Source organism: Rhodococcus sp. G6(2025), assembly GCF_058628105.1.
This window is the reverse complement of sequence record NZ_CP179750.1, coordinates 1,756,334-1,812,793: the sequence shown is the minus strand read 5'-3', so window position 1 is coordinate 1,812,793 and position 56,460 is coordinate 1,756,334. Positions and strand designations below refer to the sequence as shown.

The 56,460-nt window shown below is 67.3% G+C and carries 57 protein-coding genes and 1 pseudogene (2 of these 58 only partly in view); 34 read left to right on the top strand and 24 right to left on the bottom strand.

Annotation, left to right across the window (positions count from 1 at the left end):
• Positions 1 to 238, bottom strand: partial view of an MFS transporter gene (locus ACLIVD_RS08360; protein WP_491932252.1) — the beginning only. The gene continues 1,172 nt to the left of window position 1, outside the view; the window shows 238 of its 1,410 coding nt (coding positions 1-238); its start codon is at positions 236 to 238; the stop codon falls past the left edge of the window.
• Positions 239 to 310: 72 nt separating this feature from the next.
• On the opposite strand from ACLIVD_RS08360, the gene ACLIVD_RS08355 reads away from it, so the two are divergent.
• The 4 genes and pseudogenes from ACLIVD_RS08355 (at position 311) to ACLIVD_RS08340 (ending at position 2,252) form a co-directional block, all read left to right on the top strand.
• The gene (locus tag ACLIVD_RS08355) at positions 311 to 607 is read left to right on the top strand and encodes a putative quinol monooxygenase (protein WP_283333365.1); all 297 of its coding nucleotides are present in this window, start codon (positions 311 to 313) and stop codon (positions 605 to 607) included.
• Positions 608 to 646: 39 nt separating this feature from the next.
• Positions 647 to 1,480 carry a MurR/RpiR family transcriptional regulator gene (locus ACLIVD_RS08350; RefSeq protein ID WP_317570057.1) on the top strand — a complete coding sequence of 278 codons (834 nt, stop codon included), beginning with the start codon at positions 647 to 649 and terminating at the stop codon, positions 1,478 to 1,480.
• Positions 1,481 to 1,733: 253 nt separating this feature from the next.
• Positions 1,734 to 1,814, top strand: a pseudogene (locus ACLIVD_RS08345) (SDR family oxidoreductase); the annotation flags it as partial.
• 168 nt (positions 1,815 to 1,982) lie between these two features.
• Positions 1,983 to 2,252 carry a hypothetical protein gene (locus ACLIVD_RS08340; protein WP_317570056.1) on the top strand — a complete coding sequence of 90 codons (270 nt, stop codon included), beginning with the start codon at positions 1,983 to 1,985 and terminating at the stop codon, positions 2,250 to 2,252.
• Positions 2,253 to 2,627: 375 nt separating this feature from the next.
• On the opposite strand, the gene ACLIVD_RS08335 is transcribed toward ACLIVD_RS08340, so the two are convergent.
• A complete protein-coding gene (locus ACLIVD_RS08335) occupies positions 2,628 to 3,539 on the bottom strand; it encodes a hypothetical protein (RefSeq protein ID WP_283333362.1) in 912 nt (303 codons plus the stop codon).
• Positions 3,540 to 3,912: 373 nt separating this feature from the next.
• Between ACLIVD_RS08335 and ACLIVD_RS08330 the strand changes: the two genes are divergently transcribed.
• The 6 genes from ACLIVD_RS08330 (at position 3,913) to ACLIVD_RS08305 (ending at position 10,196) form a co-directional block, all read left to right on the top strand.
• The gene (locus ACLIVD_RS08330) at positions 3,913 to 4,878 is read left to right on the top strand and encodes a thiamine pyrophosphate-dependent dehydrogenase E1 component subunit alpha (protein ID WP_317570054.1); all 966 of its coding nucleotides are present in this window, start codon (positions 3,913 to 3,915) and stop codon (positions 4,876 to 4,878) included.
• A 14-nt stretch (positions 4,879 to 4,892) separates the two neighbouring features.
• A complete protein-coding gene (locus tag ACLIVD_RS08325; protein ID WP_105423492.1) occupies positions 4,893 to 5,924 on the top strand; it encodes an alpha-ketoacid dehydrogenase subunit beta in 1,032 nt (343 codons plus the stop codon).
• 2 nt (positions 5,925 to 5,926) lie between these two features.
• Entirely contained in the window at positions 5,927 to 7,462 is a 1,536-nt protein-coding gene (locus tag ACLIVD_RS08320; RefSeq protein WP_317570053.1) for a dihydrolipoamide acetyltransferase family protein, read from the top strand.
• 9 nt (positions 7,463 to 7,471) lie between these two features.
• On the top strand, positions 7,472 to 8,884 hold the full coding sequence (lpdA, locus tag ACLIVD_RS08315; RefSeq protein WP_491932251.1) for a dihydrolipoyl dehydrogenase: 1,413 nt from the start codon (positions 7,472 to 7,474) through the stop codon (positions 8,882 to 8,884).
• 68 nt (positions 8,885 to 8,952) lie between these two features.
• Positions 8,953 to 9,969 carry a lipoyl synthase gene (gene lipA / locus ACLIVD_RS08310; protein ID WP_491932250.1) on the top strand — a complete coding sequence of 339 codons (1,017 nt, stop codon included), beginning with the start codon at positions 8,953 to 8,955 and terminating at the stop codon, positions 9,967 to 9,969.
• Entirely contained in the window at positions 9,966 to 10,196 is a 231-nt protein-coding gene (locus tag ACLIVD_RS08305; protein ID WP_283330949.1) for a hypothetical protein, read from the top strand. Before lipA ends, ACLIVD_RS08305 begins: the two co-directional genes overlap by 4 nt.
• 16 nt (positions 10,197 to 10,212) lie before the next feature.
• On the opposite strand, the gene ACLIVD_RS08300 is transcribed toward ACLIVD_RS08305, so the two are convergent.
• Entirely contained in the window at positions 10,213 to 11,328 is a 1,116-nt protein-coding gene (locus tag ACLIVD_RS08300) for a GAF domain-containing protein (protein ID WP_491932249.1), read from the bottom strand.
• Between the two features lie 267 nt (positions 11,329 to 11,595).
• Between ACLIVD_RS08300 and ACLIVD_RS08295 the strand changes: the two genes are divergently transcribed.
• The 3 genes from ACLIVD_RS08295 (at position 11,596) to ACLIVD_RS08285 (ending at position 13,517) form a co-directional block, all read left to right on the top strand.
• On the top strand, positions 11,596 to 12,375 hold the full coding sequence (locus tag ACLIVD_RS08295) for an acetoin reductase (protein ID WP_491932248.1): 780 nt from the start codon (positions 11,596 to 11,598) through the stop codon (positions 12,373 to 12,375).
• Positions 12,376 to 12,467: 92 nt separating this feature from the next.
• Positions 12,468 to 12,701: a hypothetical protein gene (locus tag ACLIVD_RS08290; RefSeq protein WP_105417380.1), complete on the top strand. Its 234-nt coding sequence runs from the start codon at positions 12,468 to 12,470 to the stop codon at positions 12,699 to 12,701.
• A gap of 471 nt (positions 12,702 to 13,172) precedes the next feature.
• Complete coding sequence (locus tag ACLIVD_RS08285; RefSeq protein ID WP_280780699.1) at positions 13,173 to 13,517, top strand: hypothetical protein; 345 nt, start codon at positions 13,173 to 13,175, stop codon at positions 13,515 to 13,517.
• Between the two features lie 94 nt (positions 13,518 to 13,611).
• Here ACLIVD_RS08285 and katG read toward each other — a convergent pair whose 3' ends face one another.
• The 5 genes from katG to ACLIVD_RS08260 form a co-directional block, all read right to left on the bottom strand.
• A complete protein-coding gene (gene katG / locus ACLIVD_RS08280) occupies positions 13,612 to 15,840 on the bottom strand; it encodes a catalase/peroxidase HPI (RefSeq protein WP_280780698.1) in 2,229 nt (742 codons plus the stop codon).
• A 36-nt stretch (positions 15,841 to 15,876) separates the two neighbouring features.
• Complete coding sequence (locus ACLIVD_RS08275; RefSeq protein WP_005243590.1) at positions 15,877 to 16,320, bottom strand: Fur family transcriptional regulator; 444 nt, start codon at positions 16,318 to 16,320, stop codon at positions 15,877 to 15,879.
• 115 nt (positions 16,321 to 16,435) lie between these two features.
• Complete coding sequence (locus ACLIVD_RS08270) at positions 16,436 to 16,834, bottom strand: hypothetical protein (protein WP_491932247.1); 399 nt, start codon at positions 16,832 to 16,834, stop codon at positions 16,436 to 16,438.
• 295 nt (positions 16,835 to 17,129) lie between these two features.
• A complete protein-coding gene (locus ACLIVD_RS08265) occupies positions 17,130 to 17,789 on the bottom strand; it encodes a response regulator transcription factor (RefSeq protein WP_280780864.1) in 660 nt (219 codons plus the stop codon).
• Positions 17,790 to 17,806: 17 nt separating this feature from the next.
• A complete protein-coding gene (locus ACLIVD_RS08260; RefSeq protein WP_280780696.1) occupies positions 17,807 to 18,982 on the bottom strand; it encodes a sensor histidine kinase in 1,176 nt (391 codons plus the stop codon).
• Positions 18,983 to 19,162: 180 nt separating this feature from the next.
• Between ACLIVD_RS08260 and ACLIVD_RS08255 the strand changes: the two genes are divergently transcribed.
• The gene (locus tag ACLIVD_RS08255) at positions 19,163 to 19,591 is read left to right on the top strand and encodes a hypothetical protein (protein ID WP_283351680.1); all 429 of its coding nucleotides are present in this window, start codon (positions 19,163 to 19,165) and stop codon (positions 19,589 to 19,591) included.
• Between the two features lie 22 nt (positions 19,592 to 19,613).
• Here ACLIVD_RS08255 and ACLIVD_RS08250 read toward each other — a convergent pair whose 3' ends face one another.
• Entirely contained in the window at positions 19,614 to 20,396 is a 783-nt protein-coding gene (locus tag ACLIVD_RS08250; protein WP_283351679.1) for a TIM barrel protein, read from the bottom strand.
• A 5-nt stretch (positions 20,397 to 20,401) separates the two neighbouring features.
• Positions 20,402 to 21,457: a Gfo/Idh/MocA family oxidoreductase gene (locus ACLIVD_RS08245; RefSeq protein WP_491932246.1), complete on the bottom strand. Its 1,056-nt coding sequence runs from the start codon at positions 21,455 to 21,457 to the stop codon at positions 20,402 to 20,404.
• 187 nt (positions 21,458 to 21,644) lie between these two features.
• On the opposite strand from ACLIVD_RS08245, the gene ACLIVD_RS08240 reads away from it, so the two are divergent.
• Entirely contained in the window at positions 21,645 to 22,625 is a 981-nt protein-coding gene (locus ACLIVD_RS08240; protein ID WP_491932861.1) for a LacI family DNA-binding transcriptional regulator, read from the top strand.
• Positions 22,626 to 22,640: 15 nt separating this feature from the next.
• On the opposite strand, the gene ACLIVD_RS08235 is transcribed toward ACLIVD_RS08240, so the two are convergent.
• Together ACLIVD_RS08235 and ACLIVD_RS08230 are read right to left on the bottom strand one after the other, a co-directional pair.
• A complete protein-coding gene (locus tag ACLIVD_RS08235) occupies positions 22,641 to 23,006 on the bottom strand; it encodes a VOC family protein (RefSeq protein ID WP_280780691.1) in 366 nt (121 codons plus the stop codon).
• A gap of 9 nt (positions 23,007 to 23,015) precedes the next feature.
• The gene (locus tag ACLIVD_RS08230; protein ID WP_491932245.1) at positions 23,016 to 23,936 is read right to left on the bottom strand and encodes a LysR family transcriptional regulator; all 921 of its coding nucleotides are present in this window, start codon (positions 23,934 to 23,936) and stop codon (positions 23,016 to 23,018) included.
• Between the two features lie 122 nt (positions 23,937 to 24,058).
• Between ACLIVD_RS08230 and ACLIVD_RS08225 the strand changes: the two genes are divergently transcribed.
• From ACLIVD_RS08225 to ACLIVD_RS08215, 3 genes are all read left to right on the top strand, one after another.
• Positions 24,059 to 25,369, top strand: coding sequence for a CitMHS family transporter (locus ACLIVD_RS08225; protein WP_491932244.1), 1,311 nt, complete (start codon positions 24,059 to 24,061; stop codon positions 25,367 to 25,369).
• A gap of 67 nt (positions 25,370 to 25,436) precedes the next feature.
• Entirely contained in the window at positions 25,437 to 26,810 is a 1,374-nt protein-coding gene (locus tag ACLIVD_RS08220; protein ID WP_491932243.1) for an acyclic terpene utilization AtuA family protein, read from the top strand.
• Entirely contained in the window at positions 26,807 to 27,127 is a 321-nt protein-coding gene (locus ACLIVD_RS08215) for an AtuA-related protein (protein ID WP_283330936.1), read from the top strand. Before ACLIVD_RS08220 ends, ACLIVD_RS08215 begins: the two co-directional genes overlap by 4 nt.
• Before the next feature lie 4 nt (positions 27,128 to 27,131).
• Here ACLIVD_RS08215 and ACLIVD_RS08210 read toward each other — a convergent pair whose 3' ends face one another.
• From ACLIVD_RS08210 to ACLIVD_RS08180, 7 genes are read right to left on the bottom strand one after another with little or no spacing between them, the layout of a single operon-like run.
• The gene (locus ACLIVD_RS08210; protein WP_491932242.1) at positions 27,132 to 28,526 is read right to left on the bottom strand and encodes an AMP-binding protein; all 1,395 of its coding nucleotides are present in this window, start codon (positions 28,524 to 28,526) and stop codon (positions 27,132 to 27,134) included.
• On the bottom strand, positions 28,519 to 29,121 hold the full coding sequence (locus ACLIVD_RS08205; RefSeq protein WP_491932241.1) for an energy-coupling factor transporter transmembrane component T family protein: 603 nt from the start codon (positions 29,119 to 29,121) through the stop codon (positions 28,519 to 28,521). Before ACLIVD_RS08205 ends, ACLIVD_RS08210 begins: the two co-directional genes overlap by 8 nt.
• Positions 29,118 to 29,798: an energy-coupling factor ABC transporter ATP-binding protein gene (locus ACLIVD_RS08200; RefSeq protein ID WP_009478291.1), complete on the bottom strand. Its 681-nt coding sequence runs from the start codon at positions 29,796 to 29,798 to the stop codon at positions 29,118 to 29,120. Before ACLIVD_RS08200 ends, ACLIVD_RS08205 begins: the two co-directional genes overlap by 4 nt.
• A complete protein-coding gene (locus ACLIVD_RS08195; protein WP_491932240.1) occupies positions 29,795 to 30,922 on the bottom strand; it encodes a thiolase family protein in 1,128 nt (375 codons plus the stop codon). The genes ACLIVD_RS08200 and ACLIVD_RS08195 overlap by 4 nt, the downstream gene beginning before the upstream one ends.
• Positions 30,919 to 32,040, bottom strand: a complete 1,122-nt coding sequence (locus tag ACLIVD_RS08190; RefSeq protein WP_491932239.1) for a class I adenylate-forming enzyme family protein — start codon at positions 32,038 to 32,040, stop codon at positions 30,919 to 30,921. Before ACLIVD_RS08190 ends, ACLIVD_RS08195 begins: the two co-directional genes overlap by 4 nt.
• Complete coding sequence (locus tag ACLIVD_RS08185; protein WP_491932238.1) at positions 32,037 to 32,621, bottom strand: biotin transporter BioY; 585 nt, start codon at positions 32,619 to 32,621, stop codon at positions 32,037 to 32,039. The genes ACLIVD_RS08190 and ACLIVD_RS08185 overlap by 4 nt, the downstream gene beginning before the upstream one ends.
• 41 nt (positions 32,622 to 32,662) lie before the next feature.
• A complete protein-coding gene (locus tag ACLIVD_RS08180) occupies positions 32,663 to 33,553 on the bottom strand; it encodes an EamA family transporter (protein ID WP_491932237.1) in 891 nt (296 codons plus the stop codon).
• A gap of 83 nt (positions 33,554 to 33,636) precedes the next feature.
• Here ACLIVD_RS08180 and ACLIVD_RS08175 point away from each other — a divergent pair, with 83 nt between their 5' ends.
• On the top strand, positions 33,637 to 34,515 hold the full coding sequence (locus ACLIVD_RS08175) for a LysR family transcriptional regulator (RefSeq protein ID WP_011597453.1): 879 nt from the start codon (positions 33,637 to 33,639) through the stop codon (positions 34,513 to 34,515).
• Here ACLIVD_RS08175 and ACLIVD_RS08170 read toward each other — a convergent pair.
• Complete coding sequence (locus tag ACLIVD_RS08170) at positions 34,512 to 35,513, bottom strand: sugar phosphate isomerase/epimerase family protein (RefSeq protein ID WP_317570037.1); 1,002 nt, start codon at positions 35,511 to 35,513, stop codon at positions 34,512 to 34,514. The genes ACLIVD_RS08175 and ACLIVD_RS08170 overlap by 4 nt on opposite strands.
• A 65-nt stretch (positions 35,514 to 35,578) precedes the next feature.
• Positions 35,579 to 36,757: a Gfo/Idh/MocA family protein gene (locus tag ACLIVD_RS08165; RefSeq protein WP_283330927.1), complete on the bottom strand. Its 1,179-nt coding sequence runs from the start codon at positions 36,755 to 36,757 to the stop codon at positions 35,579 to 35,581.
• A 386-nt stretch (positions 36,758 to 37,143) separates the two neighbouring features.
• Here ACLIVD_RS08165 and ACLIVD_RS08160 point away from each other — a divergent pair, with 386 nt between their 5' ends.
• A complete protein-coding gene (locus ACLIVD_RS08160) occupies positions 37,144 to 38,214 on the top strand; it encodes an FAD-dependent monooxygenase (protein ID WP_491932236.1) in 1,071 nt (356 codons plus the stop codon).
• A 13-nt stretch (positions 38,215 to 38,227) separates the two neighbouring features.
• Here ACLIVD_RS08160 and ACLIVD_RS08155 read toward each other — a convergent pair whose 3' ends face one another.
• On the bottom strand, positions 38,228 to 39,295 hold the full coding sequence (locus ACLIVD_RS08155) for a LacI family DNA-binding transcriptional regulator (RefSeq protein ID WP_280780680.1): 1,068 nt from the start codon (positions 39,293 to 39,295) through the stop codon (positions 38,228 to 38,230).
• Positions 39,296 to 39,576: 281 nt separating this feature from the next.
• Between ACLIVD_RS08155 and ACLIVD_RS08150 the strand changes: the two genes are divergently transcribed.
• Positions 39,577 to 39,858, top strand: coding sequence for a hypothetical protein (locus tag ACLIVD_RS08150; protein ID WP_491932235.1), 282 nt, complete (start codon positions 39,577 to 39,579; stop codon positions 39,856 to 39,858).
• Between the two features lie 9 nt (positions 39,859 to 39,867).
• Here the strand turns inward: ACLIVD_RS08150 and ACLIVD_RS08145 are convergent, their stop codons facing one another.
• Positions 39,868 to 40,566, bottom strand: a complete 699-nt coding sequence (locus tag ACLIVD_RS08145; RefSeq protein ID WP_317570034.1) for a GntR family transcriptional regulator — start codon at positions 40,564 to 40,566, stop codon at positions 39,868 to 39,870.
• 93 nt (positions 40,567 to 40,659) lie between these two features.
• On the opposite strand from ACLIVD_RS08145, the gene ACLIVD_RS08140 reads away from it, so the two are divergent.
• The gene (locus tag ACLIVD_RS08140) at positions 40,660 to 41,778 is read left to right on the top strand and encodes an AbrB family transcriptional regulator (RefSeq protein ID WP_491932234.1); all 1,119 of its coding nucleotides are present in this window, start codon (positions 40,660 to 40,662) and stop codon (positions 41,776 to 41,778) included.
• Between the two features lie 206 nt (positions 41,779 to 41,984).
• Here ACLIVD_RS08140 and ACLIVD_RS08135 read toward each other — a convergent pair whose 3' ends face one another.
• Complete coding sequence (locus ACLIVD_RS08135; RefSeq protein ID WP_491932233.1) at positions 41,985 to 42,473, bottom strand: FBP domain-containing protein; 489 nt, start codon at positions 42,471 to 42,473, stop codon at positions 41,985 to 41,987.
• Between the two features lie 296 nt (positions 42,474 to 42,769).
• On the opposite strand from ACLIVD_RS08135, the gene ACLIVD_RS08130 reads away from it, so the two are divergent.
• The 12 genes from ACLIVD_RS08130 to ACLIVD_RS08075 form a co-directional block, all read left to right on the top strand.
• Positions 42,770 to 43,726, top strand: a complete 957-nt coding sequence (locus tag ACLIVD_RS08130; RefSeq protein WP_283351655.1) for a glycosyltransferase family 2 protein — start codon at positions 42,770 to 42,772, stop codon at positions 43,724 to 43,726.
• 129 nt (positions 43,727 to 43,855) lie between these two features.
• Positions 43,856 to 44,710: a glycosyltransferase family 2 protein gene (locus ACLIVD_RS08125; RefSeq protein WP_418341464.1), complete on the top strand. Its 855-nt coding sequence runs from the start codon at positions 43,856 to 43,858 to the stop codon at positions 44,708 to 44,710.
• Positions 44,700 to 45,695, top strand: a complete 996-nt coding sequence (locus tag ACLIVD_RS08120; RefSeq protein WP_418341465.1) for a glycosyltransferase family 2 protein — start codon at positions 44,700 to 44,702, stop codon at positions 45,693 to 45,695. The genes ACLIVD_RS08125 and ACLIVD_RS08120 overlap by 11 nt, the downstream gene beginning before the upstream one ends.
• Positions 45,695 to 47,077, top strand: coding sequence for a glycosyltransferase family 2 protein (locus ACLIVD_RS08115; protein WP_283330921.1), 1,383 nt, complete (start codon positions 45,695 to 45,697; stop codon positions 47,075 to 47,077). The genes ACLIVD_RS08120 and ACLIVD_RS08115 overlap by 1 nt, the downstream gene beginning before the upstream one ends.
• A complete protein-coding gene (locus ACLIVD_RS08110; protein ID WP_283330920.1) occupies positions 47,074 to 48,408 on the top strand; it encodes a lipopolysaccharide biosynthesis protein in 1,335 nt (444 codons plus the stop codon). Before ACLIVD_RS08115 ends, ACLIVD_RS08110 begins: the two co-directional genes overlap by 4 nt.
• Positions 48,392 to 49,237, top strand: a complete 846-nt coding sequence (locus tag ACLIVD_RS08105) for a glycoside hydrolase family 16 protein (protein WP_491932232.1) — start codon at positions 48,392 to 48,394, stop codon at positions 49,235 to 49,237. The genes ACLIVD_RS08110 and ACLIVD_RS08105 overlap by 17 nt, the downstream gene beginning before the upstream one ends.
• Positions 49,230 to 51,353, top strand: a complete 2,124-nt coding sequence (locus tag ACLIVD_RS08100; protein ID WP_491932231.1) for a hypothetical protein — start codon at positions 49,230 to 49,232, stop codon at positions 51,351 to 51,353. Before ACLIVD_RS08105 ends, ACLIVD_RS08100 begins: the two co-directional genes overlap by 8 nt.
• A 323-nt stretch (positions 51,354 to 51,676) precedes the next feature.
• Positions 51,677 to 52,606: a hypothetical protein gene (locus ACLIVD_RS08095; protein ID WP_283330917.1), complete on the top strand. Its 930-nt coding sequence runs from the start codon at positions 51,677 to 51,679 to the stop codon at positions 52,604 to 52,606.
• 24 nt (positions 52,607 to 52,630) lie between these two features.
• Positions 52,631 to 53,683: an NAD-dependent epimerase/dehydratase family protein gene (locus tag ACLIVD_RS08090; RefSeq protein WP_418341469.1), complete on the top strand. Its 1,053-nt coding sequence runs from the start codon at positions 52,631 to 52,633 to the stop codon at positions 53,681 to 53,683.
• Positions 53,680 to 54,870: a DegT/DnrJ/EryC1/StrS family aminotransferase gene (locus ACLIVD_RS08085; RefSeq protein ID WP_491932230.1), complete on the top strand. Its 1,191-nt coding sequence runs from the start codon at positions 53,680 to 53,682 to the stop codon at positions 54,868 to 54,870. Before ACLIVD_RS08090 ends, ACLIVD_RS08085 begins: the two co-directional genes overlap by 4 nt.
• Positions 54,867 to 55,676 carry a glucose-1-phosphate cytidylyltransferase gene (gene rfbF, locus ACLIVD_RS08080; RefSeq protein WP_283330915.1) on the top strand — a complete coding sequence of 270 codons (810 nt, stop codon included), beginning with the start codon at positions 54,867 to 54,869 and terminating at the stop codon, positions 55,674 to 55,676. Before ACLIVD_RS08085 ends, rfbF begins: the two co-directional genes overlap by 4 nt.
• Positions 55,660 to 56,460 carry the 5' portion of a class I SAM-dependent methyltransferase gene (locus ACLIVD_RS08075; RefSeq protein WP_283330914.1) on the top strand. The gene runs 432 nt beyond the window's last position, so the window shows 801 of its 1,233 coding nt (coding positions 1-801); the start codon lies at positions 55,660 to 55,662; its stop codon lies off the right edge, out of view. The genes rfbF and ACLIVD_RS08075 overlap by 17 nt, the downstream gene beginning before the upstream one ends.

Below are 56,460 nucleotides of genomic sequence, written 5' to 3'. Positions count from 1 at the left end.
TCAGATACCCGAAGAAGATCGACGACAACAGCCATCCGCCGACCTCGGAGGGGATGTGCCAGATGATGATGAGCGCGGAGAGCGCGTAGCCCATGAGGGCGCCGTCGAACGAGTCGAAGGTGTAGCCGAGGCCGCCCATCAACATCAGACGCCGGTGAGGTTTCCCGGGTTCCAGATTGTCCAGTCGCGCCAGGAGGGCAGCGTTTTGCGTTTCTGTCGCACCCGCAGAGGTGGTCATGTCGATCTCCGTTCACCGTCGTTGCGGCGCAACATTAGATGCATGACGGTGATCTGTGCAACACTTTGTTTCATGAGCGTGCTCACGATCCTCACCCTTCACGTGCCCCGGGAACGCAGCGGCGACGTCGTCCGCTACTACGCGAGGGCTCGCATACTCGAGGAGTCAGGAGCCGTATCGGCCCAGCTCTGCGTGACATCGGACGATCCCGGCACCGTGGTCGTCGTCGCGAGATGGCCTGATACGTCCGCGTACGAGGCCTGGCAGGCAGCCCCCGCACGATCAGAGTTCTCGCAAGGAATCCTGGACGCTGCGGGTGATAGCGTGACAGCGACCAGCGAGGTGTTTCAGGTCGCCATCGACACTTGAAAGCCCATGTCGTAGATCCAGTGGAAGAGGCGCTCCGAGGTGACGGTTGGGACGATGCTCGCGCAACGGACGGAACGTGCAACCCTGGGGGCTCAGGCAGACCGGGTCCTCCAGGTTCTCGCGCAAATGCCGCAGTTCGCCTCCTACGCGTCCGCGCGCGAAGTCGCCGAGCGCGCCGGGGTGAATGTCTCCACCGTCGTGCGGACCGCCCAACAACTCGAATTCGAGGGGTGGAGCGACCTCAAGAAGGCGCTCCGCGCCGAATACCTCACCTCACTCGTCACAACGAGCCCCGAGCGCCCCATGTCAACTGATGCCGCCGCGCAAATGCTGAGGCAGGACGCGGCAAACCTCGCCACCGCCTCGTCCGCGGCCAACATCGCTGCCATCAAAAGCGTCGCTGAGGCGATCAACGCGGCTCGCCGCATCGTCGTGATCACCACCGGATCCGGGGCAGGCCCCGCTCAGGTCCTCAGTTACCTGGCATCCATCTACGGATATGACATCCACGTCGCGGCAGGCCCCGCAACGTCGCAGGCAGTATCGGTGTCGCAGATGGACGAACGTGACTGCCTCATCGTCATCAACGTGTGGCGCCTCACTCGTGCACTGCGTGGACTGACCCGACTTGGACGCGAGAGGGGCGCGTCCATCGCCGTTCTCACCGACCTGCACTCGTCTCCCCTCAATGCGTACGCCGACCACGTCGTGATCACCCCGATCGAAGGCATCAACGCGACCCCGTCGCTGACAGCCATGGTCGCTGTCGTGCATGCCATCCTCGCCCAGCTCGAAAGCTCCGGTGCACGCTCCTCGGTCGGACGCATCGAACAGGCCTGGGAAACTCTCGACCTCATGGACGATCAGCCCTAGGGCGCCGCACGCAAGTCGTCGCAGCCACCAATCATTTCGACCATGGTGGTCGACGGCCTGCCCACCTTCGAGTCCCATGCCCTTCGGCGAACCTGCGGGGTAAACCGGCCTCGACGCGGGCGATGAGCGCTGGGCAGCGAGCTTTCACGTACCTCTTGCGATCCGTCGCAGCCGCCGATCACCGCAGACGTGATCCGAGCCCTGCGGTCCACCACCCCGGCCACCGTGACGCCGCCACGTCGTCGGCGTCGCAGCCGTCTTCCTCGCCTCGGCCGCATCCTCCTACGTCACCGGCACCGCCCTGTCGGTCGACGGTGGATGGCTGTCCCGATAACACCGCGACCACCACTCGGAGGATATCCCGCGGCATCGACCCTGCAGAAGCATCCCCTGGACCCCGCCGACACGGAGTTGGTCGCGTCGGCTTCGAATCTTGGGAGAGCTCTGCCTGAACTCGACGGCACCACCAAATCTTCCCTGCGCACATCGAATCGTCACGCTGATGAACGACAACGAGATAGCGGTCGAAGGCATCGCGCCATTCGAGGCCAAGCCCGCGAAGACCGGTCTCCATCTGCCATTCGGCTCGCAAACCAATCATATCGACGCGTGCCTCGGCGTGTTCTGTCCCGGCGGGCCGAGGTTCATCGGCAACACTGGAAATTCTGTTGTGGTTGAGTACATCTGGCTGAGGATGGATGGCGCCTTCGGCACCGTGAAGGTCAACGGGTCGCTCAGGGCGAGAGGATGGTCGCCACCCACAACGTGGTGAGATGGTGCCGACGGTTCATGACGCCGCACGGTGGCGGGATCGGCCCCACGTATCGGCAGTTCCGCTTCTCCCCATATTTCGCGCTGGCCCAACGAGACTGCCGATACCAACCTCTTCATGGCTGGTGAGGTGTTCGCCAACCTCGACGCTTTCAGGAAGTTCTGAAGAACCCAAATCCGTTCGAGTGTGTCCCGGATCGAAGTTCGATGACGAGACCCCCGGGGGGGGAACCCCGTTCGCCTCGGCCACTGCGATTCCCGGCGTCGGGGTCAACCTCGGCGGATCGGCGCAGGCGGTCACCCGATGGCCGAGAACGGCAGCTCCCTCCGCCAGCTCACCTCTGCGCGGTCGATCACAGCCCGTTCTACCTGTGGATCACTGGAAGTAGGACGCATAGTCGCTGAAAGGAACCTGGCCGGTGGGGCTCGAGTGTATTGCGTCGGCGACCGGCGACGGGATGGGAGTCCAGTGGGCAGGCATCGCGGCCGCCAGGGAAGGATTCAATATGTAGAGCAGGGCAAAATTCACTATCCAGAGCGGCGGCGCCATCGACATGCCTACCTCCGAACTCACACCCCCCTTGGTGTTCGTCACCAGTTGAGCTGCGCCCGAAATCTGTTGCGCTGCGAAGCCGTAGACCGCTTGCACCGTGTACGCCGACCGGTAGAGCGCTATCAAGGTTCCTGTCGCATCGTTGTTCCTCAACCAGGTGCCCACGAACCCACCGGGAGCGATCAACGAGTTCACCTGCCTTGTCGGGGCGTCCGCGTTGGCCGGACTCTCCAGCAGTCCGCTGGTGTTCACGTAGAGCCCGTAGCTGGCCAGAACCGACGGTGTGGGGTGGCCATCGACGTTGGAATACACGGGACGGCCGTTCGTGTTGGTGAGGATCTGGGCGCATGCATCGATCACCTCGGCGGCTTCGCGGCTGCCGCCGACTCCGCCGCCGCTGAGGAGGTCGCGATACTGCTGTTCGGATAACGCGTCGGCCCTGGTGAGCCCCACCTGGCCGGCAATCTCGTCCGCCGCTTGCTGACCGAGTGGCTGGTTGAGCTGCCCAGGGTTGGTCACCTGCGTCGGAGCCAGGCTCTCGTAGCCGGGTGCCCCGGCGAAGGGGATCGCGAACCCGGTGTCGACGGTGTCTGCCGCTGCCGGGTCTGCGCTGGCTGTCTGGGTCGCCGTCAGGGAGAAAATGCACACTCCCACCAGTGCCAGTACCGAGATGGTCCTGCGAGGGGAGGTTGCTCCGCGTCGATGGCCCGGACCCGCTAACCCTGTGCCGCGCATACGTCAACCTCCCGGAACACCATCGGGCGAGCCCACACCAGCTTGCGTTCCAGTCAAGCGCCGTGATCAATGCCGTGTCAATCCCTCCCGACTACGAGTCCTTCACCTCGGTCTCGATGACCCGAGTGCCGCCATCAAGGGCGGCGATCACGTTCGGAATATTGACCCTGACGAGCTTTCGACGAACCTCGACCGCGTCGTTGTTTCGCATCCCTCGATCGAACCATTGCAATCGGCTGCAACGTTTATTGCACGCGTCATATCTCCCTACATTCATGACCCGGGTTACACGAGGCACGAACCGTTCCGACGCCGCGGCGCGATCGAGCGGGCTCGACGTAGCCGGCGACAACGGAGAAACCAAGGGAGTGCAATGGCGCTGAACAAGAACTCGCTACTGAGCGCGTATCGGAAGATGTCCGAGATCCGAGCGTTCGAAGACCGCCTACACGAAGAGAACGCCACCGGCGACATCCCCGGCTTCATTCACCTGTACTCCGGTCAGGAAGCCATTGCCGTCGGCGTGTGCGAGAACCTGCAGGACACCGATTACATCGGATCCACCCACCGCGGCCACGGGCACTGCATCGCCAAGGGGTGCGACCTCCACGGGATGATGGCGGAGATCTTCGGCAAGGACGACGGCCTCTGCCACGGCAAGGGCGGTTCCATGCACATCGCCGACCTGTCCGTGGGCATGCTGGGCGCGAACGCCATCGTCGGCGGGGCACCCTCCCTGGCCATCGGCGCGGCGCTCAGCGCGAAGACACTCCGAAACGGCGGCGTCGCGGCGTCGTTCACCGGCGACGGCGGTTCCAACCAGGGAACCGTCTTCGAAGCCATGAACATGGCTGTCGTGCTCGACCTTCCCATCATCTTCGTCACCGAGAACAACGGATTCGGTGAGGCCACCGGACGGGACTACGCCGTCGGCGCACCCAGCATCGCCTCCCGCGCGGCATCCTTCGGCATGCCCGCCGTCACCGTCGACGGGACCGATTTCTTCGCCGTGTACGAGGCGACCCGTGAGGCCGTCGAGCGTGCCCGGATGGGAGGCGGACCCACGTCGATCGAGGCGATCGCGTACCGCTGGCACGGACACTTCGAAGGTGACGCGCAGCTGTACCGCACCGCGGATCAGGTCGCGGAACTGCGCAAGACGAAAGACCCGCTGCTGAACTTCCGCAATCACCCGGACAGCAGGAAGGTGTCCGCGAAGGAGCTCGACGCGATCGATTCCGACGCACGAGCCCGCGTGGACGACGCCGTCGCGAAAGCCCGGAGAGCCGAGTATCCGCCGTTGGCAAACCTTCTGACCGACGTCTACGTGTCGTACTGAGAGTGAGAACAGAAATGACAACGTCGAAGACGACGTACCGCGAAGCAATCAAGGCCGCGCTCGCCCAGGAGATGGAACGCGATGCGACGGTAGTGCAGATCGGTGAGGATCTGCGTGGTGGTCAGGCGGGGACCAACCCGGAACTCGAGTCCGGGAAGCTCGAGGCGTTCGGTGGTGTGCTGGGTGTGACCAAGGGCTTGTGGACCGAATTCGGTTCCGACCGGGTCATCGACACCCCGATCACCGAGTCCGCGATCATCGGCATGGCGGCCGGCGCCGCGTTGACCGGGCTGCGTCCGGTCGCCGAACTGATGTTCATGGACTTCTTCGGGGTCTGCTACGACGCCCTCTACAACCAGGCCGCGAAATTCCGATACATGTTCGGCGGGAAGGCCCGCACCCCACTCGTGGTGCGCGGCATGATCGGCGCCGGATTCTCGGCGGCGGCGCAGCATTCGCAGTCCCCGTACAACGTGTTCGCCGCGGTCCCCGGCCTCAAGGTGGTAGCCCCGTCCAACGCGTACGACGCCAAAGGCCTTCTCATCCAGTCCATTCGCGATGACGACCCGGTAGTGTTCTGCGAGCACAAGACGCTGTACGACCTCAAGGGCGAGGTGCCCGACGAGCCGTACACCATCCCGTTCGGCGTAGCCAACTACACCCGGGAGGGCACGGACGTCACCATCATCGCGCTCTCGGCCATGGTGAATGCCGCCAACACGGCCGCCGACAAACTTGCCACGGAGGGCATCTCCGTCGAAGTGGTCGACCCGCGGACCGTCTCACCCCTCGACGAGGAGGGCATCCTCGAATCCGTCGCGTCCACCGGGCGGGTGGTGATCGTCGACGAGTCCGCGGCACGATGCGGATTCGGCCACGACGTCGCAGCGCTGATCGCCACCAAGGCGTTCGGCTCGCTGAAGGCACCGATCGAACTGGTCACCCCACCGCACACCCCCGTGCCGTTCTCCCCCGTGCTCGAACAGGCATGGCTTCCCGACGCGGCGCGCATCGAGGCCGCGGTACGCAAGGTGGTGACCGCCTGACCATGAGTGACATCAAACTGATCGAAGTTCCCAAATGGGGCCTGTCCATGGACGAGGGCACCGTCACCGAGTGGTTGATCGACGAAGGAACGTCCTTCTCGAAGGGTGATCTGATCTGCGAGATCGAGACCAGCAAGATCACCAAAGAGTTGGAGGCGCCGTTCGACGGAGCGCTGCGGCGCATCGTCGCCAAGCCCGGTGCCACGTTGCCGGTGGGTGCGGTCCTGGCCGTGTCGGCCGACGCGGCCGTCTCCGACGCCGAGATCGAGGAGTTCCTGACCGGCCTCGGAACGGATCACGTCTCCGCATCCGAGCCCGAGCGGTCACCGGGTGGACAGCTCATCCCCGAGGAACCGTGCGTGACATCCACACCGTCGACACCGGCGGCGCAGGAGTCGACGAGGACTCCCGGCACCACCACCGTCCCGGATTCGCTACGGGGACAGACGAATGGTGACGTGTTCGCGACACCACACTCTCGCCGATTGGCAGGTGAGTTGTCGATCGACCTGGGCCGTGTGACCGGGACCGGCCGCGAGGGCCGGATCTCCGTCGCGGACGTCCACGACGCGATTCGGTCGGCGGGTGGAACCGTCGCGGAAGCACCGTCTCCGACCCGATCGGGTGTGCCCGGACGCTCGTCCGAGGACGACGGCGGTGTCGACGCGACACCGGTGGCGCGTCGACTGGCGAAGTCCCTCGGCATCAATCTGCACGATTGCCGGGCCACCGGTTCGCGGGGACGCGTCTGCGAGGCGGACGTCCGGGAAGCCGAACGGACGTTCCGGCTGCTTCCCGATCCGGTGGCGGCGTCCACTGGCGTAGCGGACGCCCCGCAACACGCGGCACCCGAGTTCGAGACGATCCCGTTCAACTCGATGCGCAAGGCGATCGGGCAGCGTCTGCAGGAATCGAAGCGCAACGCTCCGCACTTCCGCCTCACCGTGGACCTCGAGATCGACAATCTCCTCGCACTGCGCAAGGAGATCAACGCGACCGTGCCCTCGGTCAAGCTGTCGGTCAACGACTTCGTCGTCAAGGCGTGCGCGGCGGCGCTGCGCAAGGTACCCGACGTCAACGTCCAGTTCGACGAAGCGGCCCAGTCGGTGCTGAGATTCTCCGCCGCCGACATCTCGGTGGCCGTCGCCTTACCGTCGGGACTGATCACGCCCATCGTTCACGGAGCCGAGAGCAAGAGCCTCGCCGAGATCTCCCATGAGGTCCACACATTGGTGACGAAAGCCAAGACCGGCAAGCTGACCCCCGAGGAGTTCCAGGGCGGCACGTTCACCATCTCGAACCTCGGCATGTTCGGTGTGCGCGAATTCGACGCGATCATCAACCCACCGCAGGGCGCAATCCTCGCCGTCGGTGCGGGGCAGCAACGGCCGGTCGTCGTCGACGGTCGGGTGGAAGCCCGCACCGTGCTGACCGTGACCCTCTCGTGCGACCACCGGGTGATCGACGGCGCCCTCGGCGCGACGTTCCTGCAGGAACTGCGGCGCCTCGTCGAGTCACCCGCGTTGATGCTGGTCTAGGGAGTATTGATGACTGACAAATACGACGTCCTGGTGATCGGAAGCGGCCCCGGCGGCTACGTCGCCGCCATCCGTGCCGCGCAGCACGGACTCCGCACCGCGGTGATCGAACGGGACCGGCTCGGCGGTATCTGCCTCAACTGGGGGTGCATTCCCACCAAGGCGCTTCTCCACGGCGCCGACGTGGCCCACACGCTGGCGAATCTGCGTCCCCTCGGATTCTCCACCAGCGGTGTGGAATTCGACATGGCGCAACTGGTCGAATTCAGCCGTGGGGTGTCGGGCCGATTGTCCGACGGCATCGGATATCTGATGAAGAAGAACGGTATCGACGTGATCACCGGCACCGCACGCCTGACCGGAAAGGGCGTGGTGGGGGTTCGCGAGGGCGGCCCGGACTCGGCGTCGCCGCTCACCGAGTACCGGGCCGATCACATCATCCTGGCCACGGGTGCGCGCCCGCGGTCGGTGCCCGGGGTGACACCGGACGGCGGCCGGGTCTGGACCTACTTCGACGCGCTGGTTCCCCCGGAGCTTCCGAAGTCGTTGCTGGTCATCGGCTCCGGCGCCATCGGCGTCGAGTTCGCCAGCCTCTACCGCGATCTGGGCAGCGAGGTCACGCTCGTCGAGCTGGCACCGCAGATCATGCCCGTCGAGGACGCCGCGGTGGCCGGTCACGTGCGCCGGCAGTTCGAGAAGCGCGGGATCGCCATCCACACCGGCGCCTCGGTATCCGAACTCACGGTCGGCGCGGACTCTGCAACCGTGACGGTGAGATCGGCGGACGGGACCCTCGGACAGCACGTCGTGGACCGGGTCCTGGTCGCCGCCGGCATCCAGGGCAACGTCGAGAATCTCGGACTCGAGGACCTCGGCGTCGACGTCGACCGCGGCTTCGTCACCACCGATCAGTGGTGCCGCACCACCGCATTCGGGATCTACGCCATCGGAGACGTCGCCGGCGCCCCGTGCCTCGCCCACAAGGCCGGCCACGAAGGCGTGCTGTGTGTCGACAAGCTGGCGGGCGCCCCGCACGTGACCCCGCTGGACAAGGACTATGTGCCCGGATGCACGTACGCCCGGCCCCAGGTTGCCAGCCTCGGCCTCACCGAGGACCAGGCGCGGGCGACCGGTCGTTCCCTGCAGATCGGGCAGTTCGATCTGCAGGCCTCCGGCAAGGCACTCGCCATCGGTGAAGCCGACGGCTTCGTCAAGACCATCTTCGACGCCGACAGCGGCGAGTTGCTGGGCGCCCACATGGTCGGTCCCGACGTCACCGAGCAGATCCAGGGTTTCGGCATCGCCCGATCTCTGGAGGCAACCGGTGACGATCTGGCGGAAGTGATCTTCGCGCACCCGACGCTGTCCGAGGCCATGCACGAATCGGTCCTGTCGGCGCTGGGTCGCCCGATCAATATGTAGCAATCCCGCCGAGCCGTGGTCGCCCTCCGGCACCGCGGTTCGGCGGAACCACCCCCAGGAATCGACACGTGACTGCCACACCAGGATCATCGTCCGCTGCCGCGCAGGCGCCGCGCGGCCGTAAGCTGCTTCGACTGGAGATCCGGAATGCGGAGACTCCGATCGAACGCAAACCGAACTGGATCAAGACGAGAGCGAAGATGGGCCCGGAATACTCCGAGCTCGAGAGCCTCGTCAAGCGCGAGGGTTTGCACACCGTCTGCGAAGAAGCCGGCTGCCCCAACATCTACGAATGCTGGGAAGACCGCGAGGCGACCTTCCTCATCGGCGGGCAGCAATGCACCCGCCGCTGCGACTTCTGCCAGATCGACACCGGCAAACCCGACGACCTCGACCGCGACGAACCCCGCCGCGTCGCCGAATCCGTCCAGGCGATGGGACTGCGCTACTCCACCATCACCGGCGTCGCCCGCGACGACCTCCCCGACGGCGGCGCCTGGCTCTACGCCGAAACCGTCCGCCTGATCCACCAGCTCAATCCCGGCACCGGCGTCGAACTGCTCATCCCCGACTTCAACGCCAAGCCCGAGCAACTCGCCGAGGTGTTCGCCACCCGCCCCGAGGTCCTCGCCCACAACGTCGAAACCGTCCCCCGCATCTTCAAGCGGATCCGGCCCGCGTTCCGCTACCAGCGCAGCCTCGACGTGATCACCGCCGCCCGCGAGGACGGACTCGTCACCAAGTCCAACCTGATTCTGGGAATGGGCGAAACCCCCGACGAGGTCACCCAGGCGTTGCACGACCTGCACGACGCCGGCTGCGACATCATCACCATCACCCAGTACCTGCGTCCCTCGCCGCGGCATCACCCCGTCGAGCGGTGGGTCAAGCCCGAGGAATTCGTGGCGCACTCCACCACCGCCGACGAGATCGGCTTCGCCGGCGTGATGGCCGGACCCCTCGTCCGCTCCTCCTACCGCGCCGGCCGACTCTACGCGCAGGCGATGGCCCACCACGGCCGCCCGCTCGCGGACTCCCTCACCCATCTCGCAGCCGTCCGACCCGACAGGAGTGTCAACCCGTGATCAACGATTCCGTCATCGAAGACGCACAGGTCATCGAATTCGCCTGTCGCTGGCTGCCGTACGGCGGTGGCACCACCGGTGATCTCCTCGTCGAATTCGGTATGACACCCGCGTGCTACGTGGCCCGGCTCCGCAAGATCCTCGCCGGACCGGCCGGTCAGTGCCTCGACCCGCAACTGCGCGCCGACCTGGGCCGGTTCGTCGCCGTGCGATCGGCGAGGAGTTAGACACCGGGAAGGTTCGTCACCCGGCGACGTGCACGTCGACACCGTCCGCGAACCGATACGGATGGGTGGACAGAATTGGGCCGAGGCTCTTCCGGAGACGGGAGATCTCGGCGCGGACGGCCACCACGTGGTCGCGGTCACCGAACAGCACCGCACTCAATGACGCGGCATCGATTCCAGCGAAACCCGTTTCGGCAAGCACTCGCAGGATCTGCGCGTGGCGGGGTGAGAGCGCTCGGGTCCAACTCGTGTCGCCTCGCACCGTTGCTCGCGGGGTGTCACCGAGATCGAGTTCCAATGCGATGGTCGTCGGTCTGCCTCCGCGGCGCACCAGCCAGCCGTCACCGAGCGGTTCCGGCATGCACACCCCCAACCCGGGCACGAGCAGGGGCGTGCCGAGACGCGGGGGCACCAACCGGTCGGGAACGGCCAACCCGCGTGAGTCGGCGACCCAGCCGTGCCGGTCCACCACGACGGCAGGCCCTGCGGTCGCCCCGAGCACCGGTGCGGCATGACCGCGGAGCTTCTCGAGAGTGATCGTGTGCTCCTGCCACAGTGTGGCCTCGGCCAACCGGACCGCCGTCTGCACCAGTGCCACCGTCGTCGGATGAACCGACATCGCCGAGCCACTGATGTCGACGACGCCGAGCACCTCACCGCTACGTGGATCGTGCACCGGAGACCCGGTACACGACCACCCGCAGTGCGACCGCGCGTAGTGCTCTGCCGAGAACAGCTGCACGGGAGCATCTTCCACCAACGCTGTTCCGATGGAGTTCGTGCCCACCGCCCCCTCGGACCACCGGGCGCCCTCCATGAACCCCAGCGCGTCGGCGGCCTTTCGCACGCCGCGCGACCCTTCGCGCCACAACACCACCCCGTCGGCGTCCGCGATCACCACGATGAAGTTCGCGTCTTCCGCCACCGGTGTCAACGTGTTGCGAAGCTCGGGAAGGACCGATCGCAGAGCAGTTCGCGTACGCCGGGCCTCGACCTCGGCGTAGTCGGCGAGCACCACGTCCTCGCAGCGGTCGGGGCTGACCCCGTCCGCTTGTAGCCGCGACCACGATCGGCCGACGACGTCGCGCGGCTGCGCGGGCGGTTGCCGTCCCGAGAGAACGGCATCGTGCACTTGACTCAACAACCTCGCGTGCCGGGGTAGATCGACGCCCGAGCCGACCGCGGGAAGGCGGTGCCGAACCGAACCGGAAGTACTCACCCGGCCGAGCCTACCGGGGATGCGGACGCCGAACCAGGGGCGGTTCCCCCATTTCCATTGGGGGCGAATGCAATCGACGGTCTACTCGACCACACTGCAACCGAGTGCAACCCTTGCAACCGCGCCGTGGAGAATGCTTGGCTCATCTGTGAGGACGATCACAACAGGCAGGAGTCAGGGATGAGCATCAAGGGCAAAGTCGCTCTGGTCACCGGCGCGGGGCAGGGCATCGGACGCGCGACCGCATTGCGATTGGCGTCGGACGGCGCCGACATCTCGCTCGTCGACGTCAACGGCGACCGGGTCGATGCGGTGGCCGACGAGGTCCGCGCGGTAGGAGCGAAGGCGATCTCACTGGTCGCCGACGTGACGGACCGCGATCAGGTGCAGTCCGCTGTCGACCGGACCGAGCGCGAACTGGGCGGATTCGACATCATCGTCAACAACGCCGGAATCGCCCAGGTCAACCCGATCGCCGACGTGACACCGGAGGAGGTCTCACGCATCCTCGCCGTGAACGTCGAAGGCGTGCTGTGGGGTATCCAGGTCGGGGCAGCCAAGTTCCGGGAACGGGGACACGGCGGGAAGATAATCAACGCCTCGTCGATCGCCGGCCACGAGGGATTCCCGATGCTCGGCGTGTACTCGGCGACCAAGTTCGCGGTCCGCGGCCTCACCCAGGCCGCGGCGAAGGAGTATGCGTCGGACGGCATCACCGTCAACGCCTACTGCCCCGGCGTCGTCGGCACCGACATGTGGGTCACCATCGACGAACGCTTCGTAGCCCTCACCGGCGCGCCGAAGGGCGCCACGTTCGAGAAGTTCGTCGGCGGCATCGCCCTCGGTCGCGCGCAGACGCCCGAGGACGTCGCCGCGTACGTGTCGTATCTCGCCGGACCGGATTCCGACTACATGACCGGGCAGGCGGGACTGATCGACGGCGGCCTGGTGTACCGATAGGCCGCCACTCGCAGCGGGGTTTCACACCCCGATCCGCGGGTAGACGGACGTAGGGTGATGCGACAGCGCGTCCGGGGACGAAAGGGGCAGCCGTGGACGTCGACGACCTGGTCGAGCGCACCGGTCGGTTGCGGTTCGATCTGCAAGCACTCGAAAACCGCATCAAGGAGTTGACCGACGCGTTCGACCTGCTCGACAGCACAAGCGACGGCGCCTCGCGGGAACAGGTGATCGACAGCCTCAGCGATGCTCGGCTCGACCTGAGCACCGCGGACAGGCACCTCGAGACCGCGGTGCGTAACGCCGAGAGACTGTCGACCGGCTGAACCCTGCGTCGGATGACGGGCTCGTCATGTCGTCGACCCCCGCGCACCCCAGACAACCCGATCCCACCAACTGCTGAGCGGACTGGGGTCCGGCCACCGGGTGGGCTCGTCCTCGCGCAGTTCCGTTACTCGACGTTGCGCATTCTGATTCGATGTTCCGCCTTCTTCTCGACGCACAGCTCTGCACCTCCCGAATTCCTGCGCGCCCGTCACGGCGGCGGGCGCGGCCCACTGTGCAATCCGGAATTTAGCACCGCCGCGTCCGAACGACCAGCTTTCCGACGCAGTAACCACTCGATAACGGCCGTCCAGGTTTCGGCGAGCAGCATCGAAACTGGCACTCACTACCGCCGAGTGCTAAATTTCTTCTGCACAGTGGTGGATGCGCTCGCCGAGGTGGCGGGCCATTTTGACGATCATGGGAGGTGTGTTGCTGTGCTGCGTTCCGATCGACTCGCCGAGGCTCGGCCGATGACCCGATCTTTGCTGGAAGTCCACAACGGATCGTCGCGACACAATCCCGACGGCTCCCCGGCACGATTCTCCCGGCTCGCCAGTCCACAGCACCTGCGGGGCGAACGCTGGAGCGACATCTCGGTCATGCTGGGAGCCCTGTCGATAGTGATGTTCTGGATGTTCGGATTCGGCGTCGTTCTCGGCGTCTGCGCCATCGCTGCCGGCATCGCCGCCAACCGGCACCCTGCCGTCGAAGGAAGCGAGCCGAAGTCCCTGGAAGCACTGCTGGGCATTCTCACCGGCGCTTTCGGAATCGCCGTCGGCACAGTCTTTCTCACCGCGGCGCTCCCACACCTCTGACATACGCCACAAATCTGGCCCGACACCCGTCGAGTATCCACTCGCGGGTGCCGGGCCAGACGACGGTTGATCGGCCGGGGCCGATCAACCATGATCAGTCGAGGTCGAACCGGTCGAGGTTCATCACCTTGTTCCAGGCAGAAACGAAGTCCTGCACGAACTTCTGCTGCGCGTCGTCGGTGGCATACACCTCGGCGAGAGCACGCAGTTGCGAGTTCGAACCGAACACGAGATCGACGGCGGTGGCGGTCCACTTGGCGTCACCCGTGACACGATCGGTGCCCTCGTAGACGTTCTCGGCCGAGGCCGCTCCCTTCCACACCGTACCCATGTCGAGGAGGTTGACGAAGAAGTCGTTGGTCAACGCCTCGGGCCGGTCGGTGAAGACGCCGTGCTTCGTTTGGCCGAAGTTGGCGTTCAGTGCACGCAGGCCACCGACGAGAACCGTCATTTCCGGAGCGGTCAAGTTCAACATGTAGGCCCGGTCGACCAGAAGCGCCTCGGCAGGCAACTTCTCCCCCGCTCGGAGGTAGTTGCGGAACCCGTCGGCCCTCGGCTCGAGCACGGCGAACGACTCCACATCGGTCTGCTCCTGTGTGGCGTCGGTACGACCCGGCGTGAACGGGACCGTGATGTCGTGACCGGCGTTCTTCGCCGCCTTCTCGACCGCCGCGGCACCCGCCAGAACGATCACGTCCGCGAGTGAGACCTTCACTCCGCCGGACTGCGACGAGTTGAAGTCCTGCTGGATCTGCTCGAGGGTCTGCAGGATCGTGGATAGCTCGGCGGGGCTGTTGATCTCCCAATCCTTCTGCGGCGCAAGCCGGATCCGCGCCCCGTTGGCGCCGCCGCGCATGTCGGTGCTGCGGTGGGTGGCTGCCGAGGCCCAGGCGGTGGACACCAACTGGGAGATGGACAGGCCCGAGTCGAGGATCTTGCCCTTGAGCGCGGCGATCTCGCTGTCCCCGATCAGCTGGTGATCGACCGCGGGGACCGGGTCCTGCCACAACTGCGCCTCCGGCACCCACGGGCCGAGGTAGCGCGTGACGGGTCCCATGTCGCGGTGCAGCAGCTTGTACCAGGCCTTGGCGAACTCCTCGGCGAACTCCTCCGGGTGGTCGAGCCAACGCCGGGTGATCTTCTCGTAGGCCGGGTCGATGCGCAGCGAGAGGTCCGTGGTCAGCATCGTCGGAGCACGTCCCGCCGACGAATCGAACGGGTCGGGAATCGTGCCCGCGCCTGCGCCGTCCTTGGCGGTCCACTGCCAGGCACCGGCGGGACTCTTGGTCAGCTCCCATTCGTAGCCGTACAGGACCTCGAGGAAGCTGTTGTCCCACTTCGTCGGCGTGGGGGTCCACACGACCTCGAGACCACTGGTGATCGCGTCCTTGCCCACGCCGGTGCCGTAGGCACTCTTCCAGCCCAGGCCCTGCTGCTCGATCGGGGCGCCTTCCGGTTCAGGACCGACCAGGTCGGCGTCGCCTGCGCCGTGCGTCTTGCCGAAGGTGTGGCCGCCTGCGATCAGCGCAGCGGTCTCCACGTCGTTCATCGCCATGCGGCCGAACGTCTCCCGGATGTCGCGGGCGGCTGCCAGCGGATCCGGCTGGCCATTGGGCCCTTCCGGGTTCACGTAGATGAGACCCATCTGCACGGCCCCGAGCGGACCGGACAGTTCGCGATCGCCGCTGTAGCGCTCGTCGCCCAGCCAGGTGTCTTCCGGACCCCAGTACATCTCCTCGGGCTCCCAGATGTCCTCGCGGCCGAAGCCGAACCCGAAGGTCTTGAACCCCATCGACTCCAGGGCGCAGTTGCCGGCGAAGACGAGGAGGTCCGCCCACGAGATCTGCTTGCCGTACTTCTGCTTCACCGGCCAGAGCAGCCGGCGGGCCTTGTCGAGGCTCGCGTTGTCGGGCCAGCTGTTGAGGGGGGCGAAACGCTGAGCGCCCTGACCGCCACCGCCGCGACCGTCCGCGATGCGGTAGGTGCCTGCGGCGTGCCAGCTCATCCGGATGAAGAGGCCGCCGTAGTGGCCGTAGTCGGCGGGCCACCAGTCCTGCGAGGTCGTCATCAGATCGATGACGTCGCGCTTGAGTGCCTCCACGTCGAGCTTGGCGAACTCCTCGGCGTAGTCGAAGTCCACGCCCATCGGGTTCGACTTGGACGTGTGGGCGTGCAACACCGACAGCTCCGGCTGGTTCGGCCACCAGTCGCGGTTCGTCCTCGGGCGGTGCGCCGCCGGAGTGGGAGACGGGATTACGGGGTTTTCACTTTCACTGGTGCTCTGAGTATTTCCCTCATGAGCGACCGGGCAGCTATCGGACACAACATTCCTTCCGGGAGAGACCAAACTGGGCTGTGGTCATGGGTTCGATCGAGAAGTCTGTGAAGTCGAGCAGTCGGGGCACAGACCCCAGTAGATGACCTCGGCCTCCTCGACGAGGAAACCGTTGTCGTCGGACGCGGTCAGGCAGGGCGCCTCACCGACGGCACAGTCGACGTCCGCAATGACCCCACACGACCGGCAGATGACGTGGTGGTGATTGTCTCCGACCCGCGACTCGTACCGAGCAACGGAGCCGGGCGGCTGAATCCGCCGCACCAATCCCACAGCGGTCACTGCGTGCAGCACGTCGTACACGGCCTGCCGGGACACCCCTTCCAGAACGGTGCGCACCGCTCCGAAAATCGTCTCCGTATCGGCATGTGGACGCGCGTGCACGGCCTCCAACACCGCGACCCGCGGGCGGGTCACGCGAAGCTCAGCCCCGCGCAGCAGCGCTGCGTAATCCGGCATCGACGGCACCCAACCACTATGACTTACTTTTCTGGACTCAGCCAAGACTTTGCGGAAACAATTTGCCGTGACTTCGACTCACGCACAACTAGCCCGTTGGCCGACCACGGCTCCGACGAACTCTTCAGGGAAGCTCGAAGGTGACGACGCCCGAGGGCCTCGAATCCGTCGAAGACAGTCCGATCGTGCCGCCCGACGGCACGAGGGAGAGTCCGCCACCTCCGCCACCCGGTGGCTCGTTCGCCTCGCCGGTGCCACCGATCCGTCCCCCGGCGGCGCCTCCGCCGCCGCCGTACCAGCCGGCCCCGCCACCGCCCCCGGCCCCGATCCCGTCGCCGACGGCCTCCGGGAGCGTCGCACCGGAACTTCCTGCGCTGCCGCCGTATCCGGGACCACCGGCAAGACCCGCCGGGCTCGACCCGTCGGATCCGAACACGCGCTGTCCGCCGCCTTCCACGAACGAGCCGTAGCCCCCTCCCGCCGCGATGACCAGCGGCAGTTCGATTCGATGCGGAACCAGCACGCTCGACCTTCCGGTGTCGAGGACGACAGCCGAAAGCCCTCCCCCGTCACCGCCGTTCACGTTCGGCGGAGTGGTGTTGCGGCGCCAGTCGGTGGTTCCGCCGCTGCCACTCCCGAACCCGCGAAGACCGCCAGCCGGCGGCGGAACCCACCGCCGCGGCCATACCGAGACGCCGCAGCTTCGACACCGACCCCATACGCTCACCCTCCCCGGTCGCGCACCGGCCCTGTGACCGGTTCCCACTCGACTGTAGCCGCGCATAATGATGCCGGGATGAAAAGAGTTCCGTCGGACCCTAATCCGGCCCGGCGCCGCCCGGGGAGACGATGCCGTGATCGAAGGCGTACACGATGGCGGCCGCGCGGTCGCGGAGATCGAGTTTGAGGAAGATGTGCCCGACGTGACTCTTCACGGTCACGCCCGAGATACCCAGCTCACGGCCGATCTCACTGTTGCTGTGCCCACGCCCGATGAGCGCGAGCACATCGAGTTCCCGCGCAGTCAGCTCGGTGAGGTGGTTCCGGCCCCCGTCGGACGACGGCGCGACGGTGCGGTACGTGGCGAGAACGCGTCCGGTCACTGCGGGGTCGAGGCAGGCGCCGCCCTCGGCGACGGTGCGTACGGCGCGAATCAGGTCCTCGGCGGGCGAATCCTTGAGGATGAACCCTGCCGCACCCGCGCGGAGCGACCCGGACAGCAGTTCGTCGTCGTCGAACGTGGTGAGCACCAGCACCGGCGGCGGCTGCGCTCCCGACCGGAGATCGCGGGTCGCGCGGATACCGTCGACCTTCTTCATCCGGAGGTCCATGAGCACGACGTCCGGGGTGTGCTCCGCCACCGCGCCCGGCACCTCCGAGCCGTCGGCGCATTCGCCGACGATGATGAAGCCGTCCTTGCGCCGCAGGATCCGGCGCAGCCCCGACCGCACCAGTTCCTGGTCGTCGACCAGCAGCACCCTGATCTCCGGGCCCGTCACGACAGTCCCGGGATGTGACGGAGAATCGCCGGCCGGCAGGAGTCTCGGGGCAATGGAACCGCGGCGTGCACCGACCATCCCCTGCCGTCCGGGCCGGCGCGGAATGTGCCACCGAGCAGCGCGGCGCGCTCACGCATGCCCCGCAGACCGGAACCGAGTGAGCCGTTCGGTGGGGTCACCCGACCTCGGGTCGGGTTGCGGATATCCAGCGTCACGCGTTCCGGCTCGATCGTCAGTCGCACGTCGGCACTGGCGCCGGGTGCATGTTTGGCGACGTTTGCCAGCGACTCCTGCGTGATGCGGTAGATGCCGAGACCGACTGCGCCGGTCACGGCAGAGAGGTCCCCGCGCATGTCGAAGGCCACCGGCAGACCCGCACGGCGGAAGTCGTCGATCAGATCGGGAAGATCGGCGACACCCGGCTCGGGACGGGTGCCCGCCGGACCTGCGTCGAGCAACCCGACGGTGCGCCGGATGTCGGCCATCGCCTGCCGCCCGAGTCGCTCGGCGTCGGAGAGCGCGTCCACTGCGTCGTCGACGTCGCGGTCCTGCTCGAGCGCGCGGCGGGCCGCGGTCAGATGCAGCAGCGTGATGCTCAGCGAGTGGGCGATGACGTCGTGAACCTCGCGAGCGATTCGCTGGCGCTCACGGGTGGCGGCCTGCTCGGATTGGATCGCCTTCGAGGCCCGCTCCTGATGAAGGAGGCGCAACTGTGTGAGCATCAGGTAGCCGAAGGCCCAGCCCAGCACGACTCCGGCGAGAGCGTAAGGCGCACCGTCGAGTCGGCCCGTCAGTGCAAACGCAGTCAGGACTGCCATCGCGGCAGCCAAGGTGGCGAGACTGACGGCCAGTGATGCCGTTGCCGCGACCTCGGCGGTGAGGATCACCAGGATGAGCGGCGCGAAGTCGAACGCGGTGTCGGGCTGCTGCAGAAGCAGCAGTGCGGCCGCCGCGATGACGACAACGGCCAGGAACGGACGCGGAAGCACCGCTCCCGGTCTGATCATGTCTCCCGCAACAGGGGTCACCGCGGCGACCAGGCCACACAGCAGGACCCACCCCGGCGGCACGAAGCCGTCGCGTTGCGCGACAGCGGCACCGGCGATGACAACGACGGCGATGTGCGCGAACACCGGCACAGCGAGCGGATAGTCGTACTCACTCTCCGCCACGCGTCGACGAAAAAATGCCGTCACCTGCACACGACCAGCGTAGGCGAAGACCCACCCACACCGCGTCCTCTCCGGAGCGGAGATCCCTCCGCCCACGGTAGGAGACGAGAACGCGACCGTGGCACGGCGAAACCGCTGCCGCGGATCCGTAGCGTTGCCGTCATCAACGAAACTACGGAGGTGGCCGAGATGTCGTGGAACGATTTCCGTGCACGCCGGGCGGTACTGGAAGAAGTCCTGGGGCGGGCGCACGCCGACCCCGCACAGGCGTTGCGGTTCGACGAAGTACCCGGCGCGATCGAGCTTTTCGGCTCGGCCGACAACATCCTTCTCGCACTTCAGCACCGGTGGAGCAACCACCTCGCGGCCCGCCTCGACCAGGCGGTCGAGGACGGCACCCCCCTGAATGCGACGTGGAAAGCGCTGGCCGCCGAGCAACCGGCGTTGCGCGCGCTCCTCGACACCGCGGCCGCCTCCTCCCTGCGGTTGCGCGGGTCCCAACGCGCGGAGCAGCGGATGATCGAGGCTCACCACACCGGTCGTCTGTCCGGGCAGCGGATCGAGCAGCGGCCGATCGGCGCGCGAACGCCGACGATGACCCCCGCGTGACAGACGGGCGGCCAGTGCATCCCTACGGCTGCGCGAATGCCGCCTCGAACGCGTCGAGCGCGTCGTCCGGATCGTTCTTCGCCCACCCTTCGAGTCCGACGACGCCCGTGTAGCCGAGGTCGCGGAGGGCGGCTGCGACAGCCGGGTAGTGGATTTCGCCGGTTCCGGGTTCGCAGCGTCCGGGGACGTCGGCGACCTGGATCTCCCCTATGTAGGGCAGCGCCTTTCGGACGAGTTCGATGAGGTTCCCCTCGCCGATCTGGGCGTGATAGAGATCGAGATTCATGCGCAGGTGGGGGTTGTCGACCGCCCGGACGAGAGCGAGAGTGTCGGCCGCGGTCGCGAACGGGGTGCCGGGATGATCGACGGCGAGGTTGAGGTTCTCGAGCGTGAACACCCGCCCCGCCTGTTCGCCGAGTTCGGCGACCTTCCGCAGAGTGTCGGCGGCGGTCAGCCACATTGCGGGCGTGACCGTTTCGACCGGACGGACGGGCAGTCCCCGGTTGTCCAGCCCGGTTCCGTGCAGATTCAGTCGCGGGCAGTCGAGCCGCTTCGCGACGTCGAGGGACTGCTGCGCCGTGGTGAGCAGAGCCTCGATGCCGTCAGCTTCGGTGAGGTTGCCCTCCAGATAGCCGGTCATCGAGGAGAATTCGGCGCCGCCGGCGGCGAGAGCGTCGATGTCTTTGGTGGACCAGTCCCAGATCTCGACCTGGAGACCGCGTTCGGCGATGCGGTGGACGCGGTCCAGGAACGGCAGGTCGAGGTAGAGCATTTCGGCGCTGGCGGCGAGCGCATAGGTGGTCATCGGTGTCACCGGTCCAGGTCGACGGCGGAGCCCGTCTCGACGCTGCGGACGGCGGCGAGTGCGATCGACAGCGCGGTGCGGGCGTCGTGGCCTGTGACGACGGCCGGTGTGTGGGTGCGGATCGCGTCGACGAAGGCGGTCAGTTCCCCCACGTACGCGGAGTGCAGGAGGTCGGTGTCGCGGCGCGCGGTGTCGGCGTGCAGGCCGTCGGGGCCGTAGTACGTCATGTCGGTGCTGAGCCCGCTGCCTGCGGTGATCATGCCGCCGGAGCCGAACACCTCGGCGCGCACGTCGTATCCGTACAGCGCACTGAAGCTTGCCTCCGCCGTGGCGATGGCGCCGTTGTCGAACTGGACCGTCACCACTGCGGTGTCGAGGTGGCCCGAGCTCTTGGCGTCCGGTCGTACCAGGGCGTCGGCCACGGCGTGCACCCGCACCGGGCGTGCGCCGGGGTTGAGGAAGCAGAGGGTGTCGAAGTCGTGAATGAGCGTTTCGAGGAAGATCGTCCACTGCGGAACGCGTGCCGGATCGGCGGTGTACGGCCCGGGATCGCGGGTCAGCGAACGCAGCAGCTGCGGGGTTCCGACCTTCTGCGCGTCGATCGCGGCGCGGGCGGCGGCGAATCCGGGAGCGAATCGGCGATTGAACCCCACCTGCAGGACGATGCCGGCGTCGGCGGCCGCCGCGATGGCGCGGTCGGCGTCGGCGAGGGTCACTGCCATCGGCTTCTCGACGAACACGTGCTTGCCGGCGGCCGCGGCCGCGACGACCAGATCCGTGTGGCTTCGCGCGGGGGCGGTGATCAGCACCGCATCGACCTCGTCGCTGGTGAGGACGTCGTCGACGGTCGCGGTGGCGATCGGCGCTCCCAACGCGGTGGCGAGGCGCTGCGCGGACTCGCCGACCGGGTCGCTGACGGCGACGAGCGACGCCCCGGGGACCAGGCGGGCCACGATCTCCGCGTGATTCGAGCCGATGCGTCCGGCACCGATCGTCGCGATGCGGACCGGGTGGGAAGCGGGCGCCGTCGAGTGGACGGTTGCGGCTTCGCTGAGTGACATGGGTGCGCTCCAGTGCAGTGGAAGGGTGGAGGTAGAGGAGAACTAGTACGTTCTAGTTCTAGACCGTAGGACTCGTGCGATCATTGGTCAAGAGCAGCTTCGAGCGGACAGCGCGGGGCCCGGGAGGACAGGAGTCGTGCACGTGGTCGAACCGGTGGCGGGATCGACCGGTGGCGCCCGTCCGACGATGGGCGATGTGGCGCGAGCGGCAGGAGTCTCCACAGCGCTCGTCTCGATCGTGATGCGGGGAGTTCCCGGCGCCAGCGAGGCCACTCGCAGGCGGGTGCTCGACATCGCCGACGAGATGGGCTACGTCCCCGACCGTCGCGCACAGAAACTGCGCCAGGCCAGTTCCCGGTTGCTCGGAGTGGTGTTCGAACTGCAGCAGCCGTTCCACGGCGATGTCGTCGAACAGATCTACGCGGCGGCCACCCGCCGGGGATACGACGTGATGCTCAGCGCGGTCGCGCCGAGTCGTGCCGAGAAGGTCGCCGTCCAGGCGCTCTTGCGGGAGCGCTGCGAGGCCGCGATCCTCCTCGGCACCCGGTTCGACAGCGACGAGCTCGGCGCTCTGGCCGACCGCGTGCCCGCCCTCGTCGTGGCGCGCGCGAGCGGCCTGCCCGGAGTCGGTGCCGTGCGGGGCGACGACGTCGCCGGCATCACCCTGGCCGTCGACCACCTCACCGAACTCGGACACCGGAACATCGCGCACATCGACGGCGCCGACGCTCCCGGCGGTGCGGACCGGCGGGCCGGATTCCTGGCCGCGATGCACCGGCACGGACTGTCGGCTTCGGCAACGGTCGTGGCGGGCGGTACGACGGAAACCGAAGGCGCACAGGGCATGCACAAACTTCTGGAGATGGCCACTCCCCCGACCGCCGTCGTCGCCTTCAACGACCGGTGCGCCACCGGCGTGCTCGACCTACTGGTCCGCCGTGGCCGGGACGTGCCCGCGGACATCTCCGTCATGGGCTACGACGACTCCCGCCTGGCGAGGATTCCGCACGTGCAGATGACGACGATCTCCCAGGACGCGACGCACATGGCCGAGGCCGCCGTCGACGGAGCGCTGGCTCAGATCGCCGGCGACAAGGCCGTCGACCTCGTACTCGCGCCGCACCTCGTCCGCCGCGCGACCACCGGCCCTGTCGCACACCGCGACTAGATCCTCTGCCGGATACTAGGCCGACGACCAGACACCGAGTTCGTTGCCACTCGGATCGGTGAAGTGAAAGCGGCGCCCGCCGGGAAAGTCGTACGGGCCGTTGACGACGGTGCCACCGGCCGCCCGCACCGCATCCACCGACGCGTCGAGATCCACCGAGTACAGCAGCACCAGCGGTCCGCCTGCCGGCTTCCGTTCCGGAACCTGCAGCAGGCCGCCGACTTCCTCACCGTCCGCACCGACGATGCCCGCGTACTGCGGGCCGTAGGAGTTGAATTCCCAGCCGAATGCCGAGCGGTAGAACGCTTCCGCGTCCGCGAGGTCCGTGACCGACAACTCCACGTAGTTCAGTCGATGATGATCTGCGCGAGAAGGTGACATGCCGGAACTCTAGCCGGAATCGGTTCCTCGATCAGGAGTTCGGTCGGCGAGAAGCATGTTCACGAAACCGCGGGTGCTCGCCGTCTGGGGTCGGCCGGCGACCTGAACGAGGGAGATGGTGCGTTCGACCGTCGGCTGCAGGGGTATGTGGACGAGTCCGGCGAACGAGATCATGGGAAGCACGAGTTCGGGTACCGCGGTGACGCCGAGCCCGGCCGCCGCCAGTCCCGCTACCGCGCCGATGTTCTGCGCCTGCATGACGGGACCGAGTTCGATGCGTGCGTCCTCGACGGCCCGGCGGACGGGCGCCGCGATGCTGCTCTCGGGTCCGAACGCGATGAACGGCTGTCCGGCGAGATCCGACCACCGCAGTACCGGCCGGTCGGCGAACGGATGTGTCGGCGCGACAGCGCAATAGAAGGAGTCGCTCGTCAGGACGTCCTGCTGCAGGCCGGGCAGAAGGCCCGAGGTGGTGACAAGGGCGAGGTCGACCGTGCCCGAGTACACGGCGTCGAGAACCTCCTGACGTAGTCCGTCCCGGATCTGGAGGCGCACGTCGGGGTGCTGCTCGCGGAAGCTCACCACATACGGAGGAAGGAACGTGGCCGCGAGCGAGGGCAGGCATGCCACGGTCACGATTCCGCGGTCACCGGTGACGAATCGTTCGATCTGCGTGAGTCCGTCGTCGAAATCGTGGAGCATCCGCCGGGCGTGCTCGATGATCTCGTGCCCGTGCGTGGTCAGCTCGACACGGCGAGTGGTGCGTTCGAACAGCGTGACGTCGAGTCTGCGCTCGGCCTCGGCGACCGAGCGGCTCAGCGAGGACTGAGACACGTCGAGTGCGTGGGCCGCCGCGGTGAAGCTCGCGTAGTCGGCGATGGCGACGATGCTCCTCAGGTGAGAAATCCCGAGATTGATGCTCATGCGCATCAGTATGGCCGGTATTCATGCTGGGATATTCATGAGTTGAACTCATGAATCGATCATTCATTGATATTTGACGCACAATTGTGAGGCGCGCGACACTGGGATTCCATTTCGAAGGAGGTCACATGGTTGCCGCGCTCGGGTTCGCCACGATCGCTTGTTTCCTGGCGCTGGCGTTCAGCCGCCGGGTCTCGGTGCTCGTCGCACTGATCCTCGTTCCCGTCACGTTCGCGATCGTGGGCGGATGGGCACCCGACCTCGGGGAGATGGTGGGCGACGGGCTGCTGAAGGTCGCGCCCGTCGCCATCATGATCGCCTTCGCGGTCCTGTATTTCAGCCTGATGGTCGACGTGGGACTGTTCGATCCGGCGATCCGCCGGATCGTCCGGTGGGCAGGTGGCAATCCCACCAAGATCGCCGTCGGAACCGCGGTGCTGACCCTGCTCGTCGCGCTCGACGGTGACGGAACCTCGACCTTCCTGATCACCATCTCGGCGTTGCTGCCCATCTACCAGAAACTCGGGATGCGCCCGGTCGTCCTGACCGGCATCGTCTGCCTGGCCGCGGGACTGATGAACATGATTCCGTGGGGCGGCCCGACCGTCCGCGCCATGGCCGCGCTCGACCTGACCAGCGCCGACATCTTCACGCCGGTCCTGCCCGCGATGGGCGCCGGGATCCTGTGGGTCCTGTTCGCCGCCTACATGATCGGCCGCACGGAACGTAAGCGGCTCGGCGTCACCGAACTGGTGTCTCCCGGCGGCGGCGGTCCGGGCACGCCGCACGTCTCCGACGCGCCGGTGCGCACCGGTCGCCAACGGGTGGTGATGGCGTTCAATACCGTGCTCACCCTCGTCCTGATCGTGATCCTGCTGTTCCAGCTCGTGCCGCTGGAGGTGGCATTCGCCATCGCATTCGCACTTGCGCTCGCTGTCAACCGCCCGAAGTGGGACGACCAGCAGGCCCTGTTCGCGAAGCACGGCGGCAACGTCACCATGGTGGTGGCGATGATCCTTGCGGCAGGCGTGCTCACCGGAATCCTCAACGGCACCGGGATGATCACCGCGATGGCGCAGACCTTCGTCTCCTGGATTCCGCAGTCCGCCGGCTCTCTGATCCCCGTCATCACCGCCGTCACATCGATGCCGCTCAGTCTGGTCTTCACGCCGGACGCCTACTACTTCGGCGTCGTCCCGGTGCTCGCGGAAACCACGGCATCGTTCGGAGGCGACCCCGCGGAGATCGGCCGCGCCGCCATCCTCGGTCAGATGACCACCGGATTCCCGCTCAGCCCGCTGACCGCCGCGACGTTCATCCTGATCGGACTGAGCAAGGTGGACCTCGGCAAGCACCAGCGGTTCATCTTCGGCTGGGCCTTCGGGACCACCATCGTGATGACCGTGACGGCGCTGATCACCGGTGCCCTCTCGTTGTAATCGTCCGCGGCATCACCGCAGCCGAGCCACCCCACCACCCGTCGAACAAGCAAAGGACTTCGAGCCCGTGACACCATCGAGCACCCGCGACAGAGCCTCGCGGAGCGTGCGACTCGGCGCCGGATCCGGGTTCTCCGGGGATCGCATCGACCCCGCCGAGAAACTCGCCCGGCACGCCGACCTCGACTACCTGATCTTCGAATGCCTCGGCGAACGCACTGTCGCCGCCGGAAACGCGCGCCGACTGGAGAACCCGGACGAAGGATACGATCCGCTCCTCGCCGCACGCATGCGCGCGGTTCTCCCCCACACGCTCGCGTCCGGGACCACTGTGATCACCAATGCCGGTGCCGCGAACCCTCTCGCCGCCGCTGAACTGGTCTCCGGCATCGCGGCCCGGTCCGCCGACCGGCAGGTGCGCATCGCTGCGATCACGGGCGACGCGGTGCTCGAGCAGGTGCTGCGCCACGACCCCGTCGTGTGGGAGACCGGGAGACGACTGTCGGAGCACGATGAGGAACTCGTGTCCGCGAACGCGTACATCGGCGCGGAGGCCGTGATCCCCGCGCTCGAACTGGACGCCGACGTCGTCGTCACCGGGCGGCTGGCCGATCCTTCCCTCTACGTCGCCCCACTCGCCCACCACTTCGGATGGGACCTGGCCGACCACGACACCATCGGCGCCGCAACCGCGATCGGGCACCTGCTCGAGTGCGCCGGACAACTCACGGGCGGGTACTACGCGGATCCCGTCACCAAACCGGTGAAGGGCATGGCCGATCTCGGCTTCCCGTTCGCCGACGTCCTCGCCGACGGATCGGCGACGTTCGGCAAACTCGACGGGTCCGGCGGCATACTCACGGAACGAACCTGCGCCGAGCAGCTCCTGTACGAGGTGGGAGATCCCACCTCGTATCTCACGCCGGACGTCACCGCGGACTTCGGCAACGTGTCGTTCACCAGCGTCGGACCCGACCGGGTCGCCATCACCGGTGCGACGGGGCGCCCCCGGCCGCAGCAGCTGAAGGTCACCCTCGGCTTCCGTGGCGGCTGGCTCGGTGAGGGGCAGATCAGTTACGCGGGCCCGCGCGCCCACCCCCGCGCCCGGCTCGCCGCGGACATCGTCACCGAACGACTCGTCGACGTGCACGGTTTCACCGAGGACGCCGTCTCCGTCGAATACATCGGCGCCGGTGCGGCTTTCCGCGGCCTCGACACCGACACCGATGCGCACGAGGTGCGCGTGCGGGTGACCGCCCGCGCACGCACCCGCGAGGAAGCCGACCTCGTCGGCTGGGAAGTGGAAAGCCTGTACACCAACGGACCGGCCGGCGGGGGCGGCGCCCGGCGCTCGGCGACCGAGGTACTCGCGATCCGCTCGTGCACCCTCCCCCGCGACCTCGTGCCCACCCGGGTGCACCTCACGGAGGTGACGACATGACCACGCCCGCAACGGTTCAGAAGATGGACTCCCTCGCCGACGTTCGTGCCGGCGACAAGGGAGACACGCTCATCCTTGCCGTGCTGGCCCGGGACCACGCCGCCTACCGTTATCTCGCCCGGAGACTGACCGAAGACGTCGTCGCCGCCCACTACGGCGAGCTGATCACCGGTCCGGCCCGGCGCACCTGCCAGCCGAACCTGATGGCGATGGTGTTCGAGTTGCCGGGCGTCCTCGGCGGCGGCGTCACGGGTTCCCCCGCACTCGACGGACACGGCAAGACGCTGGGCTATCACCTGCTGAGCCTCGAAATCTGACGGGCTACACGGGATTCCGGTCCCGCGACGCCGACAGGGTGACGGCGAGCGCCTGACGATCGAGCTTGCCGCGCGGCGTGCGCGGCAAGCTGTCGACCGCGAGTACCTGAACCGGCATGCTCGGGCTGGGTAACGTGGCGCGCAGATGCCGCCAGATCTCGCTGGAACTCGGCCCGTCGCCGTCCACCACGATCGCGGCGGCCGGTGCCTCGCCCATCCGGCTGTCGGGCACTCCGATGCACGCAGCCTCCGAGACTCCGGGGAGTGCGGTCAACGCCGCCTCGATGGCCGCGGGTTCCACATTGAGCCCCGCCCGGATCACCGTGTCGCTGTCGCGGCCGAACAACTGCAGGCTGTTGCCCGCCACCCTGCCTCGGTCCCCCACGGTCATCCACCCGTCGGCGGGGCCGTTCAGCACGCCGTCCTCGGTGAGGTAGCCGTCGAACAGCATGTCGCTGCGCACGTGAACGAGGCCCGCGCGAATCTCTGCGTCGACGCCGTGGAACAGTTCGCCTGCCGCATGCTCGTCGGCGGCGCCGAGACCCCGGTCGAAGGACACGAAGCTCAGTTCGGAGGCGCCGTAGAAGTGCACGAGCGACGCCTTCGGCAGCACCTCCTGCAACGCCTCACGCCCGGTGCGCGGCCACCGGGCCGCCGACGACAGCACCTCACGGACGCTGCCGACCGGACCGATGCCCGACCGCACCACATCCCAGGCGATGGTGGGTACCGAGTACAGATGTGTCGCTGCGTCGCGCAGCGAGTGGGTGACCGGTCGCAGATCCACCGTCGCACCACGAGTGAGCCCGTGCAGCGCGCCGTACAGGAAATGGGTGTGGTCGAGAACTCCGGGCACCGCCACGCGATCCCCGCTGCCGATGTCGAACGTCGCGTCCGATCGGTCGAGGGTCGTGGCCCACGATCGCTGGTTGCGCACGAACAGCTTCGGCTCACCGGTGGTGCCGGACGTGATGCCGACCAGCAGTTCGGTGCCGGGACGCGCCCGGCCTGCGGTGCCGTCGGATTCGAGGCTGTCCGCCGTCTCGACGGTCCCGTCGAATCCCAGTCTCCGTAGCCTGGTGTGCTGGTGCGACGCGGCCACCACGGCGCCGGGTTTCGCGAGCTCGAGCACCCGCGTCAGCTGCGCGGGCAGGAGATGCCGATGCAGTAGCACGACGCTGACTCCCGCGTGCATCGCCGCCGTCACCACGACCAGCGACCCGACATCCGACGTCGGCAGCACGGCGACCCGATTCATGCCGTCGAGCCCGGCGGCGGTTCGTGTGACCCGCGACCAGAACCGGCCGTAGTCGACGGTCTCGCGTGCGGACACGACCGCTGTCGTCTCCGGGTTCTCGGCGGCCCGTCGAGCAACACGCTCGGCGAGCAGCTCAGTCATCGTCCACTCCCCGTGCGACGAGGGCGTCGCCCATCGCATCCGCGGTCCGGAGGGCGCGGACCAGAACCGGTGTGGCCAGCGCCGTCATCGACCATTGCAACCCGCGTGCCTTCCGCGCCTGCGCCACCTCCTGCACGATCCCCGTCAACAGCGGGATACACCGGATCGCCAACGCGAGCAGGAGTCCGATCCGATCCGGGTCGACCCCGAACCTCCGGAGGGGCCCGAGTGCGCGCGACACCGTGTCGAGCATGTCGGTGACCCGGGTGGTGAGCGTGACCAACGCGGCGAGCGCCACCGAGATCAGCAGCACCCCGCACACGACGACCGCCCGCGCGGGCGACGTGATCAGCACCTGGAACACGGCGATGATCAACAACATCCACACCACCGGACGCAACTGCGCCACCGCGACCCGCCACGGAATGGCAGCCACCGCAAATAGCAGGCCCACCACCAGGATGACGACACCGACCTCGAGCGGGGTGCGCACGAACACGGTGGCCGTGACGATCGACGCGACCAACAGCAGCAGTTTCAGCCCGGCGGGCATCCTGTGCAGGAGCGAGTCGCCCGGGCGGTACAGGCCGATCATTCGACCAACTGCCGGTACGCGGGGACGGCGTCGTCCGGGCTGCCGTCGAATGCGACGAGACCGTCGTCGATGACGATGACCCGTTCGAAACTCTCCAGCAGCGCCAGTTGGTGGGTCACGACGATCACCTGCTGGTCCATCGAATCGAGTGCTTCGGCGACGACGCGGGCGTTCCGCAGATCCAGCAGTGTTGTCGGCTCGTCGGCGATGATCACCTCGGGCCTGCGGATGAGGACGGCGCCGATGGCGAGCAGCTGCTTCTGGCCCCCGGACAGCAGGTGCGCGGGGTGATCGGCGTGCTGGTCGAGCCGGAACCGCACCAGGATCTCCTCGACGCGGGCGGCGATCTCCGGCTTGCTCAGACCGGACCGGCGCAGCGAGAACGCCAGGTCCTCGGACACCGTGGGCATGACGATCTGGGTGTCGGGGTCGGTGAACACGAACCCGACCTTGCGGCGCACCTGGGCGCCCTTTTTGGCGGCGTCGACACCGTCGACCGTGACGGTGCCGGAGGTGGGCTTCAGCAACCCGTTGATCATGCGGGCCAGGGTCGACTTGCCGGAACCGTTGGATCCGATGATGCCGACGCGGCGCTCGGAGAAGCGCAGGTCGACGCCGCGGAGCACCGGGCGGTCCCCGAAGGCATGGGTCACCGAATCGAAGACGATCTCACTCACGACACGCGCTCCACGAGCATCGCGATGCCCTGTCCGCCGCCGATGGCGCACGCCGCGAGCCCGAGCGCGGGTCCGTCCTCGCGCAACATCTGACTTGCCAAGCGCACCAGCAAGATCGCCCCCGACGCTCCCCATGGGTGTCCCATGGCGATGGCGCCGCCCTGTGGGCAGATCACGGATTCGTCCAGGCCGAGTTCGTCCGACACCGCCAGGACCACCGACGCGAAGGCCTCGGTGATCTCGACGACGCCCAGATCCGCCACGTCGTATCCGGTTCTCTTCAGGAGTTTGCGGATTGCGGGGACCGGTCCGAGTCCGGGCAGCGCCGGGTCCGATCCCGCGACGGCGGAACCGAGGATTCGCAACGCAGGCAGTCCGGCGGCCAGCGACTCCGTCGTCACCGCCAGCACGGCGGCGCCGTCCGAGATGCCGCAGGAGTTCCCCGCCGTGGCCGTTCCGCCCGCACCGAAGCTGGGGCGCAGCCGCGCGAGCCTGGCCTCGGTCATGCCTGCGCGAATGCGCTGGTCCCGCGCGATGTCACCGATCGGCACGATTTCCGACGAGAAGTCGGCGGCGGCCGCGAGCGTGTGCGACCGCGCCGCGTACGCGTCCTGCCGCTCACGGCTGATGCCGCGTACCCGCGCGAGATCGTCCGCGGCCGCCCCCATGTCGGGGTCGGGGAAGCCGTGCGGCGCAAAGGGAGCACGGGTGTAGCGCACCGGATCGGCGCCCGACACCGGCGGCCAGAACCGCCACGGCGCCGTGCTCGCCGATTCGACGCCGCCGGCCAGAATCAGCTCGTCGGCACCGCTGCGCACGCGGAGCGCGGCCTGCATCACCGCGTCGAGGCCGGAACCGCACTGCCGGTCGACGGTGACCCCGGGAACCTCCACGCCCATCCCCGCCTGCAGGGCCGCGACCCGCGCGGGATCACCGCCCGGCCCGAGGCAGTTGCCGAGGACGACGTCGTCGACCTCGGCGTCGAGGCCCGACTCCCGCAGCGACGTCAGAACGTCGCGCAGCACGGGGGCGGCCAGGTCGGTGGTGGTCAGATCGGCGAACCCGTGCCCGGCATTGCCGATCGGCGTCCGACGCGGCGCCACCAGAACAGGGACAGAGCTCATGCCAGCCAGTCTCTCACTCGACCTCGGGCGACCTTGCCACTGGCGGTCCGCGGCATCGCCTCGATCGGCACCCAGCGGCGGGGCAGGGCTTCCTTCGTCAGCGTCCGCCGTGCTCGGGAACGGACCTCACCGATCTCCGCGGTGCCGTCGAGCTCCACCACGGCGGTGACGGTCTCGCCGAGCACCGAATGCGGCGATCCGACGACGGCGGCCGCGGCGACACCGTCGAGCGTCTCGAGGATGCGCTCGACGTCCTCGGCAACCACCGTGGTGCCGCCGACGTTGATCGCGGATTCTCCCCGGCCGCGCACCGTCAGCTCGCCGTCGTCACCGAGTTCGGCCAGGTCACCGACGCCGAACCACTCCGGGACTCCGATCACGCTGTACGGCGACCGGACGTACAGCAGACCGTCGCGGATGTCGGCGTCGACGCCGTCGAGCAGCCGGAGCGGTTCGGGCACCCGGCGCGCCGCGACGAGGGAGAGTTCCGCGGCGCCGTAGTACTCGACGATCTCGATGCCGTCCGCCACCGCGCGGGCGCCGTCGTCCAGGGCGGTCCCGGCGACGATCGCCGTGCGCAGCTTCGGGGCCTTCCCCACCACCTCACGGAGAACGGCGGGAACGGCGTGCACCACCGTCGCCCGGGACGGGTCGTCGGTGACGCACGCCCCGCGCCAGAGTGCGTGCACGGCGCCGAACAGGTGCATCGTGGCGTGCAACGGGCCGGTGATCAGCACGTGGTCCGTCGCGTCGATGCCGGTGATCGCGGTGAAGGCGGGGAAGCTGTCGAACCAGGAGGCCGCGGTGCGCGCGAGCGGACGCGGGCTGCCGGTGGAGCCGGACGTCGCGACCAGCAGAAACGCGGACGGCGGAATCGCCGTGCGGTCCGGGCGCGCGTCGGGGTTCTCGACGATCACCGCCGTCCCCTGCCGCGCCGCCGCGCACACGCAGATCAGGGCGTCCGGGACCGGCAGCGTCGACGCGTCGTAGGCAGACGCACCCGAGCCGTGCTCGAGGATCCATCGGTCGATGGCACGGTCGAGTTCGGCGTAGGTGTAGGTGCGGTCTTCGAAATCGAGAGCGGGCTGATCGCCGGAGCCGCCGAGTTCGGAACTCACGTACGGATCAGGCCGGGGTACGCGCGATGCACGCTCTTGGCGACCACGGTCGCGACGACGACCTTGAGCAGGTCGCCGGGGATGAAGGCGAAGTTGGTGGTGATGGCGGCGCCGACACCCAGATCGGTGCGGAGCAGGAGTCCGACGGTGCCGAAGACGTAGATGACGACGATCCCGCCGAGGGCGTTGATCAGGAGACCGAGAACGGCCGGGTACTTCGGCAGGATCCGGGCGGTGAGGAGGCCGATGATCAGCGTCGCGGGAATCCAGCCGATGAGGTATCCGGCGCTCGGGCCTGCGAGCGCGGTCAGTCCGGTGCGGCCACCGGACAGCAGGGGCAGGCCGATGAGGGTCAGTGCGATGAAGACCGCGACGGCGGCTGTGCCCTTGCGAGCGCCGAGCACCGCGCCGGCGAGGATGACGCCGAGCGTCTGCAGTGTGATCGGCACTCCGCTGAAGCCGACCGTGATGGCGCCGGGCAGTCCCAGCGCCGCGATCAGCGCGGCGAAGACCGCGATCTGCGCCATGTCCCGCGCTGAAATACCGAGCCTCGACACCCGAGCACTCTCGACATCTGCCATGACGACTCCTCTTGCCTCAAACTTGAACGACGTTCAAGGTATCAGGTCGGGGCGGACAACGGTGCGGCAGACTCCGCGACGTCGCCCTGGTCGGGCGTCGTGCGCGCCCCGGCCCGCGCCGCTCCTATTCCCGCCGCGACCACGAAGCAGATACCGGCGACGGCCGCGTGGTCCGGAACCTGGTGCAACACCACGAGCCCGATGATCAACGCGAACGCCGGTTCCAGACTCATCAGCGTCCCGAACGCGGCGGTGTTCAGCCGGCGCAGGGCGAGCATCTCCAGCGTGAACGGCACGACCGGCAGCAGTATCGCCAAACCCAGCCCGATGATCAACAGGTCCGGCGTCATCTTTCCGAGCATCGACGGCCCGCCCACCGCAGTCGCGACCAACCCGGCGACCGGCATGGACACCGCGAGCCCGTTGAGACCGGCCACCTCGTCGCCCACGCGCTGGGTGAGCACGATGTAGAGGGCCCAGCACGCGGCAGCGCCCAGCGCGAACAGGATTCCGACCGGGTCGACGCCGCCGGCCCAGGGTTGCGTCAGCAGCAGCACCCCGACGGCCGCCAGTGCCGGCCATTTCAGGCGCCCGCGTCCGTGCAGAACAGCGACGCCGAGGGGCCCGAGGAACTCGATCGCGCTGGCGGTTCCCAGCGGGATCCGGTCCACCGCGGCCATGAACAGCAGGGTGACCGCCGCCGTGACCACTCCGAGCAGGACACACGCGCCGAGCGACGAACGCGTGAACGCCTTCGGACGAGGCCGCACGATCACGGCCAGCAACACCCCCGCCCATGCCAGGCGCAACCAGGCGGCACCCTCGGCGCCGACGCGTTCGGACACGCCGACCGAGATCGCGAGTCCGCTCTGTACGCACAGCATCGAGGTCAGCGCCATCGTCGCGCCGACGTGGGTCGAGTTCCTGGTCATGCCTGCATTGAATGACACCTCGACCGTTCACGTCCACGTGACTTTCATGGACAAACCGTTCGGATATCGCGAACAATACGTGGGTGGATACCCGACGCCTCCATCTCCTGCTCGAGCTCTCCCGTCTCGGCTCCATGCGCGAGGTCGCCGAGACACACCGGCTGACCACCTCGACCGTCTCCCAGCAGATCGCCGCACTCGCGAAGGAGACGGGTGCGCAGCTCGTCGAACCGACCGGCCGCCGGGTGCGGCTCACCCCGGCCGGTCGCCGGCTGGCCGACCACGCCGTCACCATCCTGGCGGCCGTCGACGCCGCCCGGCTCGACCTCGACCCCCACGCCGAGCCGGTCGGCACCCTGCGCGTCGGGGGCTTCGCGACGGGCATCCGGGTGTCGCTGCTCCCGGTCGTCGCCGAACTGGCCCGCACCCACACGCAGGTGGACGTGGTGATCAGCGAATACGAGCCGGTCGAGGCGTTCGCGTTGCTCGCCGACGACGAACTCGATCTCGCACTGACCTACGACTACAACCTGGCACCGGCATCCCCCGGCACCGCGCTCGAGGCCGTCCCGTTGTGGTCGACTCCCTGGGGACTCGGCGTCCCCGCGCCCGCCGGCGACGAACCCGCAGACGTCGCCGCCTACGCCGGTTCGCCCTGGATCGTGAACTCCCGCAACACCGCCGACGAGGACGCCGTCCGCACCCTGGCCTCGCTCGCGGGATTCACACCGCAGATCGCCCACCAGATCGACAGCCTCGACCTCGTCGAGGACCTCGTCGCCGCCGGCTACGGGGTGGGTCTGCTGCCCGCCGACCGTCCCACGCGCAAGGAAGTCACGGTCCGCCCGCTCACCAACCCGAAGGTCGTGCTGACGGCCTACGCCGTGACCCGTCGTGGGAGGTCGACCTGGCCGCCGCTCCGGTTGGTCCTCGACCGCCTGGCCGCCGTCACCGGTTTCTAGCGGGAGGCCACCGCGGAAGCCGCGTCCTTCAGGGTGCGGGCGGCGACCTGCAGTCCTTCGAGCTGTCCCAGTTCGACGTCCTCGTGTTCGATGTTGACCGCCATGTCAGGGTCGACCCGCTGTAGCGCGGCGAGGAAACGGGACCAGAAATCGACGTCGTGTCCGCGGCCGACGGCGACGAAGTCCCACGCCGAGTCCTCGGGCCACTTGTTGACCACGTGCTTGCCACCGAGTCCGGTGGGGTTCTGGTCGGCCGGGATCCGGGTGAACCGGTCGTCGAGAACACCGTAGATCTTGCAGTTCTCGTTGATCCGGGTGTCCTTCGCGGCGGCGTGGAAGACGAGGTCGCCGAGCCAGTCGACAGCGGCGACCGGATCGATGCCCTGCCAGAACAGGTGCGACGGGTCCATCTCGGCGCCGACGTTCGTCGCACCGGTCTTCTCGACCAGACGCTTCAGGGTCGGCGGGTTGAACACCAGGTTCTGCGGATGCATCTCGATCGCGACCTTGACACCGTTCTCACGGGCGAGCGCGTCGATCTCCTTCCAGAACGGCACCGCCACCTGATCCCACTGGTAGTCGAGGGAGTCGAGATAGCCGCTGTCCCATGTGTTCACGTGCCATGCCGGCCACTGGCCGCCGGCGTGCGCGGCGGGCAGCCCGGACATCGTGACCACCCGATCCACACCGAGCAGGCCCGCCACCTTGATGGCGTTGCGCAGGTCCTCGGCGTCCTCGGGGCCCACCTCGGGATCCGCGTGCAGCGGGTTGCCGTTGCAGTTCAGCCCGGCGATGGAGACGCCGGTCTCGTCGAAGACCTTCAGGTAGTCCTGCGGCGACACCTCGCCGGAGAGGAGTTCCTTGACGGGCAGGTGCGGGGTGGGCAGGAAGCCGCCCGCGTTGATCTCCGCGCCCTCGAGCCCGAGGGACGCGATGGTCTCCAGCGCCTCGCGCAGGCTGCGGTCGTGCAGGACGGCGGTGTACACACCGAGTTTCATGAGGGTTCCTTGCGTGGTGGGAAGAAGTTGCGGTTCAGTAGTTTTGCGGTTCAGGGTTGTGCGGTTCAGCCGATCTTGACGGCTGCTCCGTCGGCGCGGGCGGACTCCGCGACGGCGGTGACGATCTGCATGCCGCGCAGGGCGTGGGCGAAGGACGGCAGCGGGCCGAGGACGTCGATGCCGGCGATCTGGTCGAGGAACGCCCGGGCCTGGTAGGCGAAGAACTCCGCCTTGCCGTGGCCGACTCCGCCGGCATCCATCGGCAGGCCACCCTGGATGTACGGGTGCTGCGGTCCGATGATCACCCGACGCTGACCGTTCACGGTGCGGTCGAGGCCCTCGCTGGACACCGAGAATTCCGCGGCGCGAGCCAGGTCGAACGCCGCGGAGCCGGACGTCCCGAACAGCTCGAAACCGAGTCCGTCCGGAAGCTGGTGCGCGACACGGGAAGCGGAGAACGTGCCGACCGCGCCGTTTTGGAAGCGCGCCGTGAACGTCGCGAGGTCCTCGTTCTCGACGGGTGCCATCTCACCGGTGGTCTCGGCCTTGGTGTGGCCGTAGGTGACTCCGGCAGGCACGGGACGCTCCGTGATCACCGTGGTGAAGGTCGCGCCACTGATCTCGACGATCGGCCCGCAGACGAATTCGGCCATGTCGAGCAGGTGGCTGCCGACGTCTGCCAGCGCGCCGGTTCCGGGACCTCCGCGGTACCGCCAGGTGATCGGCGAAGCGGGGTCGAGGCCGTAGTCGCACCAGTAGTGCCCGTTGAAGTGGATGATGTCGCCGAGGCGGCCCGTCGCGAGTTCGTCGCGGATCGCCTGGATGGCCGGCGACCGGCGGTAGGTGTACCCGACGGTCGCGATCGTGTCGGCGTCCGCGGCGGCCGCGACCATGGCCTCGGCGTCCGCGATGGACCCGGCCAGGGGCTTCTCGCACAGCACGTGCTTCCCGGCAGCGAGGAGGCCTTCGACGATCTCCCGGTGCAACTGGTTCGCGACGACGACGCTCACTGCGTCGATGTCCGGCGATTCGGCGATGGCCTGCCAGCTGTACTCGGCCCGCTCGTACCCGTACCGCTTCGCGGTGTCGTCGGCGACTGCCTGGTTGGTGTCGGCAATCGCGACCAGACGCACGTCGGGGCGGTCGGTTCCGAACAGCGTCGACGCCATGCGATATCCGGCGGCGTGTGCTCGTCCGGCCATGCCGCCGCCGATGACGGCGACACCGATCGAGTTGGAAGTCATGAGTGGAAGCCTTTCGGTGTGATGTTGACCCGGCGGGAGTGCACGTCGGCTACCCACAGACACCCGCACGAGTGTGAAGACGCCCTCCGGCTAGTTCGGTCTATTTAACCGGTCTAGTACGACTACTATGAGCTGAGTCACGACACCCTGTCAACCCCGCCCCGGCGGGCCGGCTAACAGGCCGCACCCCTTGACGAACGCCCCCTTCCTGCGCCGCACACTGAACAGACTTTCACTGAGTGTCGATTCAGTGAATAACAGTTCACGAGGGAGCGTGGAGGCCATCGTCGCAGGCGGAGGTGTGTCCGGGACCGCGACTGCAATCGCATTGCGCCGCATCGGTTTCGACGTCACCCTCTACGAAACACACCCCGCCGGTAGGACAGGTGGGCTCATTTCTGAGTCTGGCATCCAACGGACTGCGGGGGCTGGAGGCGCTCGGTTGCCTGGACCAGGTGCAGCAGGCCGGTTTCGCGGTGCCCACTCAGAGAATGTGGTCCGGTACGGGCAGGCTGCTCGCGGAAGTTCCGCGCGGACGGCTGTCGGGGGATCCGCTGTTCAGCGCGACGCTGATGCGCGATTCCCTGGTCGAGGTGCTGCGGAAGTGCGCAACGCAGGCCGGTGTACGGATCGTCACCGGCCGCCGACTGGTAGCCGCCGAGCCCGTGGGCGACGGTATCCGCGCGCAGTTTGCCGACGGTTCCAGCGCACGCGCCGACCTGCTGGTCGGTGCCGACGGTCTCTGGTCGGCTACTCGGTCGGTCCTCGATCCGGGCGTGCCCCGACCCGTATACGGCGGGCTCTACAGCGTCTCGGGCGTCGCCGACGGCGTCCCGGCCGAGGCCGGCACGTTCAACATGGTCTTCGCGCGCTGCGGCGCCTTTCTCCACATCCCGGCTCCGGACGGAACCGTGTGGTGGTCCGCGCAGGTTGCCGATCCCCGGCCACCGAAACCGACAGATATCGGCGACGACCGGTGGCTCGACCGACTCGCCGAGCTGTACCGGTTCGAGCCGAAGGCGCTCGAGATCATCAGGGCGACCACGCAATTGCACCGTCCGACGCTCATGCACACGCTGGCCGAAGTCCCCATCTGGCACGACGAACGCGTCGTCCTCGTCGGCGACGCCGCCCACCCGGTCGGCGCGGGGCAGGGCGTCTCCATGGCCATCGAAGACGCCGTGGTCCTGGCTCGGGCACTCGCCGATGCCGACTCGACCGGGGAAGGTTTCGCCGAGTACCACCGGCTCCGCCGCGCCCGAATCGGGAAGATGGCCAAGGCGGCCCGCACCAACCGCGACGCCAAGACCAGCGGCCCGATCGCGCGCCGGTTTCGCGACCTCGTCATGCCGGTCGCCTTCGGGCACTTCTACGAAAGGGCCACCACCTGGCTCTACACCCACGATCTGGGCACATTGCCCGCGCAGGCGGTGCAAACCCGGCCCGCCGAACACTGACGGCCGTCGCAGGTCAGGACACGCCCGACCGGGATCCTTCCATCGGCTCGGGCGCGGGCCCGGTGGTACGGCGCGCGACGAGCCGCGGGCGGAGGACGGTAGCCACCGATTCGGTCCTCCCCCGGTCCAGCCGCTGGATGACCGCATCCACCGCGGTGGCGGCCTGCTCCCGCGGTTGCTGATTGACCGACGTCAGATCGATGTGCGCCAGCTGGGCGAGCACGCTGTCGTCGTATCCGGAGACCGAGACGTCTTCGGGGATCCGCACACCCCGGCTGCGCAGTTCGCCGATCAGCCCGATGGCACTGCGGTCGTTGGCCGCGATCACCGCGGTGGGAAGTTGCGACCGCCCGAGCAGAGTGCCCGCGGCGACCGTTCCGGCGCTGTCGGTGAAATCGCCCTCGACGACGTCGATATCGAGTCCGTGACGACGCATGGCACGGGTGTATCCCGACCTCCGGTCGGCTGCAATCGTGCCCGTACCACCGCTGAGGTGCGTGATCCGGCGGTGTCCCAGCTCCACGAGATGGTCGACGACCGTGCCGATCCCCTTGCCGTCCGCCGTCCGCACGACGTCGACGGCGCCGTCACCGACGCGGCGACCGACCACGACCACCGGTACCCGCTCCCCGAGCGTGTCGAGCACGTCGGTGCCGAGTTCGGTGCCGAGCAGGATCAAGGCTTCGCAGCGGAAATCGAGCAGCGTTTCGACGACTTTCGGTTCGGCGTGCGTGGGAGTCAGGGCGCCGAGCACCACCTCGTACCCGTGCTCGTCGGCGGCGGCGACGATGTACTCGACCATCTCGGCGTGGAAGCTGTTGCGAATATCCGCCATCACACCCACGAGGTGGGTTCGCCGGAGCGACATCAGTGCGGCCGTACGGTTCGGTCGGTACCCGAGCTCGTCCGCGACGTCGAGGACCCGCTTCCGCGTCTCCGCACTCGGCCCGGGAACACGCCGAAACACCATGGAGACCAATGCCTTCGACACGCCCACCCGGTCGGCGATGTCCTGCATGGTGACGGCCTGCCGGGGCATCGGAACGGAGCCGCCACTCCGGGCGTCGTCGTCGCTTCGCATGTGCAGGCCCTTTCGCTCGCCGAGCACGAGGCACACCCAGAGTATCCGACATAGACCGAAGTACTAGACCGGGCTACCTACCCGAACGCAGCTATCCGGCGGGCGCACGCGCGACGTTCGGTGTTCCGGGCGCCGGCGAGCACGAGCGCTCCCTGCACGAAGCGGCGGAGCGGATCACAGAACACTGACCGGACCTGACATCCCGAACACCGGCGCCGATCTCAGCCAGTAGTTACTTCGACCGCTACTGGGAGTTCCTGCTCTACGGTCTCGGCGCGGTGGTGATCGCCGCGATCATCGCGTATCCGTTCGCGATGAACTTCGCTCACCGCGCGGCCACGCTCGTCGTCCGGTACGTCAGCCACGAGGCGATCATCGCCACGTTCACCGGCCTGGTCGTCGTCATCAGCGTCTGGGAGGGCGGCATCCTCGGCCTCGCCGTCACCCTCACCGTCGGACTCGTCGGAGGCCTGCTGTCGCGGGCGTTCAAGATCCACGCAGGCGTCCTGTTCATGGGGTACTACGTGGCAGTCCTCAGCGTCCCCGCCATCCTCGCCCTCTGACCGCGCCGACTACGCGGTGATCAGGTCGATGGCGACGGCCGCTCCCTGCGGATCGACGACCGCGTCGAGAATGGTCTTCTGCGTCTGGGTCAGGTGCTCGGTGCAGGCAGCGGCAGCCGCCGGCCCGTCGCCGGCGAGGATCGCACGGCACATCGACAGGTGCTCCGCCAGCGAGACGTCCAGACGAGCCGGGCGGGAGTGGGCGATGTTGCGCAGCCTCTCCGTGTGCGGCCGGAGTTCGGCAATCGATCGGGCCAGATGCGCGTTCCGGGTGTGCGCGATCACGGCCTGGTCGTACGTTTCCGTGAGTTCGTAGAAACGATCTCGCCGGGACTCGGACGGGGCCTCCTCGGAGATCGCCCCGAGTGCGTCCGCTACCTCTTCGAACTGCTGCCGGGCCGCGGCGTCCCGGGCGACGGCCTCGGCGACAATGCGCGCGGCGGCCGCCTCGAGCAGGATGCGTAGCTCGAACAGGTCCCGAACGCTTTTGATCGAGATGGGAGCGACCCGTGCGCCCTGCCGGTCGATGAGCGAGACCAGCCCCTCCCCCTCGAGCCGAAGGAAGGCCTGGCGAACCGGGGTGCGAGACGCCGAGAACCGCGCGCCCACGTCGATGGCACTCAGCGACTGGCCCGGGGACAGGGACCCGTTCAGGATGTCCTGCCTGAGCTGCTCGTATACCTGCTCGCTCTTGCTCCCACCCGTCATGCATACATCCTAACGTTCGCAGTGGAATCCGTTAAGGTATACATTGATGCACACCATAGAGCAGGGACAGCATCCCGGAGTAGGCGTCCACCCGTGAACGACGTGCAATCCCCCGAACGATCCGTGCCGACGCGCACGGCCGCACTGCGTCGTCACGGACTCCGATGGTTCGCACTGATCGCACTCTCGATCGGCGGCTGGGCGGTCGGCGAGAGCGTCGGGCTGACGGCGGCCGGACTCTTCTCGGCTCTGATCGTCGGGGCGACCCTGGCCGTCACCGGCTGGGGCCCGTCCCGCGTGCCCCACCCGCTGGGAAAGCTTGCCCAGGGAGTGCTGGCGAGCGCGGTCGGGCTGATGGTGCACCGGGACACAATCGCCGCCCTGGGCTCGATGTGGGTGCCGGTGGTCTCGATCGCGGCCGCGACTCTCGCGCTCAGCGTGGCGGCCGGCGCCCTCCTCGCGCTGCACCGTGACGTGGACGCGGTGACCGGATCCCTCTCCATGACTGCGGGCGGCGCCACCGGACTCGTGGCGATGGCCCGCGAACTCGGCGGCGACGACCGGGTCGTCGCAGTGGTGCAGTACCTGAGGGTGGCGCTCGTCGTCGTGTCGATGCCGATGATCGTCACGTTCGGTTTCCGCGCCGATACCGGCACGGACACCGTGACAGGCACCGATGCCGGCGGGTCCGAATGGTATGTGGCCCTACCATTCCTGGCACTGTTCATCGTGGGCGGCACCGCCGTGGCGTCACTCGTGCGACTACCCGCTCCCGCGACGCTGGGTCCGCTGGCCGTGAGCGCCGGGTTCGAACTCGGCGGCTGGAGCGACGCGGTCGCGGTCCCGCCGATGCTGATGACCGGCGCGTTGATTCTCATCGGCTGGCAGGCCGGGCTCGCGTTCGACCGGGCGAGCCTGCGGGCGATCGGACGAATCCTGCCGTATGCGGCGCTGCTCACGCTGCTGGTCGGGGCGGCCTGCGCCGGCTTGGGCGTCCTCCTCTCCCACCTCACCGGTGTGAGCCTCCTCGAGGCCTATCTCGCCACCACGCCCGGTGGCCTGGCGGCGGTGCTGGCCGTCTCGGCGTCCACCGCCTCCAACGTCACGTTCGTCGCGGCCGCGCAGGTGTTGCGCCTGGTCATCATGCTCGTCACCACCCCGATCATGGCGAAGGCGTTTGCCCACTTCAGTTCTCGGCGTCGACGAGCGTAGTTCGGGAATCCTCTCCGGACAGCACGGTCCGGCCTGCGTCCGGGCCGTCTCGACCGGAGAGGATTCCGGACACCCCGAGTGTCGTTGCAGTGTCTCCGGACTCGGGGTGCACCGGGAAGCGGGTTCCTCGAATGTCGGCGCATGGCATCTACCTCCGATTCTTGTCGGCAGCTACCGGGCTGCACGGTGGGTGGGTGTCGGATCGGTCAGCCGTAGACCCTCGAGATGAAGGCATCGAGGTTGTCGCGGACCCGCTCGATCCTCTCCTCGGGCTCGAGATCCTCGCGATACTGCCTGCCCAGCGCGGGCGACTTCTTCCGGCGCGCGTAGAGCGAGCACGCGAGATCGGCACACATGTAGGTGCCGATCGAGTTGCCCCGGCGTCCGGATTCACCCGACTTGCGGGCGGTCATCAGCGAGACGCCGCCATTGGCGTGCGTGGTCATACAGACCGTGCACATTTGCGCGCGGCGATAACCGCCCGTTTCGTAGCGCAGCGCGACGCCGACCAGACCGCCGTCCCGTGGCACGACCACATAGCAGCGGCAGGGAAACGACGGGTCACCCCAGCCGAGGAAGTCGAGATCGTCCCAGGGCCGATCGTCCAGGTCACGAGGGACGGGCAGACGCTTGGCGTCGCCTTTGGAGCAGTTGATGAACGACGACCTGATGTCGCGTTCGGTGACGGGTTCCATGACGAGATGAACTCCTTCTGTCGACGGGTTACAAAGCCACGTGACAATACGGACCGCAGTGAGGTCGAGCAACGGATTTTCGACGGTCCAGGTTTCGCGGGGCGCGCTCCGCCCGGCGCAGGCAACGGGAACCATATTCAGAAAAACCCGGACGCAGTTGAGTAATTCTTTCAATAACAGGGGAAAGGTATGTTTCTGGCATCGAATGTGGAACACTGGTCTGATCGGAACCCAAGCCGAGAACGCTGTAACCACGGTGCGAATCGGTGGGTGCGGGGCCGGGGTGGGAGAACAGCATGGTGACGAATTCGGACGCCGCGCACACGTCGAGGCGCGAGGCCGGCACGGAGTCCGTACCGGGCCGCGACCGGGAGCGACCACCGACCGTTTCGCTGTGTATTCCTGCCTATCAGGCGGAGCGTCATCTGCAGACGACGCTCGACAGCGTTCTGGCGCAGACCTTCACCGACCTGGAAGTCGTGATCGTCGACAACCACAGTTCGGACGGCACCCGCGATATCCTGGAAAACGTCCACGACGACCGCGTCCGGATTATCCGGAACGCGGCGACGGTGCCGATGGTGGACAATTTCAACCTCGCGATACGCGAGAGCCGAGGACGGTTCGTCAAGCTGATCTGCGCCGACGACACGATCGAGCCCGATTGTGTCGCAACACAAGCCGCGGTGCTCGAGGCCGACGACGGCGTGGCGCTGGTGTCCGTGCGAACCGATTTCATCGACGACGAGGGCGTGCTGCTGCGGCCGGCCCGGGGGCTCGGGGGAATCGTCGGGCACAATTCTGGACAAACGGTAGTCCGGCGAATCGTCCGGAGCGGAAGCAACCCCGTCGGCCCCCCGGTGGCCGGGATGTTCCGCCGGGTCGATTTCGACCGGTGCGGCGGCTTCCGGGGCGAGCTTCTCTTTCCGATGGAGCTCGACCTCTGGTCGCGGCTCGTTCGAAAGGGTGACTTCGTCGGTGTGCCGCGCACGCTGGCATCCTTCCGGATCGGCAGCGATTCGAACACCGCATTGACCTCGGCACGTTCACAACTCGCCCAGCAGCTCGAGTTCACGAGTCGATTGATCCACGATCCCGAATGGCAGATCCCGCTGTCCGACCGAGTACTCGGCCGGATCAACTCGTATGACATGCAGATGCGGCGAAGTCTGCTGTTCGCTCTCAGCGCGCTCCGTGCATCGAGACGTCGGCGCGCGCTCGGATCGGAGAAGGGCCGCGAACGGCCGGGGTGAATCCTCTTGGACACGAACAGATCACCGCAACGAACAGCCTCCGGAGCACCGCATTCGTCCGGAGAGAACCCAGACTTCAGCAGGACGCGGGCACGCGAAAGCCCCTATGACGCAACGGACGTGAAGGCGATGGATGCACACGTGACCGAGATTCACCCCAACGACAATCCGAGGAAGACTACGCCCAGGCCGACCGTATCGGTGGTGATGCCGGCACTGAACGAAGCGAAGAATCTGCCGTTCGTCGCGGCCCGGATGCCGGCCGACATCGACGAACTCGTGTTCGTCGACGGCAACTCCGTCGACGACACCGTTGCCGTCGCGAAACGATTGTGGCCCGAAGCGAAGGTCCTGACGCAGACCCGAAAGGGCAAAGGCAATGCGCTGGCCTGCGGTTTCCTGCATGCCACGTCCGACATTGTGGTGATGATCGACGCAGACGGGTCCACCGACCCCGCCGAGATTCCGGCGTTCGTCGACGCGCTGGTCCGCGGTGCGGACTTCGCGAAGGGCAGCCGGTTCATCGCAGGCGGTGGAAGCGCAGACATCACGTTCACCCGAAGACTGGGCAACCGGATGCTGAATTCCTTCGTCAACATGGAATTCGCTGTCTCGTTCACCGACCTCTGCTACGGCTACAACGCGTTCTGGCGCCGGCACGTCAGTGTGATGTCGCTGCCCGCGACCGACCGCCCCGACGCCCACTGGGGTGACGGCTTCGAGATCGAGACGCTGATCAACGTCCGGATGGCGACATCCGGTCTCGGTATCGTCGAGATACCGAGCTTCGAGCGGCGCCGGATCAGTGGCAAGAGCAACCTGAACGTGGTGCGGGACGGTTTGCGGGTACTGCGCACCGTTCGGATGGAACACCGCAACGGGACGAAGATGACGGCGAAGTCGGCCGAGCGGCCGACCTCACTCACCCGCCGGTCCGTCTACTCGTGGCGGTCCCGCGATCGCGGTGATTACGTTGCCCGATGAGGTCCCGGCCACCGGGCATTCGCTTCTGGACGCGACCGACGAATTCGATGCGGAATCCCTTTCGGTCGTCATCTGCGCCTACACCACTCGGCGTTGGTTCGACCTGTGCCGGTCGGTGCAGTCGGTGCTGTCCCAGGACGGTCCCGATCCCGAACTCATCCTGGTGATCGATCACTGCGACGAGCTGTATATCCGCGCGTGCAACCGATTCCGCACCGACACGCGGGTAACAGTCCTGGCGAACGCGGATACCCGGGGACTGTCCGGGGCACGCAACACCGGTGTCCGAGCCGCCCACGGCGACGTGATCGCGTTCGTCGACGACGATGCCCGCGCCGAGCCGGGGTGGGCACAGGCCCTCATGCATCACTACCGGAATCGCGGAATTGCCGGCGTGGGCGGGTACGCGGTCCCGAGTTGGTCCGGGGCGCGTCCCCCGTGGCTTCCGGAGGAGTTCGACTGGGTCGTCGGCTGCAGCTACGTCGGTCAGCCGACACGGGTCGCGCCCGTCCGCAACCCGATCGGCTGCAACATGTCGATGCGCCGCTCGGTTCTGTACGCCGTCGGCGGATTCAGATCCGAGGTGGGCCGCGTGGGCTCCGTTCCCGTGGGCGGTGAGGAGACCGAACTCTGTATCCGCATCCGGTCGAACCCGGATTCGAACCAGATCCTGTTCGATCCGGACATGCGGGTACAGCATCATGTGTCGGCGGACCGGGCCACTCTGCGGTATTTCGTGCGGAGATGCCATCACGAAGGACTGTCGAAGGCTGTCGTCGCGGAGCTGACCACCGCAGCGGACGCGCTGAGCAGCGAGCGCACCTACACCCTCCATGTCCTACCGCGAGCGGTGCTGCGTGAAGGCCTCTCGATGCGGCGGGACGGACTCGCGCGGGCAGCCGTCGTGCTGTTGGGCCTGGCGGTCACGACCGCCGGATACGTTCAGGGCAGGGCCGCCATCCGGCTGCACACCAGGAGGACCTGATGGATCCCGCCGCACCCGCTCTCACTCTCCGCCCCGCCCTGGACAGTCCCGAGCGGCCGGACTGGGACGGTGCGGTGTGGATAGGTGAAGTGTGGGTCGACGCGATAGAGAACGCCGACCGGACCGGGCGGGCGGCGGGAATTCCGGTCCGCTGCCGGTTGGCGCGCGCGGAGGGCTACGGCCGGGCGCGACTGCTCGCGCGCGCCGACGGACGCCCGCTCGGGTTCGTCGAAATCGAGGTGTCGGAAGGTTCCGTGAACTTCGGCGAGCTCAGGCGCCGAGTCGCGGGACTGCGGGCCACCGAGTCGGACCGCCCTGTGCGGGCAGGTCCGGCTCGCGTGTCCGCGGGGAAGGCCGTGCCGGTGACGGTAGTCGTATGCACTCGCGACCGGGTGTCGATGCTGCGAGCGGCCCTCCGATCCGTACTCGCGGTGGACTATCCGACGTTCGACGTACTCGTCGTGGACAACGCCCCCGGAACCGATGCCACCCGGCAGTACGTACTCGGTCTCGCGGATCCGAGGGTGCGCCTGATCTGTGAGCCCCTCCCGGGGCTCTCACGGGCACGGAACACCGGACTGTCGGTGGCCACCGGCGACATCGTCGCGTACACCGACGACGACGTGGTCGTCGACCCGCACTGGCTCTCCGCGCTGGTCGACGGTTTCAGCCGGGGCCCGAGGGTCTCGTGCGTGTCCGGGATGGTGCCCGCCGGTGAGATCCGGACGCCGGCGCAGGCCTACTTCGATCGACGGGTCGGCTGGTCGGACTCCACCGACGCCCGCATCTTCGACTGGTCGGAGCCACCCGACGACGTGCCCTTGTTTCCCTTCACCGTTCGCTGTTACGGCACGGGCGCCAACTTCGCGGTCGAGCGCGACGTGGTTCGCCGCCTCGGCGGTTTCGACGAGGCGCTCGGCGCGGGTGCCCCGACGGGCGGGGGCGAGGACATCGACATGTTCTTCCGGATTCTGCGCTCGGGCCGCCAACTCGTTCACGACCCGGCGGCGATCGTGTGGCATCGGCACCGCGCCGACAGCGAAGGCCTTCTCGTCCAGTCCCGCGGCTACGGACTGGGACTCGGCGCGTGGCTCGCGAAGATCGCGAGCGATCCGGCAATGGCCACGCTCGCGGCGACGACGGCGGCTCGACGCGGCGGCGCGCTCGTCCGCCACCTCCGCGCCTCGTCGAAAGAGACGGCGCCACCGGCGGACCTCGCGGGACTCCTGCCGGCAGGCATCGGCTCCACCACCGCCAGGTCGATCATGAAGGGCCCCTGGGCCTACCGGTCGGCGCGTCGAGAAGGCCGGTCAGCTGCGCCGATGCGGGAACGGACCGCGCAGCGGCCGACTGCGGTCACCCACCCGAGGGTCGAGCCGTGACTCCCGGCATTCCACATATCGAGGCGCGCCGTGTCGACGCAGAGCACCCGGCCGAGCGGAACCTGCGCCTCAACACCAACTCCCTGATTCTCGCCAACGTCCTGGCGGGAGTTCTCGGGCTCGCCTTCTGGGCCGCGGCCGCCCGGCTGTTCCCCGCCCACGAAGTGGGGGTGGCCTCGGCGCTGATCACGTCCGCCGTGATGCTGTCGACATTGTCGTTACTCAGCATCGACACGATGTACGAGCGGTTCCTGCCGTTGGCGGGCACCCACACCGGAGCAATTCTCAAGCACGGTTTTCTCGTGGTGTCCGCCACGTCCCTGCTGTCGGGGACGGCGCTCGTGGCGTTCGGCCCCCGCGACCCACTGTTCCAATCCGGCTGGGCGATGGTTTGTTTCCCCGTCTTCGTGATGATTCTCGGGGTGTTCACGCTGCAGGACAAGGCCACCGCCGGACTCGGGGTGGCGAGGTGGTCGGCCGCGAAGAACGCCTTCCATGCGGCGGCCAAGCTCGTCGTCCTGCTCGCACTGGCAGGCACCGACGTGGCGGTGTCCATCGTGTCCGCGTGGGGCGCGACCGCAGCGGCGGCGGCACTGTGCATTCTGGTTGCGCTGCACCGACGATCCCGCTCCCACCCCCGGTTCCTGGCGGCACCGAACCTGCCGCCCCGCCGTGAACTGTGGTCGTACTTCGGTTCGTCCTTCGGCATCACGGCGCTCTGGGCGATCGGACCTCTCGTGGTGCCGCTGATCGTGGTCACGCAGGTCGGCGCCGAGGCGAATGCGTACTTCGCGATCGCGTGGGCGATGATCAGCGCGCTGTACCTGATGGTGCACCTGGTGGTCAGCCCGTACGTGGCGGAAGTCGCCGCCCACCCGGGCAGGGTCGCGTCGCTGTCCCGCCGATTGGTGCGCACCCTCGCGGTGGTGGCGTGTGCCGGCGGGGTGGGACTGGTGGTCGTCGGCCCCCTCCTCCTCGGTGTCGTCGGCGCCGAGTACCGCACCCACAGCACCGGATTGCTCTACCTCGCCGGCGTGTTCATTCCCCTGTCCGTGGTGGGCGCCGTCTACGAGGGACTTGCGCGGGTGCACCGCAGGCTGACGTTGGCACTGGTCGTCCGCGGCCTCTCCACGTTGGTCATCGTCGCCGGCTCCGTCATCGGCACCCGGGCGATCGGTGTCGTCGGCGTCGGCTGGGCCTACCTTGCCGCCGAGGCGGTGTCGGCGCTGATTCTGATCGGTCCGGTGATTCTCTGGCTTCGGCGGGCCTCACAAGAGCGCGGGTACGACGAGATTCCCGCAGACGATCCGGGAGGTGAGCGAGTTGAGTAGACGATCGTGGGTTCGAGCGGCCCGTGCGTCGCTGATCGGCGTGAGTGCCGTTCTGATCGCACAGGCGGCAGCTCCGCCCACCGACCTTGCAGTGCAGTCGGTCTCGTCGTACCAGAAGCAGCGGGCTCTCATGTTCGACGACTTCAACGGCCCCGCCTGGGCGCCGCCGAATCCGCAGTGGTGGTCGTACGACACGGGCGGCGGCGGCTGGGGCAACGGCGAGTCCCAGACCTACACGTCCGCACCCTCGAACGTCCGATTGGACGGTGCGGGGCACCTGGTGATCGAGGCCCGCAACGACGGCGGGGAATACACGTCCGCACGCGTGACGACACAGGGACGGACGTCCCTCCTCTACGGCCGCGCCGAGGCGCGTGCCAAGCTCCCCCGCGGATCGGGAATGCACCCGGCCTTCTGGCTGCTCGGCACGGACCTCGGAGTCGTCGGCTGGCCGGACAGCGGCGAGATCGACGTGGTCGAGACGATCGGCGGTGCCGGCCAGCTGTACAGCAGTGTGATCGGGCCGAGGACCTCCGGCGGCGACTGGCAAGCCGGACCGACCACCGATGTGGCGAACACCTTCGTGGACGATTTCCACACCTACTGGGTGGAGAAGGCCCCCGGCCGGGTGACGTTCGGGGTCGACGGCCAGATCACCGGCGCCGTCACCGCGGCCGGTCTCCCACCGGACGAACGGTGGGTGTTCGACAAGCCGTTCTTCCTCCTGCTCAACGTGGCCGTCGGCGGGGAATGGCCCGGGCCTCCCGACAGCAGCACGCCGTTCCCGGCCGCGATGGTCGTCGACTGGGTACGTGTCACCGATGACTAGGTCCGCGCCTCAGCTCGACACGCCCCGGCGCGCGGCAGTCGCGACCACTACGGACGCGGCGGCGCCCGATCCGTACGACACCCTCGCCTTGATATCGGCGGCGGTCGGTGCGCTCGCGCTGGCTCCGCTGTCGCCGGAACTGCGCGCGATCCTGCTCGCGACGTTCGTCCTCACGGGGCCAGGACTTGCCGTGGTGACGTGGATGCGGCTCCAGGCGCCCGCCGTCGCCGCCGCGATACCCCTGACCGGTCTGTCGATGATGACAGGTTTCACCGCGGTACTCGGGTGGGCGAATCGCTGGGTTCCCGTCCCGTTCCTGCTGGCCCTCGTCGCCGGCGTCGCCCTCTCCGCTCTGCTCCACGCGCGACACGTGGGAGGACTCGCCACTCTCGTCCCGACCATTCCCCGGGCAACGGCACCTCGCGGAAACGCACCCCTGCTCTGGACCACGGCGATGCTGGGAGCCTGGCTGACCGTTCTGCCGGGATTGATCGACGTGCCCTACTCCGAGTTCGGCCTGCTGGCCGTCGGCACCGGGCCGGGACTCGTCCTCGTCGTCGGATCGATGGTCGGGGCGTTCGTCTGGGCGCTGCGGAGGAACCACCTCGTCACCGCCGCGGCGATCATCGGCGCCGTGATCGTCGTGCAACGTGTGACCGTCAGCCTGATCACCGAGGTGCCGATCTACACCTGGACGTACAAACACATCGGCGTCGTGGATTACCTCCAGCAGCATCAGACGCTTCCGCCGCGCGGTATCGACGTGTACGGCGAATGGCCCGCCTTCTTCACGGCATTCGCGTGGTTCGGCGAGATCACGTCCGTCGATTCACTATTGGTTGCACAATGGTTCGCCCCGGTGATCCATGCCCTGCTGGCGTTGCTCGTCGGCGCCCTGGCGATGTTGCTGGGGCTGGAGCTCCGGCACGCGCTCGCGGCGGCAATGATCACCGAACTGGTGAACTGGGTGGGGCAGGACTACTTCGCCCCGCAGGCGTTCGCACTGCTCATGGCGGTCGGCATCCTCGCGCTGCTCATCGCCTCCCGGACCTGTCATCATGCGGGTTACATCGCGCTCCTTGCGTTTGCCGCCCTCATCCCGACGCATCAACTGACGCCGTACTGGCTGCTCGGGGTGATCGTGGCACTGGTCGTGACTCGGCAGATCCGACCGTGGTGGCTCCCCATCCCGTATCTGGCAATGCTCGTCGGCTACCTCGTGCCACGCATGTACGTCGTGCTCCCGCACGGGTTGTTCTCGGGCGTCAATCCCGTTGCCAACGGATCCAGCAACGTCGAGTACGCGGGTTCCCTCGGCAAGCTCGTCACGTCCACAGTGTGCCGAGGACTGTCCGCCGCGGTGATCGTGCTCGCCGTCGTCGGAATAATCGTGTGGTGGCGGCAGGGCCGGCCGTTCCTCGCACCGGTGATCATCGCGTTCAGTTCGTTCTCCCTGCTCTTTCTGCAGAACTACGGCGGCGAGGCCATCTTCCGGGTGTACCTGTATGCACTGCCCGGGTGCGCGATCCTGATCGCTCCCCTGTTCCTCGCGGTGATCACCCGCACGGGTCGTCATGTCGTGCTCCACCGGGCGACCGCGGCGGTCGCCGCTGTGGGCCTGTGCGGCGCGGCCGTCGCGGGGCTGCAAGGCTATTACGGTCTGTGGTCGCTGGTCGTGGAGTATCGGTCGCAGGTCACCCTTTTCGACGACCTGACCGCAGATATTCACGGCCCCGCCATGATCACCAGCCTGGATTCGGCGGGATTCCCCAGTCGCGCCACCGCCGACTACGCCGATCTGGCCAAGCACGATCAGGACTTCGACACGCCGATCGTCGATCGCTGGCCGGAGTTCCCGAAGGACTTTCCCGATGCCCGCCAGTTCGAGGACATCACATTGGTGGCGGAATCGAGCAGTGCAGAAACCTATTTCGTGTTCACGACGCAGGCACTCGACGCCATTGACTACTACCGGTACTTCACCCCGGAGGCAGTAGCGGAATTCGAGAGTCAGTTCCGGCACAGTCCGCAGTGGTCGATCCGACTGCAGGACGACCACACGATCGTCTACCAATTCGACCGCACCGGTTCGGGCACCGTCAGCACCGGCGGCTGAGAAGCCAGAAACGAGGTCCAGGAACAAAGAGTGCATTAATAACAGGGCATAGGTTTGTTTTAGTCCACAAATGTGGAAGACTGGTCTGATCGGAACCCGAGCTGGCAACGTCCCTTCGAGGCGAGTCGGCCGGTAGGGGCCGGGGCGGGAGATCAACACGATGGCGAAATCGGATGCCGCGCTCACCGCGAAGCGCGAGACCCTGACGTTTGCGGGCCAGTCCGCGCCAGAGCACACCAGGCGGCGGACGGCGATGCCGGCGAGCAAAATTCGACGCGGCCTCCGACAGTAACCGAGTATCGACACGATGTGAGGACAGACCCATGGCATTCGTTATTTCCACCGAGTCCGACGTCACGGACGAGGCCCGACGTGAGCGAATCTTCTCGGGCGAGGTGTTCTGCTTCCCGCCCCGCGACTCCATCCGCGCTTTCAGTGAATTCGCCTGGGAGTTGATCGAAGCCGCCTTCGGCGCGCACAATCCGCTGACCGCGCACGACGACCTTCCAGTCGAGGAATACGTGCGCATCCTCGGGCCGCTGAAGACGGGCTTCACCCACCATCCCCATTCCAAGGAACTCCTGCGCAACGTACTCGTCGACCTCGGAGCGGACATCACCCGGACCTACTTCGACGTGCCCAAACTGCGCGCCGTCCCCCCGGCCTCCTATCTCACGGCAGGCCTCGGATACAACTACACACCGCACCGCGACACCTGGTACTCCTCACCGCAATGCCAGAACAACTGGTGGGCACCGATTCTCGGCGTGACGGACAAGAGCTGCATGGCGTTCCACCCCGAATTCTGGCAGCGACCCACCGACAATTCGAGCGCCGAGTTCGACGCCTACGAATGGAATCGCTCCTCCCGTCGCGACGCCGCGCTCTACATCAAGGAGGACCCGCGGCCGCACCCCCGGCTCAGCGGACAGGGTCCCGGCAGCGAAGTCCGGATCGTCGGTGAGGTCGGATCGATCCTGTCGTTCTCGGGCGCACAACTGCACGCAACGGTGCCGAACACGACCGGTCAGGCCCGATTCAGTTTCGATTTCCGCACGATCAGTCTCGACGATCTGATCGCGAAAGCGGGCCCCCCGAACGTCGATTCCCATTCGACCGGAACTTCCGTCCGCGACTACCTGCGCGCCGACACCTACGACCGGGTACCCGACGAGATCGTTGCGCTGTACGACCGGGGCGGCAGCACCGACGGCGTCCTCGTGTTCGACCCGTCCGTACTCGAAGTCACGTAGAACGATCATCGAGGAGCCGGTGGAATGACCGACAGCACATCATCACCCATGAGAATTCTGGTCACCGGACACCTGGGTTACCTGGGCGCCGAGATGACTCCGCTGCTCGTCCTCCTCGGACACGAGGTCGTCGGCCTCGACACTGGCTACTTCGACGGTTGCGACTTCCTCGCGCCTCCCGATCCGGTGCCGACGCTGGATCTCGACGTCCGGGACGTCACCCCGGCGGACCTCGAAGGATTCGATGCCGTCGTCCACCTCGCCGCCCTGTCGAACGATCCACTGTCCGACATCGATCCGCACCTGACGTACGACATCAACCTCGCCGCATCCGTCCGGCTCGCGAAGGCGGCCAAGGCGGCGGGCGTCGGCCGGTTCGTGTTCTCGTCCTCGTGCAGCCTGTACGGCGCGGGCAGTGATCTCGAATTGGACGAGGGGGCGGCGTTCAACCCCGTGACACCGTACGGGGAATCGAAGGTGCGAGTCGAGCAGGAATTGTCCCGGCTCGCGGACGACGACTTCTCGCCGGTGTACCTGCGGAACGCCACGGCGTACGGCTTCTCACGGCGACTGCGTGCGGACGTCGTCGTCAACAACCTACTCGGGCACGCGGTGACCACGGGCAAGGTACTGCTGCAGAGCGACGGCACGCCGTGGCGGCCTCTCGTCCATGTCCTCGACATCGCGCACGCATTCGCACAGGTGCTCGCAGCGCCGAGACAGGTCGTCCACGATCAGGCTTTCAACGTCGGACGGGTCGGCGAGAACTATCAGGTGCTCGACATCGCGCGACTCGTCGCCGATGTCGTGCCCGATTGCGTCGTCGGACATTCCGAGGGTGCCACGGCCGACATCCGCGACTACCGCGTCGACTTCTCCAAGATCGAGAGGGAGCTGCCGGGTTACCGGCCCCAGTGGACCCTGCGCCAGGGAATCGAGGAGTTGTTGGTGGCGTATTCCGACGGCGGCATGACCGCGGAGCACTTCGAAGGACCACGGTTCTTCCGGCTGAGGACCATCCAGCAGCACCTCGACCGAGGCCGACTCGACTGCGATCTGCGCTGGGTGGCAACATGATCGAGCCGAAGACGGTCCCGGATGTCGAGGAGCGAGCGGCCCTGCGCGAGCGGGACCGTATTCCCGTTGCCGGGCCGTGGGTGACCGACCTCGAGGTCCGGTACGTCGCCGAGGCCGCAGCGAACGACTGGTACACCCACGCCGGCGAATCGGTCGGCCTCTTCGAGACCGAGTTCGCCGACTACCTCGGCACCGACTTCGCAGCGGCCGTGCCGCACTGCACCTCCGCGTTGCATCTCGCGATGCTCGCCCTCGGCCTGGGACCGGGCGATGAGGTGATCGTGCCGGAATCGACGTGGGTGGCGACGGCAGCCCCCGTCACCTATGTCGGCGCGACCCCCGTCTTCGCCGATATCGACGCCGACACCTGGTGCCTGTCGCCCGAATCGCTCGCGAGGTGCATCAGCTCCCGGACCGCGGCCATCGTCACCGTCGACCTGTACGGCGGCATACCGGACATGGCGGACGTCCGGTCCGTCGCGGCCGGCATTCCGATCATCGAGGACGCAGCCCAGGCCATCGGCGGCAAGCTGGACGGGCGACTCGCCGGCACGCTGGGCGACATCGGAACCTTCAGCTTCCACGGCACGAAAACGTTGACGACCGGTGAGGGTGGAATGGTCGTAACGGATCGGAGCGACCTCGCGGAACGGATCCAGCGGTTACGGGACCACGGTCGCACACCGGCGGACCACCGGTTCTTCACCACCGAGGAGCTGGGTTTCAAATACCGGATGAGCAGTTTGCAGGCCGCGTTCGGCCGGGCCCAGCTGGCCCGCATCGACGAACTCCTGGACAAGAAGCAGCAGATCTTCGCGTGGTACGAGGAGCGTCTCGCGGACGTTCCCGGCCTGGAGCTGAATCACCGGCGGGACGGGCTCACCAACACGTTCTGGATGGTCACCGCCGTTCTCCACCCGGACTACCGGCTGCGTGCCCGCCGGATGATGGAGCTGTTCGATCTGCATTCGGTGGACACCCGCCCCTTCCTGCCGCCCCTGAGTTCACTGCCCGCGTTCGCGGGATACCACACCGCGGTGACAGCGGCGCGTCGAAACAAGACCGCCTACGACATCGCGTCGCGCTCGATCAATCTGCCTTCGGCGCTCATGCTGACCGAAGCGCAGGTCGACCGGGTGTGCGACGTACTACACACCATTCTTCGACCACGTAAGGAACTGTCATGAAGGCCGTCATTCTCGCCGGTGGACGCGGCACTCGAATCAGCGAGGAGTCGCAGAGTCGGCCCAAGCCCATGGTCGAGATCGGTGGGCGACCGATCCTCTGGCACATCATGAAGATCTACGGCGAAGCCGGCGTCACCGAATTCATCATCCTGCTCGGTTACAAGGGCTACATGATCAAGGAGTACTTCGCCAACTACTTCCTGCACATGTCCGACGTGACGATCGATCTGGCCACCGACACGACCAAGACGCTCTCGTCCAAGACCGAGCCGTGGACCGTCACGCTGCTCGACACGGGCGCCTCCACCATGACCGGTGGACGCCTGCTGCGGGCCAAAGAGCACATCGGCGACGACGTCTTCTCGTTCACGTACGGCGACGGCGTCACCGACGTGGACATTCGCCGGGTCGCCGAGTTCCATCGGGAGTCCGGTTCGATCGCGACGGTCACCGCGGTGCAACCGCCCGGCCGCTACGGCGCACTCCTGATGGAGGAAGACCGGGTGCAGTTCGAGGAGAAGCCCCGCGGCAGCAGCGGCTGGGTCAACGGCGGATTCTTCGTGGCCCACCCGTCCGTCCTCGACTACATCGACGGCGACGACACCGTCTTCGAAGGTGCCCCGCTGGAGCGCCTTTCATCCGACGGTGAACTCTCCGCGTACCAGCACCCCGGTTTCTGGCGCGGTATGGACACGTTGTGGGACAAGATCTACCTCAACGAACTCTGGGACAACGACAAGGCACCCTGGAAGATCTGGAACGACGGACTGGGCTGCGAGGGGGACGATCATGAGTACTCCCTGTAGGCATTGCGGTACTCCTCTGGAGCAGTCGTTCTGCGACCTCGGGATGTCGCCACTCGCCAACTCGTACCTCGCCGCCGATCAACTGGATCGACGAGAAGTGTTCTACCCGTTGCATGCGTACGTGTGCTCGAAGTGCCTTCTCGTCCAACTCGCCGAGTTCGAATCGGCCGAGTTCATCTTCACCGACTACCTCTACTTCTCGTCGTATTCGCAGAGCTGGCTCGATCATGCCCATGCGTATGTCCGGGACACGACGGCACGGTTCCACCTCGACAGTTCGAAGCAGGTCGTCGAGATCGCCAGCAACGACGGGTATCTGCTCCAGTACTTCGTGGAGTCCGGTATCCCGTCACTCGGCATCGAGCCGGCCGAGAACGTGGCCGAGGTCGCCATACGACGCGGGATCGACACCCGGATAGGGTTTTTCGGAACCTCGATGGCGAGCAAACTCGTCGGGGAGGACATTCAGGCAGACCTCCTGATCGGCAACAACGTCCTGGCGCACGTTCCCGACCTGAACGACTTCGTCGCCGGAATGGCGACCGTGCTCGCGGCGGACGGCGTGATCACCATGGAATTCCCTCACTTACTCCAGCTGATCGAACACAACCAGTTCGACACGATCTACCATGAGCACTTCTCCTACTTCTCGCTGCTGACCGTCACACGCGTGTTCGCGGCCCACGGCCTGCGGCTGTTCGACGTCGAACAACTCCCCACCCACGGCGGTTCCCTGCGGATCTACGCCTGTCACGCCGAGTATCCCCGTCACATCACGTCCCGG

Bases quoted from the DNA above. Each gene is read 5' to 3' on its own strand.
- ACLIVD_RS08355 (WP_283333365.1), top strand. From the start codon at position 311: ATGAGCGTGCTCACGATCCTCACCCTTCACGTGCCCCGGGAACGCAGC.
- ACLIVD_RS08340 (WP_317570056.1), top strand. From the start codon at position 1,983: ATGAACGACAACGAGATAGCGGTCGAAGGCATCGCGCCATTCGAGGCC.
- ACLIVD_RS08335 (WP_283333362.1), bottom strand. From the start codon at position 3,539: ATGCGCGGCACAGGGTTAGCGGGTCCGGGCCATCGACGCGGAGCAACC.
- ACLIVD_RS08330 (WP_317570054.1), top strand. From the start codon at position 3,913: ATGGCGCTGAACAAGAACTCGCTACTGAGCGCGTATCGGAAGATGTCC.
- ACLIVD_RS08325 (WP_105423492.1), top strand. From the start codon at position 4,893: ATGACAACGTCGAAGACGACGTACCGCGAAGCAATCAAGGCCGCGCTC.
- ACLIVD_RS08320 (WP_317570053.1), top strand. From the start codon at position 5,927: ATGAGTGACATCAAACTGATCGAAGTTCCCAAATGGGGCCTGTCCATG.
- lpdA (WP_491932251.1), top strand. From the start codon at position 7,472: ATGACTGACAAATACGACGTCCTGGTGATCGGAAGCGGCCCCGGCGGC.
- ACLIVD_RS08295 (WP_491932248.1), top strand. From the start codon at position 11,596: ATGAGCATCAAGGGCAAAGTCGCTCTGGTCACCGGCGCGGGGCAGGGC.
- ACLIVD_RS08285 (WP_280780699.1), top strand. From the start codon at position 13,173: ATGACCCGATCTTTGCTGGAAGTCCACAACGGATCGTCGCGACACAAT.
- ACLIVD_RS08250 (WP_283351679.1), bottom strand. From the start codon at position 20,396: ATGACCACCTATGCGCTCGCCGCCAGCGCCGAAATGCTCTACCTCGAC.
- ACLIVD_RS08245 (WP_491932246.1), bottom strand. From the start codon at position 21,457: ATGTCACTCAGCGAAGCCGCAACCGTCCACTCGACGGCGCCCGCTTCC.
- ACLIVD_RS08240 (WP_491932861.1), top strand. From the start codon at position 21,645: ATGGGCGATGTGGCGCGAGCGGCAGGAGTCTCCACAGCGCTCGTCTCG.
- ACLIVD_RS08235 (WP_280780691.1), bottom strand. From the start codon at position 23,006: ATGTCACCTTCTCGCGCAGATCATCATCGACTGAACTACGTGGAGTTG.
- ACLIVD_RS08230 (WP_491932245.1), bottom strand. From the start codon at position 23,936: ATGCGCATGAGCATCAATCTCGGGATTTCTCACCTGAGGAGCATCGTC.
- ACLIVD_RS08225 (WP_491932244.1), top strand. From the start codon at position 24,059: ATGGTTGCCGCGCTCGGGTTCGCCACGATCGCTTGTTTCCTGGCGCTG.
- ACLIVD_RS08215 (WP_283330936.1), top strand. From the start codon at position 26,807: ATGACCACGCCCGCAACGGTTCAGAAGATGGACTCCCTCGCCGACGTT.
- ACLIVD_RS08210 (WP_491932242.1), bottom strand. From the start codon at position 28,526: ATGACTGAGCTGCTCGCCGAGCGTGTTGCTCGACGGGCCGCCGAGAAC.
- ACLIVD_RS08205 (WP_491932241.1), bottom strand. From the start codon at position 29,121: ATGATCGGCCTGTACCGCCCGGGCGACTCGCTCCTGCACAGGATGCCC.
- ACLIVD_RS08195 (WP_491932240.1), bottom strand. From the start codon at position 30,922: ATGAGCTCTGTCCCTGTTCTGGTGGCGCCGCGTCGGACGCCGATCGGC.
- ACLIVD_RS08185 (WP_491932238.1), bottom strand. From the start codon at position 32,621: ATGGCAGATGTCGAGAGTGCTCGGGTGTCGAGGCTCGGTATTTCAGCG.
- ACLIVD_RS08180 (WP_491932237.1), bottom strand. From the start codon at position 33,553: ATGACCAGGAACTCGACCCACGTCGGCGCGACGATGGCGCTGACCTCG.
- ACLIVD_RS08170 (WP_317570037.1), bottom strand. From the start codon at position 35,513: ATGAAACTCGGTGTGTACACCGCCGTCCTGCACGACCGCAGCCTGCGC.
- ACLIVD_RS08165 (WP_283330927.1), bottom strand. From the start codon at position 36,757: ATGACTTCCAACTCGATCGGTGTCGCCGTCATCGGCGGCGGCATGGCC.
- ACLIVD_RS08155 (WP_280780680.1), bottom strand. From the start codon at position 39,295: ATGCGAAGCGACGACGACGCCCGGAGTGGCGGCTCCGTTCCGATGCCC.
- ACLIVD_RS08145 (WP_317570034.1), bottom strand. From the start codon at position 40,566: ATGACGGGTGGGAGCAAGAGCGAGCAGGTATACGAGCAGCTCAGGCAG.
- ACLIVD_RS08135 (WP_491932233.1), bottom strand. From the start codon at position 42,473: ATGGAACCCGTCACCGAACGCGACATCAGGTCGTCGTTCATCAACTGC.
- ACLIVD_RS08130 (WP_283351655.1), top strand. From the start codon at position 42,770: ATGGTGACGAATTCGGACGCCGCGCACACGTCGAGGCGCGAGGCCGGC.
- ACLIVD_RS08125 (WP_418341464.1), top strand. From the start codon at position 43,856: ATGGATGCACACGTGACCGAGATTCACCCCAACGACAATCCGAGGAAG.
- ACLIVD_RS08115 (WP_283330921.1), top strand. From the start codon at position 45,695: ATGGATCCCGCCGCACCCGCTCTCACTCTCCGCCCCGCCCTGGACAGT.
- ACLIVD_RS08100 (WP_491932231.1), top strand. From the start codon at position 49,230: ATGACTAGGTCCGCGCCTCAGCTCGACACGCCCCGGCGCGCGGCAGTC.
- ACLIVD_RS08095 (WP_283330917.1), top strand. From the start codon at position 51,677: ATGGCATTCGTTATTTCCACCGAGTCCGACGTCACGGACGAGGCCCGA.
- ACLIVD_RS08090 (WP_418341469.1), top strand. From the start codon at position 52,631: ATGACCGACAGCACATCATCACCCATGAGAATTCTGGTCACCGGACAC.
- ACLIVD_RS08085 (WP_491932230.1), top strand. From the start codon at position 53,680: ATGATCGAGCCGAAGACGGTCCCGGATGTCGAGGAGCGAGCGGCCCTG.
- rfbF (WP_283330915.1), top strand. From the start codon at position 54,867: ATGAAGGCCGTCATTCTCGCCGGTGGACGCGGCACTCGAATCAGCGAG.